Annotated in this window: 63 protein-coding genes and 1 pseudogene (2 of these 64 cut by a window edge); 5 read left to right on the top strand and 59 right to left on the bottom strand. The window is 70.8% G+C overall.

What is annotated here, in order from left to right; genetic code table 11:
- The 3 genes in view from tsaD to tsaB are tightly spaced (each overlapping or abutting the next) and all read right to left on the bottom strand, a layout consistent with a single transcriptional unit that may run on beyond the window.
- Positions 1–1,018, bottom strand: partial view of a tRNA (adenosine(37)-N6)-threonylcarbamoyltransferase complex transferase subunit TsaD gene (tsaD, locus tag RM590_RS26625; protein WP_311707256.1) — the 5' portion only. Its footprint begins 32 nt before the window's first position; only the first 1,018 of its 1,050 coding nucleotides appear in the window; its start codon is at positions 1,016–1,018; its stop codon lies beyond the left edge, outside the window.
- Complete coding sequence (gene rimI / locus RM590_RS26620) at positions 1,011–1,520, bottom strand: ribosomal protein S18-alanine N-acetyltransferase (RefSeq protein ID WP_311707255.1); 510 nt, start codon at positions 1,518–1,520, stop codon at positions 1,011–1,013. Before rimI ends, tsaD begins: the two co-directional genes overlap by 8 nt.
- Positions 1,517–2,176, bottom strand: coding sequence for a tRNA (adenosine(37)-N6)-threonylcarbamoyltransferase complex dimerization subunit type 1 TsaB (tsaB, locus tag RM590_RS26615; protein WP_311707254.1), 660 nt, complete (start codon positions 2,174–2,176; stop codon positions 1,517–1,519). The genes rimI and tsaB overlap by 4 nt, the downstream gene beginning before the upstream one ends.
- A gap of 133 nt (positions 2,177–2,309) precedes the next feature.
- Here tsaB and RM590_RS26610 point away from each other — a divergent pair, with 133 nt between their 5' ends.
- The gene (locus RM590_RS26610) at positions 2,310–2,915 is read left to right on the top strand and encodes a hypothetical protein (protein ID WP_311707253.1); all 606 of its coding nucleotides are present in this window, start codon (positions 2,310–2,312) and stop codon (positions 2,913–2,915) included.
- A 43-nt stretch (positions 2,916–2,958) separates the two neighbouring features.
- Here the strand turns inward: RM590_RS26610 and tsaE are convergent, their stop codons facing one another.
- The 3 genes from tsaE to alr are packed head-to-tail and all read right to left on the bottom strand — an operon-like array spanning position 2,959 to position 5,832.
- A complete protein-coding gene (gene tsaE / locus RM590_RS26605) occupies positions 2,959–3,489 on the bottom strand; it encodes a tRNA (adenosine(37)-N6)-threonylcarbamoyltransferase complex ATPase subunit type 1 TsaE (protein WP_311707252.1) in 531 nt (176 codons plus the stop codon).
- Positions 3,473–4,675, bottom strand: a complete 1,203-nt coding sequence (locus RM590_RS26600; RefSeq protein WP_311707251.1) for an alpha/beta fold hydrolase — start codon at positions 4,673–4,675, stop codon at positions 3,473–3,475. Before RM590_RS26600 ends, tsaE begins: the two co-directional genes overlap by 17 nt.
- Positions 4,672–5,832, bottom strand: a complete 1,161-nt coding sequence (alr, locus tag RM590_RS26595; RefSeq protein ID WP_311707250.1) for an alanine racemase — start codon at positions 5,830–5,832, stop codon at positions 4,672–4,674. Before alr ends, RM590_RS26600 begins: the two co-directional genes overlap by 4 nt.
- Before the next feature lie 52 nt (positions 5,833–5,884).
- Between alr and RM590_RS26590 the strand changes: the two genes are divergently transcribed.
- A complete protein-coding gene (locus RM590_RS26590; protein WP_311707249.1) occupies positions 5,885–7,339 on the top strand; it encodes an NAD(P)H-hydrate dehydratase in 1,455 nt (484 codons plus the stop codon).
- Here RM590_RS26590 and RM590_RS26585 read toward each other — a convergent pair.
- On the bottom strand, positions 7,323–7,691 hold the full coding sequence (locus RM590_RS26585) for a holo-ACP synthase (protein ID WP_311707248.1): 369 nt from the start codon (positions 7,689–7,691) through the stop codon (positions 7,323–7,325). The two genes, RM590_RS26590 and RM590_RS26585, sit on opposite strands and share 17 nt — an antisense overlap.
- Positions 7,692–7,744: 53 nt before the next feature.
- Positions 7,745–8,410 (bottom strand): annotated as a pseudogene (locus RM590_RS26580) (glutamine--fructose-6-phosphate transaminase (isomerizing)); the annotation flags it as partial.
- Between the two features lie 34 nt (positions 8,411–8,444).
- Between RM590_RS26580 and coaA the strand changes: the two are divergent.
- Complete coding sequence (coaA, locus tag RM590_RS26575) at positions 8,445–9,380, top strand: type I pantothenate kinase (RefSeq protein ID WP_311707247.1); 936 nt, start codon at positions 8,445–8,447, stop codon at positions 9,378–9,380.
- 52 nt (positions 9,381–9,432) lie between these two features.
- Here coaA and glmM read toward each other — a convergent pair whose 3' ends face one another.
- The 4 genes from glmM to RM590_RS26555 form a co-directional block, all read right to left on the bottom strand.
- On the bottom strand, positions 9,433–10,791 hold the full coding sequence (gene glmM / locus RM590_RS26570; RefSeq protein WP_311707246.1) for a phosphoglucosamine mutase: 1,359 nt from the start codon (positions 10,789–10,791) through the stop codon (positions 9,433–9,435).
- Positions 10,792–10,916: 125 nt separating this feature from the next.
- A complete protein-coding gene (gene rpsI, locus RM590_RS26565) occupies positions 10,917–11,426 on the bottom strand; it encodes a 30S ribosomal protein S9 (protein WP_311707245.1) in 510 nt (169 codons plus the stop codon).
- Between the two features lie 41 nt (positions 11,427–11,467).
- On the bottom strand, positions 11,468–11,911 hold the full coding sequence (gene rplM, locus RM590_RS26560) for a 50S ribosomal protein L13 (protein WP_311707244.1): 444 nt from the start codon (positions 11,909–11,911) through the stop codon (positions 11,468–11,470).
- Positions 11,912–12,145: 234 nt separating this feature from the next.
- Positions 12,146–13,765, bottom strand: coding sequence for an ABC-F family ATP-binding cassette domain-containing protein (locus tag RM590_RS26555; RefSeq protein WP_311707243.1), 1,620 nt, complete (start codon positions 13,763–13,765; stop codon positions 12,146–12,148).
- 116 nt (positions 13,766–13,881) lie between these two features.
- Between RM590_RS26555 and RM590_RS26550 the strand changes: the two genes are divergently transcribed.
- Positions 13,882–14,751: a hypothetical protein gene (locus RM590_RS26550; protein WP_311707242.1), complete on the top strand. Its 870-nt coding sequence runs from the start codon at positions 13,882–13,884 to the stop codon at positions 14,749–14,751.
- Between the two features lie 9 nt (positions 14,752–14,760).
- Here RM590_RS26550 and truA read toward each other — a convergent pair whose 3' ends face one another.
- The 46 genes from truA to rpsL all read right to left on the bottom strand — a co-directional run bounded on the left by truA (position 14,761) and on the right by rpsL (position 48,735).
- A complete protein-coding gene (gene truA / locus RM590_RS26545; RefSeq protein WP_311707241.1) occupies positions 14,761–15,618 on the bottom strand; it encodes a tRNA pseudouridine(38-40) synthase TruA in 858 nt (285 codons plus the stop codon).
- A gap of 58 nt (positions 15,619–15,676) precedes the next feature.
- A complete protein-coding gene (locus RM590_RS26540; protein ID WP_311707240.1) occupies positions 15,677–16,732 on the bottom strand; it encodes a GDSL-type esterase/lipase family protein in 1,056 nt (351 codons plus the stop codon).
- A gap of 181 nt (positions 16,733–16,913) precedes the next feature.
- On the bottom strand, positions 16,914–17,441 hold the full coding sequence (rplQ, locus tag RM590_RS26535; protein WP_311707239.1) for a 50S ribosomal protein L17: 528 nt from the start codon (positions 17,439–17,441) through the stop codon (positions 16,914–16,916).
- A 113-nt stretch (positions 17,442–17,554) separates the two neighbouring features.
- The gene (locus RM590_RS26530; RefSeq protein ID WP_122182063.1) at positions 17,555–18,577 is read right to left on the bottom strand and encodes a DNA-directed RNA polymerase subunit alpha; all 1,023 of its coding nucleotides are present in this window, start codon (positions 18,575–18,577) and stop codon (positions 17,555–17,557) included.
- Positions 18,578–18,703: 126 nt separating this feature from the next.
- Positions 18,704–19,330, bottom strand: coding sequence for a 30S ribosomal protein S4 (gene rpsD, locus RM590_RS26525; RefSeq protein ID WP_311707238.1), 627 nt, complete (start codon positions 19,328–19,330; stop codon positions 18,704–18,706).
- A gap of 28 nt (positions 19,331–19,358) precedes the next feature.
- Positions 19,359–19,763, bottom strand: a complete 405-nt coding sequence (gene rpsK / locus RM590_RS26520; RefSeq protein ID WP_311707237.1) for a 30S ribosomal protein S11 — start codon at positions 19,761–19,763, stop codon at positions 19,359–19,361.
- A 65-nt stretch (positions 19,764–19,828) separates the two neighbouring features.
- On the bottom strand, positions 19,829–20,209 hold the full coding sequence (gene rpsM, locus RM590_RS26515) for a 30S ribosomal protein S13 (protein ID WP_311707236.1): 381 nt from the start codon (positions 20,207–20,209) through the stop codon (positions 19,829–19,831).
- A gap of 166 nt (positions 20,210–20,375) precedes the next feature.
- Positions 20,376–20,489, bottom strand: a complete 114-nt coding sequence (rpmJ, locus tag RM590_RS26510; protein ID WP_049567412.1) for a 50S ribosomal protein L36 — start codon at positions 20,487–20,489, stop codon at positions 20,376–20,378.
- A gap of 36 nt (positions 20,490–20,525) precedes the next feature.
- Positions 20,526–20,747, bottom strand: coding sequence for a translation initiation factor IF-1 (gene infA, locus RM590_RS26505; RefSeq protein WP_003948620.1), 222 nt, complete (start codon positions 20,745–20,747; stop codon positions 20,526–20,528).
- Between the two features lie 134 nt (positions 20,748–20,881).
- Positions 20,882–21,718, bottom strand: a complete 837-nt coding sequence (gene map / locus RM590_RS26500; RefSeq protein ID WP_311707235.1) for a type I methionyl aminopeptidase — start codon at positions 21,716–21,718, stop codon at positions 20,882–20,884.
- 11 nt (positions 21,719–21,729) lie between these two features.
- Positions 21,730–22,386 carry an adenylate kinase gene (locus RM590_RS26495; protein WP_311707234.1) on the bottom strand — a complete coding sequence of 219 codons (657 nt, stop codon included), beginning with the start codon at positions 22,384–22,386 and terminating at the stop codon, positions 21,730–21,732.
- On the bottom strand, positions 22,386–23,711 hold the full coding sequence (gene secY / locus RM590_RS26490) for a preprotein translocase subunit SecY (RefSeq protein ID WP_311707233.1): 1,326 nt from the start codon (positions 23,709–23,711) through the stop codon (positions 22,386–22,388). The genes RM590_RS26495 and secY overlap by 1 nt, the downstream gene beginning before the upstream one ends.
- A 181-nt stretch (positions 23,712–23,892) precedes the next feature.
- A complete protein-coding gene (gene rplO, locus RM590_RS26485; protein ID WP_311707232.1) occupies positions 23,893–24,378 on the bottom strand; it encodes a 50S ribosomal protein L15 in 486 nt (161 codons plus the stop codon).
- 1 nt (position 24,379) lies between these two features.
- Positions 24,380–24,562, bottom strand: a complete 183-nt coding sequence (gene rpmD, locus RM590_RS26480; protein ID WP_311707231.1) for a 50S ribosomal protein L30 — start codon at positions 24,560–24,562, stop codon at positions 24,380–24,382.
- The gene (gene rpsE / locus RM590_RS26475) at positions 24,562–25,164 is read right to left on the bottom strand and encodes a 30S ribosomal protein S5 (protein ID WP_120698204.1); all 603 of its coding nucleotides are present in this window, start codon (positions 25,162–25,164) and stop codon (positions 24,562–24,564) included. The genes rpmD and rpsE overlap by 1 nt, the downstream gene beginning before the upstream one ends.
- Before the next feature lie 37 nt (positions 25,165–25,201).
- Positions 25,202–25,585 carry a 50S ribosomal protein L18 gene (gene rplR / locus RM590_RS26470; RefSeq protein WP_311707230.1) on the bottom strand — a complete coding sequence of 128 codons (384 nt, stop codon included), beginning with the start codon at positions 25,583–25,585 and terminating at the stop codon, positions 25,202–25,204.
- A gap of 2 nt (positions 25,586–25,587) precedes the next feature.
- Positions 25,588–26,127, bottom strand: coding sequence for a 50S ribosomal protein L6 (gene rplF / locus RM590_RS26465; RefSeq protein WP_311707229.1), 540 nt, complete (start codon positions 26,125–26,127; stop codon positions 25,588–25,590).
- Positions 26,128–26,149: 22 nt separating this feature from the next.
- The gene (gene rpsH / locus RM590_RS26460) at positions 26,150–26,548 is read right to left on the bottom strand and encodes a 30S ribosomal protein S8 (protein ID WP_311707228.1); all 399 of its coding nucleotides are present in this window, start codon (positions 26,546–26,548) and stop codon (positions 26,150–26,152) included.
- A gap of 81 nt (positions 26,549–26,629) precedes the next feature.
- Positions 26,630–26,815: a type Z 30S ribosomal protein S14 gene (locus tag RM590_RS26455; RefSeq protein ID WP_311707227.1), complete on the bottom strand. Its 186-nt coding sequence runs from the start codon at positions 26,813–26,815 to the stop codon at positions 26,630–26,632.
- A gap of 3 nt (positions 26,816–26,818) precedes the next feature.
- Positions 26,819–27,382 carry a 50S ribosomal protein L5 gene (gene rplE, locus RM590_RS26450; RefSeq protein WP_311707226.1) on the bottom strand — a complete coding sequence of 188 codons (564 nt, stop codon included), beginning with the start codon at positions 27,380–27,382 and terminating at the stop codon, positions 26,819–26,821.
- Positions 27,382–27,705, bottom strand: coding sequence for a 50S ribosomal protein L24 (gene rplX, locus RM590_RS26445; RefSeq protein WP_311707225.1), 324 nt, complete (start codon positions 27,703–27,705; stop codon positions 27,382–27,384). Before rplX ends, rplE begins: the two co-directional genes overlap by 1 nt.
- 2 nt (positions 27,706–27,707) lie before the next feature.
- On the bottom strand, positions 27,708–28,076 hold the full coding sequence (rplN, locus tag RM590_RS26440; protein WP_086158585.1) for a 50S ribosomal protein L14: 369 nt from the start codon (positions 28,074–28,076) through the stop codon (positions 27,708–27,710).
- Positions 28,077–28,079: 3 nt separating this feature from the next.
- The gene (gene rpsQ / locus RM590_RS26435) at positions 28,080–28,361 is read right to left on the bottom strand and encodes a 30S ribosomal protein S17 (RefSeq protein WP_052849161.1); all 282 of its coding nucleotides are present in this window, start codon (positions 28,359–28,361) and stop codon (positions 28,080–28,082) included.
- The gene (gene rpmC / locus RM590_RS26430; protein WP_311707224.1) at positions 28,361–28,606 is read right to left on the bottom strand and encodes a 50S ribosomal protein L29; all 246 of its coding nucleotides are present in this window, start codon (positions 28,604–28,606) and stop codon (positions 28,361–28,363) included. The genes rpsQ and rpmC overlap by 1 nt, the downstream gene beginning before the upstream one ends.
- A complete protein-coding gene (rplP, locus tag RM590_RS26425) occupies positions 28,606–29,025 on the bottom strand; it encodes a 50S ribosomal protein L16 (RefSeq protein ID WP_059012870.1) in 420 nt (139 codons plus the stop codon). The genes rpmC and rplP overlap by 1 nt, the downstream gene beginning before the upstream one ends.
- 4 nt (positions 29,026–29,029) lie before the next feature.
- Positions 29,030–29,881, bottom strand: a complete 852-nt coding sequence (rpsC, locus tag RM590_RS26420) for a 30S ribosomal protein S3 (protein ID WP_311707223.1) — start codon at positions 29,879–29,881, stop codon at positions 29,030–29,032.
- The gene (gene rplV, locus RM590_RS26415; RefSeq protein ID WP_311707222.1) at positions 29,881–30,228 is read right to left on the bottom strand and encodes a 50S ribosomal protein L22; all 348 of its coding nucleotides are present in this window, start codon (positions 30,226–30,228) and stop codon (positions 29,881–29,883) included. Before rplV ends, rpsC begins: the two co-directional genes overlap by 1 nt.
- A gap of 41 nt (positions 30,229–30,269) precedes the next feature.
- Positions 30,270–30,551: a 30S ribosomal protein S19 gene (rpsS, locus tag RM590_RS26410; protein ID WP_086158595.1), complete on the bottom strand. Its 282-nt coding sequence runs from the start codon at positions 30,549–30,551 to the stop codon at positions 30,270–30,272.
- Positions 30,552–30,563: 12 nt separating this feature from the next.
- The gene (gene rplB / locus RM590_RS26405) at positions 30,564–31,400 is read right to left on the bottom strand and encodes a 50S ribosomal protein L2 (RefSeq protein ID WP_311707221.1); all 837 of its coding nucleotides are present in this window, start codon (positions 31,398–31,400) and stop codon (positions 30,564–30,566) included.
- A 39-nt stretch (positions 31,401–31,439) separates the two neighbouring features.
- Entirely contained in the window at positions 31,440–31,775 is a 336-nt protein-coding gene (rplW, locus tag RM590_RS26400) for a 50S ribosomal protein L23 (protein ID WP_311707220.1), read from the bottom strand.
- Complete coding sequence (gene rplD / locus RM590_RS26395; RefSeq protein ID WP_311707219.1) at positions 31,775–32,443, bottom strand: 50S ribosomal protein L4; 669 nt, start codon at positions 32,441–32,443, stop codon at positions 31,775–31,777. The genes rplW and rplD overlap by 1 nt, the downstream gene beginning before the upstream one ends.
- A gap of 7 nt (positions 32,444–32,450) precedes the next feature.
- On the bottom strand, positions 32,451–33,095 hold the full coding sequence (gene rplC, locus RM590_RS26390) for a 50S ribosomal protein L3 (RefSeq protein ID WP_311707218.1): 645 nt from the start codon (positions 33,093–33,095) through the stop codon (positions 32,451–32,453).
- A 16-nt stretch (positions 33,096–33,111) separates the two neighbouring features.
- Entirely contained in the window at positions 33,112–33,420 is a 309-nt protein-coding gene (gene rpsJ / locus RM590_RS26385) for a 30S ribosomal protein S10 (protein WP_016473429.1), read from the bottom strand.
- A 418-nt stretch (positions 33,421–33,838) separates the two neighbouring features.
- Entirely contained in the window at positions 33,839–35,299 is a 1,461-nt protein-coding gene (locus tag RM590_RS26380; RefSeq protein WP_311707217.1) for a sodium/solute symporter, read from the bottom strand.
- Positions 35,296–35,658 carry a hypothetical protein gene (locus RM590_RS26375; protein WP_311707216.1) on the bottom strand — a complete coding sequence of 121 codons (363 nt, stop codon included), beginning with the start codon at positions 35,656–35,658 and terminating at the stop codon, positions 35,296–35,298. Before RM590_RS26375 ends, RM590_RS26380 begins: the two co-directional genes overlap by 4 nt.
- Before the next feature lie 13 nt (positions 35,659–35,671).
- Positions 35,672–36,433 carry a LytR/AlgR family response regulator transcription factor gene (locus RM590_RS26370; RefSeq protein ID WP_311707215.1) on the bottom strand — a complete coding sequence of 254 codons (762 nt, stop codon included), beginning with the start codon at positions 36,431–36,433 and terminating at the stop codon, positions 35,672–35,674.
- A gap of 58 nt (positions 36,434–36,491) precedes the next feature.
- A complete protein-coding gene (locus RM590_RS26365; protein WP_311707214.1) occupies positions 36,492–37,604 on the bottom strand; it encodes a sensor histidine kinase in 1,113 nt (370 codons plus the stop codon).
- Between the two features lie 43 nt (positions 37,605–37,647).
- Positions 37,648–38,712 carry a DUF5954 family protein gene (locus RM590_RS26360; RefSeq protein WP_311707213.1) on the bottom strand — a complete coding sequence of 355 codons (1,065 nt, stop codon included), beginning with the start codon at positions 38,710–38,712 and terminating at the stop codon, positions 37,648–37,650.
- Positions 38,713–38,873: 161 nt separating this feature from the next.
- A complete protein-coding gene (locus tag RM590_RS26355) occupies positions 38,874–41,096 on the bottom strand; it encodes an MMPL family transporter (protein ID WP_311707212.1) in 2,223 nt (740 codons plus the stop codon).
- A gap of 136 nt (positions 41,097–41,232) precedes the next feature.
- Complete coding sequence (locus RM590_RS26350; protein WP_311707211.1) at positions 41,233–41,886, bottom strand: NAD(P)-dependent oxidoreductase; 654 nt, start codon at positions 41,884–41,886, stop codon at positions 41,233–41,235.
- A 165-nt stretch (positions 41,887–42,051) separates the two neighbouring features.
- Positions 42,052–43,755 carry a solute symporter family protein gene (locus RM590_RS26345; RefSeq protein ID WP_311707210.1) on the bottom strand — a complete coding sequence of 568 codons (1,704 nt, stop codon included), beginning with the start codon at positions 43,753–43,755 and terminating at the stop codon, positions 42,052–42,054.
- Positions 43,752–44,147, bottom strand: a complete 396-nt coding sequence (locus tag RM590_RS26340) for a DUF485 domain-containing protein (protein WP_311707209.1) — start codon at positions 44,145–44,147, stop codon at positions 43,752–43,754. Before RM590_RS26340 ends, RM590_RS26345 begins: the two co-directional genes overlap by 4 nt.
- Positions 44,148–44,363: 216 nt before the next feature.
- Positions 44,364–45,557, bottom strand: a complete 1,194-nt coding sequence (tuf, locus tag RM590_RS26335; RefSeq protein WP_311707208.1) for an elongation factor Tu — start codon at positions 45,555–45,557, stop codon at positions 44,364–44,366.
- Between the two features lie 171 nt (positions 45,558–45,728).
- Positions 45,729–47,852, bottom strand: coding sequence for an elongation factor G (gene fusA, locus RM590_RS26330; RefSeq protein ID WP_311707207.1), 2,124 nt, complete (start codon positions 47,850–47,852; stop codon positions 45,729–45,731).
- Between the two features lie 38 nt (positions 47,853–47,890).
- The gene (gene rpsG, locus RM590_RS26325; protein ID WP_113689428.1) at positions 47,891–48,361 is read right to left on the bottom strand and encodes a 30S ribosomal protein S7; all 471 of its coding nucleotides are present in this window, start codon (positions 48,359–48,361) and stop codon (positions 47,891–47,893) included.
- A 2-nt stretch (positions 48,362–48,363) separates the two neighbouring features.
- On the bottom strand, positions 48,364–48,735 hold the full coding sequence (rpsL, locus tag RM590_RS26320; protein ID WP_049572471.1) for a 30S ribosomal protein S12: 372 nt from the start codon (positions 48,733–48,735) through the stop codon (positions 48,364–48,366).
- A gap of 245 nt (positions 48,736–48,980) precedes the next feature.
- Between rpsL and RM590_RS26315 the strand changes: the two genes are divergently transcribed.
- Positions 48,981–50,051: an LCP family protein gene (locus tag RM590_RS26315; RefSeq protein ID WP_311707206.1), complete on the top strand. Its 1,071-nt coding sequence runs from the start codon at positions 48,981–48,983 to the stop codon at positions 50,049–50,051.
- 91 nt (positions 50,052–50,142) lie between these two features.
- Here the strand turns inward: RM590_RS26315 and RM590_RS26310 are convergent, their stop codons facing one another.
- Positions 50,143–53,574 carry the 3' portion of a DNA-directed RNA polymerase subunit beta' gene (locus tag RM590_RS26310; protein ID WP_311707205.1) on the bottom strand. 468 nt of this gene lie beyond the right edge of the window, so only the last 3,432 of its 3,900 coding nucleotides appear in the window; its start codon lies beyond the right edge, outside the window; it ends in the stop codon at positions 50,143–50,145.

Below are 53,574 nucleotides of genomic sequence, written 5' to 3'. Positions count from 1 at the left end.
CCGGCAGCGAGGAGTCGGCGGGCAGGCCGAGGGCGGACGGCGCGCGGTTGCGGGCGACCATCTCCGCGCCCAGCGCGGCGACCATCGCGCCGTTGTCCGTGCACAGCCCCGGCCGCGGCACCCGCAGCGTGATGCCGGCCGCCGCGCACCGTTCCTCCGCCATCGCGCGCAGCCGGGAGTTGGCCGCGACGCCGCCACCGATCATCAGGTGCTCCACGCCCTCGTCCCGGCAGGCCCGGATCGCCTTCCGCGTCAGCACGTCCGTGACCGCCTCCTGGAACGACGCGGCCACATCCGCCACCGGCACCTCCTCGCCCGCGTTGCGCCGGGTCTCCACCCAGCGCGCCACCGCGGTCTTCAGGCCGGAGAAGGAGAAGTCGTAGGGCGCGTCCCGGGGCCCGGTCAGCCCGCGCGGGAACGCGATCGCCCGCGGGTCGCCCTCGCGCGCGAGCCGGTCGATGACCGGGCCGCCGGGGAAGCCGAGCCCCAGCACCCGCGCCACCTTGTCGAACGCCTCCCCCGCCGCGTCGTCGATCGTCGCGCCCAGCGGCCGGACGTCCGCGGTGATGTCGGGGGCCAGCAGCAGCGAGGAGTGCCCGCCGGAGACCAGCAGCGCCATGGTCGGCTCCGGCAGCGGCCCGTGCTCCAACTGGTCCACGCACACGTGCGACGCCAGGTGGTTGACCCCGTACAGCGGCTTGCCCAGCGCGTACGCGTACGCCTTGGCCGCCGAGACGCCGACCAGCAGCGCGCCCGCCAGCCCCGGCCCGGCGGTGACCGCGATCGCGTCCAGATCGGTGGCCGCGACCCCGGCCTCCTTCAGGGCCCGCTCGATCGTGGGCACCATCGCCTCCAGGTGCGCCCGGCTGGCGATCTCGGGCACCACACCGCCGTACCGGGCGTGGTCGTCGACGCTGGAGGCGACGGCGTCGGCGAGCAGCGTGTGGCCGCGGACGATGCCGACACCGGTCTCGTCGCAGGAGGTCTCGATGCCGAGGACGAGGGGTTCGTCAGCCATGGGGGTCCGTTTCGTCAAGAGGGCCTGGGGGCGTCAGCTCGCGCCGCATGACGAGGGCGTCGTGGTTGCCGGGCTGGTAGTAGCCGCGGCGCACGCCGATCGTGGTGAAACCGAAGCGCTGGTAGAGCCGCTGGGCCGGCTTGTTGTCGACGCGGACCTCCAGCAGCACCTCGCGGCAGCCGAACCCGATGGCGGCGGCGAGCAGCGCGGCCAGCAGCCGGGCGCCGAGCCCGGCCCGCTGGGCGTCGCGGGTCACGCCGATGGTCATCACATCGCCCGTGTCACCGGCCACGCTCAGCCCGCCGTAGCCGGCCAGCGAGCCGTCGGGGCGCTCGGCCACCACATAGTGCCGGGTGCGGCCCGGGCCGCGGGAGTGCGCCAGCTCCGACCAGTACGTGGCCTCCGACCAGGCGTCCTGCTCGAACAGCTCGGTCTCCAGCGCCAGCACCCCGGCCATGTCCCACCAGCGCATCTCGCGGAGCACGACATCGCCGCCGGTCATGTCCGGGTGACCGCCTTGTACCCGGCGGGCACCCGGGCGTCCGGGCGGCGCAGATACTGCGGCACGGGCTCGGCCAGCGGCTGCCCGGCGGCCAGCCGCTCGGCGGCGAGCGCCGCGAGCGCCGCGGCCGACGCGTGCTCGGGCAGGTCCGGGCGCAGCCCGGGGAACGCGTCGGGGTACAGCCGCGCGCCCGCGCCGGCCGCCGGCAGGTCGCCCACCAGCGCGGCGACGTCCGCCGGCCGGTCCACCGCGGGGCCGGTCACCCGGGTGCGGGCGTCGGCGTACCGCGCCCAGTACACCTCCTTGCGGCGGGCGTCGGTGGCGACGACGAACGGCTCGTCCAGGCCCGTCGCGTAGGCGATGGCGTCCAGCGTGCCCAGGCCGTGCACCGGCAGGGAACGGGCCGCGCCCAGCGCCGCCGCGGTGGCCAGCCCCACCCGCAGGCCCGTGTACGGGCCCGGGCCGGTGCCGACGACGAGCGCCGTCACCTCGTCCAGGCCGCGCCCGGCGGCGGTGAGCACGCGGTCGACGGCGGGGAGCAGCAGCTCACCGTGGCGCCGGGCGTCGATCTCCCGCGCGTCGGCGAGGACCGCCGTGCCGTCGTGCAGGGCGACGGTGACGGCGGGGGTGGCGGTGTCCAGGGCGAGCAACAGCACGCGGCAAACCTACAACTCCCCGGCGGGCCCCCGGGTCCCTGGTAGCGTCGGTCCGAAAACCTCTCTGCCCGCTCCCGACCCCCGAACCCGACGCAACTCCCGGCCCCTTTCCGTGAAAGGCGACAGCAGAACCGTGGCGCGCCATACCTCCGGCTCCGGCTCCGGTGCCTTCGTCACCTTGCTGACCGCCGCCGCCCTGGGCGTTGTCGCGTTCTTCGCGTATCAGGCGTCCGCCGCCGACGACCGGCCGGCGGCCGGTTCCAGCCCGTCGGCGTCGGAGACCCCGGAGGACGGCTCGCAGGGCGGCGAGGGCGGCGAGGCCGACCCGACGGACGGGCCGCCGCCGCTGCCCGCCGAGTCGGGCGAGGGCAAGCGCGTGGTCTACTCGCTGAGCCAGCAGCGGGTCTGGCTGGTGGACAACAGCGCCGACGGAACGGGCGAGGTGATCGCCGGGACCTACGAGGTGCACCCCAGCTCGGTCAGCCCGCCGGCCGGCGAGTACACCGTCACCTCGCGTTTCGCGCAGGGCACCGGCTCCGACGGGGTCGCCATCGAGCACTCGGTGGTCTTCCACGAGGCGTCCGACGGAACGGTGTTCGGCTTCTCCGCGGCGCTGGACGGCTCCACGCCCGACCCCGACTCCGCCACGCGGACCGGCGCGATCCGGCAGAGCCGCGAACACGGCGACGCGATGTGGCTGTTCGCGACGGCGGGCATCCCGGTCGTCGTCGTTCCCTGAGTCGTCGTTCCCTGAGTCGTCGTTCCCTGACGCGCGGCGGATCCTAATCCAGCAGCCCGCCAAGGTCGGCGTCCCGCCAGCGCTCGCCGACGCCCGTCAGCGTGACCTCGCGCAGCTCGTCCTCCCCGTCCCCGCCGTCGGCCGCGTCCGCGCCCTCCGCGCGCGAGATCACGACGTGCAGCCGGTCCTCGGACAGCTCCTCGACCCGGCCCTCGCCCCACTCCACGACGACCACCGACTCGGGCAGCGCCACGTCCAGGTCCAGGTCCTCCATCTCCTCCAGCCCGCCGGAGAGCCGGTAGGCGTCCACGTGCACCAGCGGCGGCCCGCCGACGGTCGAGGGGTGGACCCGGGCGATCACGAACGTGGGCGAGGTCACCGCGCCGCGCACGCCCAGCCCCTCGCCGATCCCGCGCGTCAGCGTCGTCTTGCCCGCGCCCAGCGGGCCGGTGAGCAGCACCAGGTCGCCCGGCCGCAGCCGGGCCGCGAGGCGGCGCCCCGCCTCCCGCATCCGCTCGGGGCCGGTGACGGTGAACGACGCCGCGGACACCGGCGCCTCAGACTGCTGGCTCATGGAACCGGATGCTACGCGCCAGCAGCCGCGCCAGATGCTCGTTCACCTGCTCGGGAAACTCCAGCAGCACCAGGTGCCCGGCGCCCTGCACCACCACCGCCTCCGCCATGGGCAGCTTGGCGGCGATCCGCTCGCTGTGCGCGGCGGGGGTCACCTCGTCCCGTTCCGCGCCGAGCACCAGCACGGGCAGATCCTCGGCCAGGCCGTTGAGCAGGTCCAGCGCCGACGCCTTGTCGTGCGCGGCGAACGCGGGGTAGAACTCGGCGACCACGTCCACCGGGACGGACTGGATCAGCCGCTCGGCGAACCGCGCCACCCCCGGGTCCACGTCCTTGGGCGTGCCGAACGAGTAACGGCGCACGAGCCCGGCGTACAGGTCGCCCGTCGCGCGCCGGCCGCGGTCCACGAGCTCCTGCTGCGAGCCGAGCGCCCGCAGCACGCCGGGCAGCACCTTGCGGACGGCGCGCACGGCCGGGGCCGGGAAACCATAGGTGACGTCCGCCAGTTCGCCCGCCGAGGACGCCAGGAACGCGACGCCCGCCACCCGCCGCGCCACATAGTCCGGGAACTGCTCGGCCAGCGCCATGATCGTCATGCCGCCCATCGAGTGCCCGACCAGGACCACCGGTCCCTCGGGCGCGACCGCGTCGAGAACGGCCTTCAGGTCGCGGCCGAGCTGCTCGATGGTGACCGGCTCCCCGGTCTCGCCCTGCGTCCGGCCGCGCTCGGAACGGCCGTGGCCGCGCTGGTCCCAGTAGACGGCGCGGACCGCGCCACGCAGGGCGGCGCGCTGGAAGTGCCACACGTCCTGGTTCAGGCAGTAGCCGTGGCTGAACACCACGGTGGGGGGCGGCTGCCGGCGGCGGCGCAGCAGCCGCCCCAGCCGGCCGCGCGCGGCGGGCTGGGGTCCCCGCGTCACGGGCTCGGCGACCGGACCGCCCGCTCCGTCGTCGGACGGCCGGACGAACGCGCCGACCTCGTCGATCTCGTAGTACAGCTCGGTCCCGTCGTCGGCGGAGGCCGTGCCGGGCGCGCCGCGCAGCGTGCCGTACGGCCCGGCGGCGTCCAGCGCCAACTGCGCCTGGCGGCGGACCGAGCGGCCCACGGTCAGCCGTTCGACGGCGACGGTGGTGGCCACCGCGCCTATCGCCACCCCGGCCACCCCGAGGCGCCGCGCCCAGCTCATGAGGCGGACTCCCCGTGGTAGATCCGGGGCACGCGGTGCCCGACGCGGGTGACGATCTCGTAGCCGATGGTGCCGGCCGCGCGGGCCCAGTCCTCGGCCGTGGGCTCGCCGCGGTCGCCGGGGCCGAACAGCACCGCCTCGTCACCGGCCGCCGCCGAGTCGCCGCCGAGGTCGACCACGAACTGGTCCATGGCCACCCGGCCCGCGACCGTCCGCCACTTGCCGGCCACCAGCACCGGGCCGCAGCCGGAGGCGTGCCGGGGAACGCCGTCGGCGTAGCCCGCGGGCACCAGGGCCAGCGTCGTCTCGCCGGGGGTGACGTAGTGGTGCCCGTAGCTCACGCCGTGCCCGCCCGGGACCCGTTTCACCGAGGCCAGCCAGGCGCGCAGGGTCATCACCGGCCGCAGCCCGAAGTCCGCCGGGGTACCTGTCTCCGGCGAGGGGGACAGCCCGTACAGCGCCACCCCGGGCCGGACCAGGTCGTAGTGCGCGGCGGGCAGGGTGAGCGTGGCCGGCGAGTTCGCGAAGTGCCGCACCTCGGGGTCGAGTCCGGCGCGGGCGGCGGTGGCCAGCGCCTCGTCGAACGCCCGCTGCTGGAGCGCGATCGACGGGTGGCCCGGCTCGTCGGCGCACGCGAAGTGCGACCACATGCCGGTCACCCGGATCGCGCCCGCCGCCTCGGCGGCGCGCGCCGCGGCGACCAGGTCCGGCCAGTCGGCGGGCTGGCAGCCGTTGCGGCCCAGGCCCGTGTCGGCCTTGAGGTGCACCCGCGCGCGGCGGCCGGCCGCCCGGGCCGCGGCCGTCACCTCGGCCAGCGCCCAGGAGGCGGCGACCGAGACGTCGATGTCCGCCTCGATGGCCCGCCGCCAGGGCCCGCCCGGCGTCCACAGCCAGCACAGCACCCGCCCGGTGTCGCCGGCCGCGCGCAGGGCCAGCGCCTCGTCCGGCGTGGCCGTGCCCAGCCAGGCGGCGCCGGCCTCGCGGGCGGCGCGGGCGCACGGGACCAGGCCGTGGCCGTATCCGTCGGCCTTGACCACGGCCATCAACGCGGCCCCGCCGGTGGCGCGTTCGGTGAGCGCGCGGACATTGGCGCGCAACGCGTCGAGATCGATATCGGCGCGCAGCCGCCAGCTTTCTGCCGGTGGATGATCGTTCATTACCCTCCAGTGTCGCAGGAAGAGCGCGCGGGCACGGGCCAGACTAGGTGCCATGAGGACTGCTTACCGCGTGGAGACCGTCCGGGCCGCCGAGGCCGCGCTGCTGGCCAGGCTGCCCGAGGGGACCCTGATGAGCAGGGCCGCCGCCGGCCTGGCGGCGGCCTGCGCCGGGCTGCTGAAGCCGGGGCTGTCCGGCGCCCGGGTGGTGGTGCTGGCGGGCGGCGGGGACAACGGCGGCGACGCCCTGTACGCGGGCGCCCGGCTCGCCCGGCGCGGCGCGGCGGTGACCGCGGTGCTGGTCACGCCGGAGCGCGCGCACCCCGGCGGCCTGGCGGCGTTGCGCGCGGCCGGCGGCCGGACGGCGACGGCCGACGCGGCGGACGCGCTGCTGGCCCGGGCCCGGCTGGTGGTGGACGGGATCACCGGCATCGGCGGGCGCGGCGGGCTGCGGCCGGCCGCCGCCGCGCTGGCGCGGGCGGCCCAGGAGCACGGCGTGCCCGTGGTCGCCGTCGACCTGCCCAGCGGCGTGGACGCGGACACCGGCGAGGTGCGCGGCGCGGCCGTCCGGGCGGCGCTGACCGTCACGTTCGGCACCCACAAGCCCGGCCTCCTGATCGACCCGGCCCGCGAGTACGCCGGCGAGGTGCGGCTGGTGGACATCGGCCTGGGCCCGGAGCTGCCGCCGGAGCCGGACCTGGCCGCCCTCACGGACGCCGACGTCGCGGCGCTGCTGCCGCGCCCGGCCGCCGAGTCCGACAAGTACCGGCGCGGCGTGGTCGGCGTGGTGTCAGGCTCGGCCCGTTACCCCGGCGCCGCCGTGCTCACGGTGGGCGGGGCGCTGCGCGGCGGCGCGGGCGCGGTGCGGTACGTCGGGCCGGCCGGCATGGCGGTGCTCGGCCGCCACCCCGAGTCGCTGGTCTCGGAGGGCCCGCCGCACAAGGCGGGCCGGGTGCAGGCGTGGGTCGTGGGCCCCGGGCTCGGCGACACCCCGGAGGCCCGGGCCGCGGTCGCGGACGTGCTGGCCGCCGAGGTCCCGGTCCTGGTGGACGCGGACGGGCTGCGCCTGCTCGACGCCGACCGGGTACGCGACCGTTCCGCGCCGACGGTGCTCACCCCGCACGCCGGGGAGGCGGCGGCGCTGCTGGGCACCGGGCGGGACCGGGTCGAGGCGGCCCGGCTCGCGGCGGTCACCGAGCTGGCCGAACAGTACGGCGCCACCGCGCTGTTGAAGGGCTCGACCACGCTGATCGCCGAGCCCGGCGGCGCGGTCCGGGTCAATCCGACCGGCACCCCGTGGCTGGCCACGGCCGGCAGCGGCGACGTGCTCTCCGGCCTGATCGGCGCCCTGCTCGCGGCCGGCCTGCCGCCCCTGGACGCGGCGTCCACCGGCGCATATCTGCACGGCGCGGCCGGCCGCCTCGCCGCGGCCCCGCCCACCGCCTCCTCGGTCGCCGAGGCCCTGCCCACCGTGTGGGGCCGGCTCCTCGCCGCTACCCCTCCGCGATGACGACGGCGGAGGCGATGCCCGCGTCGTGGCTGAGCGAGACGTGCCAGGAGCGCACGCCCAGCTCGGCCGCGCGGGCGGCCACCGTGCCGCGCACGGCCAGCCGCGGCCGGCCGGAGTCGGTCTGGATCACCTCGGCGTCCGTCCAGCGCAGCCCGGGCGGCGCGCCCAGCGCCTTGGCCAGCGCCTCCTTGGCCGCGAACCGGGCCGCGAGCGAGGCCACGCCCCGCCGCTCCCCGCTCGGCAGCCACAGCTCGGCGGTCACGAACAGCCGGTTCGCCAGCTCCGGGGTCCGCTCCAGCGACGTGGCGAACCGGTCGATCTCCGCGACGTCGATGCCCACCCCCACGATCACGCGCGGACCACGCTTCCCCCGGCGTCGGTGATCTCGCACCGCACCTCGTCGAACTCCCGGCGCAGCAGCACCACATGGTCCGCCGGCAGGACCACCACCTCCCGCGCCTCGCCCGCGAAGGCCACCGGGTCCGAGGCGAGGAACGACTCGCCGTCGCCCTCCCCCACGGCCAGCGGCTCCCCCCCGCACGCGCCCGCCACCGTGTCCGGCTCATCGGCGTGCACGGCCAGCAGGGCGAACGAGCCGCGCAGCGACCGGCACACCTGGCGCATCGCCTCGCCCAGGTCGGCGCACGAGGAGAACGCCTCGGCCAGCAGATGCGCGGCCACCTCCGTGTCGGTGTCGGAGGCCAGCCGGTGCCCGCGCCCGGCCAGTTCGGCGCGCAGCTCGGCGTGGTTGTCGATGCGGCCGTCGTGCACCACGGCCACGCGCCCGGCGTTGTCGAGTTGCGGATGCGCGTTGCCCTCGGTGGGCGGGCCGTGCGTGGCCTGCCGCAGGTGCCCGATCGCGGTGCCGCCCGTGGCCAGCGGGCGCCGGTCCAGCACCTCGCGCAGCGCCGACAGCGGCCCCGCCGTCCGGGCCGCCGCGAGCCCGCCGTCCGCGAGCACGGCCACGCCCGACGAGTCGTAACCGGGCCGTTCCAGCCGCCCGAGACCGGCCAGCACCACCTCCAGGGCGGACTGCGCCTGCGCTCCCACGTAACCGACCATCCCGCACATGCGGGCAGACTAGCCGGGCGAGGAGAATGATCGCGTGGCAACCTCGCTCCAGCAGCCGACCCCGTACGTCGATCTCAGCCGCGCCGAGTGGAGCGCGCTGCGCGCCCGCACCCCGCTGCCGCTCACCGCCGAGGAGGTGGAACGGCTGCGGGGCCTGGGCGACGTGGTCGACCTCACGGAGGTCCGGGAGGTCTATCTGCCGCTGTCCCGGCTGCTCAACCTCTACGTCGGCGCCACCGGTCAACTGCGCGCCGCCGTCAGCACGTTCCTCGGCGGCCCGCAGCCCGCGACCCCGTTCGTCATCGCGGTGGCGGGCAGCGTCGCGGTCGGCAAGTCCACGGTCTCCCGGCTGCTGCGGGAGCTGCTGGCCCGCTGGCCCGAGCACCCCCGCGTCGAACTGGTCACCACCGACGGCTTCCTGCTGCCGAACGCGGAGCTGGACCGGCGTGGCCTGATGACGCGCAAGGGCTTCCCCGAGTCCTACGACCGCCGCGCGCTGACCCGTTTCGTGGCGGAGGTGAAGGCGGGCCGCCCGGAGGTGAGCGCGCCGGTCTACTCCCACCTCACCTACGACATCGTCCCCGGCGAACGGCTGACCGTGCGCCGCCCGGACATACTGATCCTGGAGGGCCTGAACGTCCTCCAGCCCGCGCCGCCCGGCCACGTCGGCCTGGCGGACTACTTCGACTTCTCGGTATACGTCGACGCCAGGACGGCGGATATCCGCGACTGGTATCTGGACCGCTTCAGAAAACTCCGCGCCACCGCATTCCAGAACCCCGGCTCCTACTTCCGCAAATACGCCGAGGTCGGGGAGGAGGAGGCGATGGAGTACGGCCGGAACAATTGGCGGAACATCAACGAGCCGAATCTGGTGCGGAATATCGCCCCGACCCGGGGTCGGGCCACGCTGGTCCTCCAGAAGGCGGCCGACCACACGGTCCGCCGGCTCCGCCTGCGAAAGCTCTGACCCCGCCCGGCAGTTCGCCCGCCCCCGGCCGGCCGGGGGCGGGTGACAGCACCTAACCCAGGGCCGACTTCACCGCGTCCGCCAGCCCCGCGGCCACGGCCCGGGCCTGCGCCGCGTCCGCGGCCTCCACCATCACGCGCACCAGCGGCTCCGTGCCCGAGGGCCGCAGCAGCACGCGCCCGGTCTCGCCGAGCTGCCGCTCGGCCTCGGCCACCGCCTCGGCCAGCTCGCGGCTGTCGCCGACCCGGGTCCGGTCCACGTCCGGCACGTTGATCAGCACCTGCGGCAGCCGTTCCATCACGCCCGCCAGTTCGGTGAGCGGCCGGCCCGTCGCCGCGACCCGGGCGGCCAGCAGCAGCCCGGTCAGCGTCCCGTCGCCCGTGGTGGCGTGGTCCAGGACGATCACGTGCCCGGACTGCTCCCCGCCCAGCGAGAACCCGCCGCGCTTCATCTCCTCCAGCACATAGCGGTCCCCGACCGCCGTCTGGCGCAGCCGCAGCCCCTCCCGCTCCATGGCCAGCGCGAAGCCGAGGTTGGACATCACGGTGGCCACCACCGTGTCGTGCCGCAGCGTCCCCGCCTCCCGCATGGCCAGGCCCAGCACGGCCAGGATCTGGTCGCCGTCCACGTCCGCGCCCGTGCCGTCCACGGCCAGGCAGCGGTCCGCGTCGCCGTCCACCGCGATGCCCAGGTCCGCGCCGTGCGCCGGAACGGCCGCCCGCAGCGCGCCCGGATGCGTGGAGCCGTAGCCGTCGTTGATGTTGAGCCCGTCCGGCTCGGCGCCGATCGTGATGACCTCCGCGCCGGCGCGGGTGAACGCCTCGGGCGCGACCCGCGAGGCCGCGCCGTGCGCGGCGTCCACGACGACCTTCAGCCCGTCCAGCCGGTGCGGCAGCACCCCCACCAGGTGCGCGACGTACGCGTCGAAGCCCTCGTCGTACTCGGTGACGCGGCCCACGCCCGCGCCCACCGGGCGGTCCCACGGCAGGCCCGCCGCGTGGTCCCAGTACGCCGCCTCGATGCGGTCCTCCAGCTCGTCGGCCAGTTTGTGCCCGCCGCCGGCGAAGAACTTGATGCCGTTGTCCGGCATCGGGTTGTGGCTGGCCGAGAGCATCACGCCGAAGTCCGCGTCCAGCGAGCCGGTCAGATACGCCACCGCCGGGGTCGGCAGCACGCCCACCCGCATCACGTCCACGCCCGCGCTGGCGAGCCCGGCCACCACGGCCGCCTCCAGGAACTCCCCCGACGCCCGGGGGTCGCGGCCCACCACGGCCAGCGGCCGCCGCCCGGGCTCTCCCCCGGTCCCGGCGAGCACGCTCGCCGCCGCTACGGACAGCCCAAGCGCCATCTCGGCCGTGAGATCCGCGTTGGCGACGCCGCGCACGCCATCGGTGCCGAAGAGTCGTCCCACAGTATTTCCTCCGATTTTCACGAGAGCGGCCGTCGCGTTGACCCTATAAAAGGGGAGCCCCGACAGCACGGATGTGCTGTCGGGGCGTCAGCAAAAAGATCCTCGGCGAGGTCGCTCCGGGGGACTTAGCGCTTGCTGTACTGCGTCCCCTTGCGCGCCTTCTTCAGACCGGCCTTCTTCCGCTCGACCGCACGGGCGTCACGGGTCAGGAAGCCGGCCTTCTTCAGCGGGCCGCGGTTGTTGTCCACGTCGGCCTCGTTGAGGGCGCGGGCCACGCCGAGGCGCAGCGCGCCGGCCTGGCCGGAGATGCCGCCGCCGGAGATACGGGCGACGACGTCGTACCGCTCGTCGAGCTCAAGGACCTTGAAGGGCTCGTTCACGGACTGCTGGTGCACCTTGTTGGGGAAGTACCCCTCCAGGGTGCGGCCGTTGATCTTCCACTTGCCGCTGCCGGGAACGATGCGCACGCGCGCGATCGCGTTCTTCCGGCGGCCGGTGCCGGCGCCGGGCAGCGGGTCGCCGAAGCGGGCGCTCACCGTCTCGGTGCCGGCGAACTCCTCCGGCGTGCTCTCGGTCGTGTACTCCTCGACCTCGGGGACCTCGGCGTCAAGGGACTCAGGGGTGGGCTCGGCCACGATTCTCCTCAGATTCTCTTTCGTCTAAAGACAGTGGCCGACTACTGCGCGACCTGGGTGATCTCGAACGGAACGGGCCGCTGAGCGGCGTGCGGGTGCTCCGGCCCCGCGTACACCTTCAGCTTCGAGAACATCTGACGGCCGAGGGTGTTCTTCGGGAGCATGCCCTTGACCGCCTTCTCGACGGCCTTCTCCGGGTTGTTCTTGAGGAGGTCCTCATACCGGACGGACCGCAGACCGCCCGGGTAGCCGGAGTGGCGGTAGGCCAGCTTCTGGGTCCGCTTGTTGCCGGACAGGTGCACCTTGTCGGCGTTGACGATGATGACGAAGTCACCGGTGTCAACGTGCGGCGCGTACACCGGCTTGTGCTTGCCCCGCAGAAGGGTGGCGGCCTGGGAGGCCAGACGGCCCAGCACGACATCGGCGGCGTCGATGACGTGCCACTGACGCTGAATGTCGCCGGGCTTGGGGCTGAACGTACGCACGGGTCGTAGCCTTCGCTTCTTCTGTGTTGGGATCCTGACAAGGTCACCCGATGATCACGGCAGACAAGGCCGCACCCCGGCGACGCAAACCGGGTGCCGACCGCTGGCAATCATCCTGGTGGACCGGCGCAAGGCCCCTCACGTGAGATCGAGACAAGCCATACGCATGATTTTTCATTGTTTCGACATTGCAGAGTACTGTCCGCCCCCCGCCGGGGTCAAAACGGGTCCCGCTCAGCGGTCTCGGGCCACCCGGTCCTCGTCCCACACCGGCTCCGGCACCTCCCGCACCACCCCGTCCGCGCCGAAGAGCAGATAGCGGTCGAAGGACCGGGCGAACCACCGGTCGTGCGTGACGGCCAGCACCGTCCCCTCGTACGCCTCCAGCCCCTCCTGGAGCGCCTCGGCGCTCTCCAGGTCCAGGTTGTCCGTCGGCTCGTCCAGCAGCAGCGCCGTCGCCCCGCCGAGCTCCAGCAGCAGGATCTGGAACCGGGCCTGCTGCCCGCCCGAGAGCCGGTCGAACGGCTGCTGCGCCTGCCGGTCCATCTCGTAGCGCCGCAGCGCCGAGGTCGCCGCGCCCCGGTCCAGCGCGTGCTCCGTCCACAGGATGTCCAGCAGCGTGCGGCCCAGCAGCTCCGGGTGCGCGTGCGTCTGCGCGAAGTGCCCGGGAACGACGCGCGCCCCCGTCTTCCACGCGCCCGTGTGCGCCACGTCCTCCCCCGCGAGCAGCCGCAGGAAGTGCGACTTGCCCGAACCGTTGGCCCCGAGCACCGCGACCCGCTCCCCGTAGAAGACCTCCAGGTCGAACGGCCGCATCAGCCCGGTCAGCTCCAGCCCGGCGCAGGTGAAGGCCCGCACCCCGGTGCGCCCGCCGCGCAGCCGCATCCGGATGTTCTGCTTGCGCGGCGGCTCCTGCGGCGGCCCGGCCTCCTCGAACTTCCGCAGCCGCGTCTGCGCCGCCTTGTACCGGGAGGCCATCTCGTCGCTGCGCGCGGCGTACTGCCGCAGGTCCGCCACCAGCCGTTTCAGCCGCGCCCGCTGCTCGTCCCAGCGCCGCCGCAGCTCCTCGAACCGCTCGAAGCGCCGCTCGCGCGCCTCGTGGTACGTGCCGAACCCGCCGCCGTGCACCCAGACGTCCGACCCGGCCGGACCCGGCTCCACGCTGATGATCTTCCGCGCGGAACGCGCCAGCAGCTCCCGGTCGTGCGAGACGAACAGCACGGTCTTGGCCGTCTCCCGCAGCCGCTCCTCCAGCCACCGCTTGCCGGGCACGTCCAGATAGTTGTCCGGCTCGTCCAGCAGCAGCACCTGGTCGCCGCCGCGCAGCAGCGCCTCCAGGACCAGCCGCTTCTGCTCCCCGCCCGACAGCGTGCGCACCTGCCGCCACTGGGCACGTTCGTACGGCACCCCCAGCGCGGCCATGGTGCACATGTCCCACAGCGTCTCGGCCTCGTAGCCGCGGACCTCGGCCCAGTCGGCGAGCGCCTGCGCGTACGCGAGCTGCGCCGGCTCGTCGTCGGCGGTCATCACCGCCAGCTCGGCGGCGTCCACCGCGAGCGCCGCCGTCCGGATCCGCGGCGGCGCGACCGAGACCAGCAGGTCGCGAACGGACCGCTCGTCGCGCACGCTCCCCACGAACTGCGGCATCACCCCGAGCCCCCCGCTGACGGTGACGATCCCCTCCGCCGGCTTCAGGTCCCCGGCCACCAGCCGCAGCAGCGTCGTCTTCCCGGCCCCGTTGGCGCCCACCAGCGCGGCGGCCTCGCCCTCCCCCACCCGGAACGAGATGTCGTCCAGCAGCACGCGGCCGTCCGGCAGGTCGTACCGCACGTGCGCCGCTTCCACATGTCCCATGCGCCGAGTCTGCTGGTCCCCGCCCGGAATCCCAACCGGTTTCCCGGCCCGCGCGCCCCTCTTCCGTTCCCCGGCCCAGGAGTTCCCCCACGCCCGGTTCCCATTAAGCTTCCGCCATGAGCTACGGGCAGGGGGGTTCCGGCTGGACCCCAGGGGGATCGAACACGCCGGACTGGGACGCGCTCGCGGCCGACGCGGAACGGCGCCGCGGCCGACGCCGGACCTCGATCATCATCTTCTCCGCGGCGGCGGCCGTGGTCATCGGCGTGGTGGTGGCTCTCGCCATCGTCAACCAGAGCGGCGACGGAAGCCCCTCCGACAACGCCTCCTCCGCCCTGCCCGACCCCTCCGACCTGCCGTCCGACAGCCCCGACGCCGAGCCGTCCTTCGACGAGCGGACGCTGCCTCCCCTGCCGCAGCCGCGCGAGTTCATATCGGACGCCGACAAGGACACCGCCCCGTTCGACCTGGAGAGCTTCTTCACCGGGGACACGATGGACATCGACGACCGGTCCTACACGAAGGTCGCCACCGAGGCCGCCGCCTCCTGCGCCGACGCCGCCAGCCCCGAGCTCGGCGCCGTCCTCGGGGAGCACGGCTGCACCACGCTGCTGCGCGCCACGTACACCGGCGGCGGCGTGGCCGTGACGGTCGGGGTGGCGCAGTTCGGCTCGGAGGAGGACGCCGTGGCCGCCCGCGAGGCCGCCACCGGGAACCTGCTCCCGCTCACCGGCGGCGACGCCCCCGCGTTCTGCCAGCAGGGCGGCTGCCGGACCACGACCAACCAGGTCGGCCGCTACACCTACTTCACCATCGCGGGCAACGGCGACGGCTCCCCCGACAGCGGCGACGGCACACCCGCCCAGCAGGCCGCCCGCGACGGCGACCAGCACGCGTTCAACCGCATCATCCAGCGCGGCGAGGCCCAGGCGTCCGCCTCCGCCAGCGCCCTCGTCGAGGAGCGCCAGCGCCAGCAGAACGGCTGAGCCGCTGAACTACCCCGCGGCGTCGGCGAGCGTGCGCCGGCGCCGCGCCTGGAGGTTGCGCTCGGCCAGCCGGGCGTCCGCCGGGTAGGCCACCTCCTCCAGCGTCAGCCCGTGCGGCCGCACCACGTGCACCGCCGAGTCCCGCACCCGGGCCCCCAGCACCGCCGCCGGCCAGGACGGCGGCCGGTGCCCGTCCCCCACGAAGAGCAGCGCGCCGACCAGCGAACGCACCATGTTGTGGCAGAACGCGTCGGCCCGCACCGTGCCCTCCACGATGCCGTCCGGCCGCCGCTCCCAGCGCAGCTCCCGCAGCGCGCGGATCGTGGTCGCGCCCTCCCGCCGCTTGCAGAACGCCGCGAAGTCGTGTTCCCCCAGGAGCAGTTCGGACGCCTCGTTCATCGCGGCCACGTCCAGCGGCCAGTTGTGCCACAGAACGTGCCCGCGCAGCAGCGGATCGACCCCGCCCGGGTGGTCGGAGACGCGATAGGCGTAACGCCGCCAGACCGCGGAGAAGCGGGCGTTGAAGTACGCGGGCGCCTCCTCGGCCCGCCAGACCCGGACATCGTGCGGCAGCCGCCCGGCGAGCCGGCGCACGAGCCGGCCGCGCTGCTCCGCCCACACCTCCGCCGGCAGATCCACGTGCGCCACCTGCCCCCGGGCGTGCACGCCGGCGTCCGTCCGGCCGGCCACGGTGAGCTCGAAACGCTCCGGCGCGCGCGTCACGATCCGCAGCGCCTCCTCCACCTCCCCCTGGACGGTGCGGCGCCCTTCCTGCCGCGCCCAGCCGGAGAAGCCGGCGCCGTCGTAGGACAGGTCCAGGCGCACCCGGACCTGTCCGGGGGGTACGAGATCGCGGTCGTCACTCACACCGCCGATCCTCTCACCGCGGCCCCCGGGCGGAACGCGCCCGGGGGCCGCGGGCGGCTCAGGCCGCGGCCGTGCAGCTCACCGTTGCGGCGGCCGCGGTACCGGCGGGCGCCGCGGCGATGTAGCCGAAGCTCGCCGTGGCGCCGGGCGCCAGGGAGCCGTTCCAGGAGGCGTTCGTCACGGTGCCGGTGGAGGCGTTGAGTGTGCCGCCCCAGACCTGGCTGATCCGGGCGCCGGTGGGCAGCGCGACGTGGACCGACCAGCCGGTGAGGGCGGCGTCACCGGTGTTGGTGACCGTCACCTCGCCCTGCCAGCCGCCGTTCCAGGAGCCGGCGGTGGTGGCGGCGGCCGTGCACAGCGAGCCCTCGCCCGGCTCCTCACCCGGGTCCTCGCCCGGGTCGGAGGGGGTCAGCACGCCGGTGAGCGCGTCGAACCAGCGGTCGGCCATCTTGCCGTCGCCCGCCGCGTTGGGGTGGACGCCGTCGTAGGTGTCGGTCGCGGTGTTGAAGCCGGTCCAGTGGTCCACCACGCGCACCGGCGAGGCGCTGGTGCTGATCCCGGCCGCCCACGCCGGGATCGCGGCGTTGAAGTTCACGGTGCGCTGGGCGCACTCGGCACAACTGCTGGGGTTCATCGGGATGATCTGGGCGACCAGGACGGTCATGTTCGGGTTGTTGGCCCGCATCTGGTTCACCAGCGTGGTGAACGCGCTCAGGATGGCGACCGGCGAGCGGTTGCTCCAGACGTCGTTGGTGCCCAGGTGCATCAGCACCACATCCGGCGAGGTGGCGGACAGCCAGGCGGGAAGCTGGTTCTGCGCGGCCATGTTGGTGGCCAGGATGCCGCCGTGGCCCTCGTTGTCGCCGTCGTGCGCGACGCCACAGCCCTGCGGGCCCAGCGTGCCGACGAAGTCGAGGTCCGTGTAGCCCGCGGCCTGGAGGTCGTTCCAGAGGGTCGCGCGCCAGCAGCCGGGCGAGCCGGTGATGGAGTCCCCCAGCGGCATGATACGAACTGGCTCGGCCGCGGCCGCCGAGGAGGCGGGCTGGAGGGCGAGGAGGGCGGCGATCAGGGCCAGAACGGCGAGGATCGCCCGGGGAAGGCGAGTGGTGCGCACGGTGCGGCTCCTTCGGGGCTGAAGGGATCAGGGGTGGGAGCGCTCCCAATCGCATCAATGCACTATTGAACGTGATCCGTCAAGATTCAACGCGCGGCCCCGGCCGCCGGACAGGCGAAGGGCCCGCCTCCCCATGGGGGAAGGCGGACCCTGTCACGCGCGTGGGAGCGTCGAGACGCGGTCAGGCGTCCTTCTTCTCCTCGCCCGACTCGTCCTTCGACTCGTCGGCGGCCTCGGCCGCCTCGGTGGCCTCCGCCTCCGGCGCGGTCTCGGCGGCCTTCTTGGTCTCGGCCTCCTTGGCCGCGCGCCGGGTGGCGCCCTCGGCCTCGCCGACCGCCTCCTGCTGCACGGTCAGCGCCTCGACCAGCTCGATGACGGCCATGGGGGCGTTGTCCCCGCGGCGCGGGCCGATCTTGGTGATACGGGTGTAGCCGCCGGGCCGGTTGGCGAACTTGGGCCCGATCTCCGTGAACAGCGTGTGGACCACGCTCTTGTCACGGATGGTCTGCATCACCTGGCGACGGTTGTGCAGGTCGCCCTTCTTCGCCTTGGTGATCAGACGCTCGGCCACCGGACGCAGCCGCCGGGCCTTGGCAACGGTGGTGGTGATGCGGCCGTGCTCGAACAGCGCGGTGGCGAGGTTCGCCACCATCATCCGCTCGTGGGCGGCGCCGCCACCCAGCCTGCGACCCTTGGTAGGCGTCGGCATCTCTCTCTCCTGTCATCTTCTGCACCGGCCGGATCAGGTACCGGTGTCAGCGTGCGTGCCCCGGGGACGGCCCCCGGCACACGGTCCCCGGCGGGTCACCCCGCCGGAGCCGGTCAGTACTGCTCGGTCTCCGCGAAGCCGGTGTCGCCCTCGTCCTCCGCGCCGAACGCGTCGGCCGCGGTGGTCGGGTCGAATCCGGGCGGGCTGTCCTTCAGGGCCAGGCCCATGCCGGCCAGCTTCGCCTTGACCTCGTCGATCGACTTGGCGCCGAAGTTGCGGATGTCGAGCAGGTCCGCCTCGGAACGGGCCACCAGCTCGCCCACCGAGTGGATGCCCTCGCGCTTGAGGCAGTTGTAGGAGCGGACCGTGAGCTCCAGCTCCTCGATCGGCAGCGCCAGGTCGGCGGCGAGCGCGGCGTCCGTCGGGGACGGGCCCATGTCGATGCCCTCGGCGTCGACGTTCAGCTCACGCGCCAGGCCGAACAGCTCGACCAGGGTCTTGCCGGCCGACGCCATCGCGTCGCGCGGCCGCATGGCCTCCTTGGTCTCGACGTCGACGATGAGCTTGTCGAAGTCGGTGCGCTGCTCGACGCGGGTGGCCTCCACCTTGTAGGTGACCTTCAGCACCGGGCTGTAGATGGAGTCGACCGGGATACGGCCGATCTCCTGGCCGACCTGCTTGTTCTGCACGGCGGAGACGTAGCCGCGACCGCGCTCGACGGTCAGCTCCATCTCCAGCTTGCCCTTGTTGTTCAGGGTGGCCAGGACCAGGTCGGGGTTGTGCACCTCGACGCCGGCCGGCGGGGCGATGTCCGCCGCGGTCACCAGACCCGGACCCTGCTTGCGCAGGTACATCACGACCGGCTCGTCGTGCTCGGAGGAGACGACGAGCTGCTTGATGTTGAGGATCAGGTCGGTGACGTCCTCCTTGACGCCCGGCACGGTGGTGAACTCGTGCAGCACCCCGTCGATGCGGATGCTGGTGACAGCCGCGCCGGGGATGGACGAGAGCAGCGTGCGCCGCAGGGAGTTGCCGAGGGTGTAGCCGAAGCCCGGCTCCAGCGGCTCGATCACGAACCGGGAACGGAATTCGTCGACGACCTCTTCGGTCAGGGACGGGCGCTGAGCGATCAGCATGGTGGGTTCACTCCAGTCTTCGGCAACCGCTATTTGATGCCGAGCCAGACAATGTGTGTACGTCAAGGGTACGGGCGGAGCCGCGCGAAGTACGCGGCTCCGCCCGCGCCCGTGGTGGTGCCGGGCTTACTTCGAGTAGAGCTCGACGATGAGCTGCTCCTGCACCTGGGTGTCAATCACCTGGCGCTCGGGCAGCGAGTGAACGAGGATCCGCAGCCGGGAGGGAATGGCCTCCAGCCACGCCGGAACGGTCCTGTCCCCGGCCTCCGCCATGGCCACCTGGAAGGGGGTCAGGTTACGGGAGGACTCGCGGACCTCGACGATGTCGTTCGGCGAGACGCGGGCGGACGGGATGTCGTTCTTCCGGCCGTTGATCAGGATGTGACCGTGCCGGACGAGCTGCCGGGCGTGGTCGCGGGACTTGGCGAAGCCGGCCCGGTAGACCACGTTGTCGAGGCGGGACTCCAGGATGCGGAGCAGGTTCTCACCCGTCTTGCCCGACTGGCGGTTCGCCTCGTTGTAGTAACCGCGGAACTGCTTCTCCAGCACTCCGTAGATGCGCGCGCACTTCTGCTTCTCGCGCTTCTGGAGCAGGTACTCGCTGTCCTTGGTGCGCCCGCGTCCGTGCTCACCCGGGGGGTAAGGACGGATCTCGATCGGGCACTTAGCGCTCTCGCACTTGGCTCCCTTGAGAAAGAGCTTCTGCTTCTCCCGACGGCAACGCTTGCAGTCGGCCCCGGTGTAACGCGCCATAGTTCTCTTCGTCTCCTACTTCACCTGGTCAGACGCGGCGGCGCTTGGGCGGGCGGCAGCCGTTGTGCGGGGTCGGGGTCACGTCCTGGATCGAGCCCACCTCGAGGCCGGTGGCCTGGAGGGAGCGGATCGCGGTCTCACGGCCGGAGCCGGGACCCTTGACGAAGACGTCGACCTTGCGCATCCCGTGCTCCTGCGCGCGGCGCGCGGCGTTCTCCGCGGCCATCTGCGCGGCGAACGGCGTCGACTTCCGCGACCCCTTGAAGCCGACGTGACCGGCGGAGGCCCAGGAGATCACGTTCCCGGTGGGGTCGGTGATCGAGACGATGGTGTTGTTGAACGTGCTCTTGATGTGGGCGTGCCCGTGAGCGACGTTCTTCTTTTCCTTGCGGCGCACCTTCTTGGCGCCGGAAGTACGGCCCTTTGGAGGCATGTGGTCTTAACTCCCGTGGAGGTGGTCGGTCCTGGTGCACGGACCGCTGTCAGCGTCCGTGCGGACTACTTCTTGCCCGGCTTCTTCTTGCCGGCGATCGCGCGACGCGGGCCCTTGCGGGTGCGGGCGTTGGTCTTGGTGCGCTGGCCGTGGACGGGCAGGCCACGGCGGTGACGCAGCCCCTCGTAGCACTGGATCTCGACCTTGCGACGGATGTCGGCCTGAATCTCGCGCCGGAGGTCACCCTCGGTCTTGATGTTGTTGTCCACGTACTCGCGGATCTTGACGAGGTCCTCCTCGCCGAGGTCACGCACGCGCGTGTCCGGGTTCACCCCGGTGTTGGAGAGGGTCTCCTTGGCAAGGGTGCGCCCGATGCCGAAGACGTAGGTGAGAGCGACCTCGACGCGCTTGTCGCGCGGGAGATCGACGCCTGCGAGGCGTGCCATAGGTGTGGCTCCTGAATTTTTGCGTAAAGCGGAGGTCTGCCGCAGCACCGTTCCCGACCGCAGGGTCGGGTCCCCGGCCTCCGACCGGGGGTGTCGTCCCCGCGCTGAGCGAGGGGTCGGGTGACTGCGATATCCATGTGTCGCGCGAAGAACTACGAAAGTGCGGTCAGCCCTGGCGCTGCTTGTGGCGCAGGTTCTCGCAGATGACCATGACGCGCCCGTGGCGGCGGATCACCTTGCACTTGTCGCAGATCTTCTTGACGCTCGGCCTGACCTTCATGTGATGTGAGGCTCTCCGGGTCGTGATCTGCTTGATTTACTTGTAGCGGTAGACGATCCGCCCGCGGGTCAGGTCGTAGGGAGAGAGCTCCACCACGACCCGGTCGTCGGGAAGAATACGGATGTAGTGCATCCGCATCTTGCCGCTGATGTGCGCGAGAACCTGGTGCCCGTTCTGGAGCTCCACCTTGAACATCGCGTTCGGCAGGGACTCGACGACGGTGCCCTCGATCTCGATGGCCCCTTGTTTTTTGGCCATGCTTGAGCGCTTCACCTTCCGGGATCGGCTACCTGGATGGCCCCGGGCAGACGGGTGCACAGGACCGACTAGCCAGTCTACGGCACCCCACTCAAAAAGACGAATCCATGATCTTTTCCCCGGTGGGGAGATCGTTAAGCCAACGGATCCGGGGCGGCTGTGACGCCGAGCGCCGCGAGCTTGGCCCGGCCGCCGTCCACGGCGGTCAGCACCAGCGGGCCCTCCTCGGTGAGCGCCACCGAGTGCTCCCAGTGCGCCGCCCAGGTGCCGTCGTTCGTCTTCACGGTCCACTCGTCGGCCAGCACATGGGTCTTCGCGGTGCCGAGCGAGAGCATGGGCTCGATCGCCAGGCAGAGCCCGGGCACCAGCCGGGGGCCCCGGCCGCGCCGGCGGTCCACGTAGTTCAGCAGGTGGGGATCCATGTGCATCTCGCTGCCGATGCCGTGGCCGCCGTAGCTCTCGATGATCCCGTACTTGCCGGAGGCGGGCAGCGGCTGGCGGCGGACGTAGGACTCGATGGCCTTGGAGATGTCCACCAGCCGGTTCCCGCGGCGCATCGCCGCGATACCGGCCCACAGGGACTCCTCGGTCACCCGGCTGAGCTCGTGGAGCTGGGCCGCGTGGCCGTCGCCGACGAAGACCGTCAGCGCGGCGTCCGCGTGCCAGCCGTCCACGATCGCGCCGGCGTCGATGGAGATGATGTCGCCGGCCTTGAGCACGGTCTCCCGGTCGGGGATGCCGTGCACCACCACGTCGTTCACCGAGGTGCAGATGGTCGCGGGGAAGCCGCCGTAGCCGAGGAAGTTCGGCTTGGCGTCGCGCTCCGCCAGCACCTGGGCGGCGATGTCGTCCAGGTCCTTGGTCGAGGCCCCGGGGGTCGCCGCCTCGGCGCACCTGCGGTGTATCTCGGCGACGACGAGACCGGCCGCGCGCATCTTCGCGATCTGCTCGGGAGTCTTGATCTCCACCATGGGAATCCTCGCTACGCGGCGCGCTCGGGCAGGACGGCCAGCGCCCGCCGGGTCACCTCGGGCACGGGAGCCAGGGCCGAGATCGTGGAGACCAGGCCCTGCTCGCTGTAGTAGCCGATGATCGGCTCGGTCTCCTCGTGGTAGACCGCGAGCCGCTTGCGCACGGTCTCCTCGCGGTCGTCCTCCCGCTGGTACAGCTCCCCGCCGCAGATGTCGCAGACGTCGGGCTCCCGCGGCGGCTTGTTCTGCACGTGGAACGTGTGGCTGCTGTCCTTGCGGCAGGTGCGGCGGCCGGCGATGCGCCGGACCACCTCGTCCTCGGGGACCTCCAGGTCCAGCACCGCGTCCAGCCGCTGGCCCGACTCCGCCAGCAGGGCGTCCAGGGACTTGGCCTGGGCGATGTTGCGGGGGAAGCCGTCCAGCAGAAATCCGTCCTCGGCGTCCGGCTGCGCCATCCGGTCCGCGGCCATCGCCACGGTGATCTCGTCCGGTACCAGGCCGCCCTCGCGCAGGATGGCGTCGACCTGCTTTCCGAGGTCGGTGCCCTGGCTCACATTGGCCCGGAAGAGATCACCGGTGGAGATGTGCGGAATGCCAAGGCGCTCGGCGAGCAGGGCAGCCTGCGTGCCCTTGCCCGCGCCCGGCGGTCCGACGAGGACGATTCGCATCAGCGGAGGAACCCTTCGTAATTGCGCTGGTGAAGCTGACTCTCAATCTGCCGCACCGTTTCCAGGCCGACACCCACGATGATCAGGATGGAGGTACCACCGAACGGGAAGTCCTGCTGCGCGTCGAACATCACCAGCGCCACGGTGGGCACCAGGGCGATGAGACCCAGATAGAGCGATCCGGGCCAGGTGATGCGGTTCAGCACGTAGCTCAGGTACTCCACCGTGGGTCGGCCCGCCCGGATTCCCGGGATGAATCCACCATACTTCTTCATGTTTTCGGCCACGTCCTCCGGGTTGAAGGTGATGGCCACGTAGAAGAACGCGAAGAAGACGATGAGCAGGAAGTACGTGACGATGTAGTAGGGGTGGTCACCGTCGGTGAAGTACCGCTGCACCCAGTCCGCCCAGCCGCCCGAGTCGGTACCGGCGAACTGCACCAGCAACTGCGGGATGTAGAGCAGCGAGGACGCGAAGATGACGGGGATCACACCGGCCTGGTTGACCTTGAGGGGGATGTAGGTCGAGGTGCCGCCGTAGGAGCGGCGGCCGATCATGCGCTTGGCGTACTGCACGGGGATGCGGCGCTGGGCCAGCTCGACGAAGACGACGAGGCCGACCATCGCCAGACCACAGGCGACGACCACGCCGAACTCGATCCAGCCGTCGGCCAGGCTGCCCTGCTGCTTGATCTGCCACAGCGCGGCGGGGAAGCCCGCGGCGATGGACACGAACATCAGCATGGACATGCCGTTACCGATACCCCGGTCGGTGATCAGCTCACCCATCCACATGATGAGCGCGGTGGCCGACGTCAGGGCGATGACCATGACGAGCGTCGTGAAGATGGAATCGTCCGGGATGATGTCGTTCCGGACGGTGCACTGCGGGAAGAGGGTGCCGCTGCGGGCGGTCGCCACCAGGCCGGTGGCCTGGAGCACGGCCAGAGCCATCGTCAGATAACGCGTGTACTGCGTGATCTTCGCCTGACCGGACTGGCCCTCCTTCTTCAGCGCCTCCAGCCGCGGGATCACCACGACAAGCAACTGAAGGATGATGCTCGCGGTGATGTAGGGCATGATTCCGAGCGCGAAGATGGTCAGTTGCAGCAGCGCCCCGCCGCTGAACATATTGACCAGACCGAACAGGCCGGAGCCCGCGCCCGAGGCGTCGGCCTCCTCCACACACTGATCGACGTTCTGGAAGCTGACCCCCGGTACCGGCACATGCTGGCCAAACCGGAACACCACGACGATGCCGAGGGTGAAGAGCAGCTTCTTACGCAGGTCGGGCGTCTGAAACGCCCGGGCGAACGCGGTGAGCACGGCTCCTCCTGCGCCCCCCGCGGTGAGCGCGAGAGGTGACGGTCTTGAAGTCCAACGGATATGACAGATCTGGTGACGACAACGGACGCCACCTTACCGGCGTATGTGCCGGGCCGGAACGACTGACCGGGGATGCCTATCACTCAGGCACCCCCGGTCACTCACACTTCCGGCCAACCGGTCACCGGCTCAGGAGCTCGGTGACGGTACCGCCCGCCGCGGTGATCTTCTCCTTGGCGGAGGTGGAGACGGCATCCACCGTCACCGTCAGCGCCACCGAGATCTCGCCGCTGCCAAGCACCTTGACCAGTTCGTTCTTCCGCACGGCGCCCTTGGCGACCAGGTCGGCCACGGTCACCTCGCCGCCCTCCGGGTAAAGCGCGGCCAGCTTCTCCAGGTTGACGACCTGGAACTGCTTGTGGGCCGGGTTCTTGAAGCCCTTGAGCTTCGGCAGCCGCATGATCAGCGGCAACTGCCCGCCCTCGAAGCCCGCCTTGACCTGGTACCGGGCCTTGGTGCCCTTGGTACCGCGGCCCGCGGTCTTGCCCTTGGACGCCTCACCACGGCCCACCCGGACCTTGGCCTTCTTGGCGCCCGGCGCGGGCCGGAGGTCATGGAGCTTGAGCGGCGCGCTCTCCGCGCTCTCGTTCTTGGCGAGTTCGGCCACGTCAGTCCACCTCCTCGACCGTCACCAGATGCCGCACGGTGTTGGCCATGCCGCGGATCTCCGGCCGGTCCTCCTTGACGACCACGTCGTTGATACGCCGCAGCCCGAGCGAGCGCAGCGTTTCACGGTGGTTCTGCTTGCTCCCGATACGGGACTTGACCTGCGTGATCTTCAGCCGAGCCATCACGCACCCACTCCGGCGCGGGCCCGCAGCAGAGCGGCGGGAGCCACGTCCTCCAGCGGCAGGCCACGACGGGCGGCGATCTCCTCGGGACGCTGAAGTCCCTTCAGAGCGGCCACCGTGGCGTGCACGATGTTGATCGGGTTCGACGAGCCGAGCGACTTGCTCAGCACGTCGTGAATGCCCGCGCACTCCAGCACGGCGCGCACCGGGCCACCGGCGATCACACCGGTACCGGGCGAGGCCGGCTTCAGCAGAACGATGCCCGCGGCCTCCTCGCCCTGGATCGGGTGCGGGATGGTGCCCTGGATCCGGGGGACCTTGAAGAAGTGCTTCTTGGCCTCCTCAACGCCCTTGGCGATGGCGGCCGGCACCTCCTTGGCCTTGCCGTATCCGACACCCACGGTGCCGTCACCGTCGCCCACCACGACCAGCGCGGTGAAGCTGAAGCGACGACCACCCTTCACAACCTTGGCGACGCGGTTGATCGCGACGACGCGTTCGACGTACGCGGTCTTCTCGGCGGCAGCGCCGCCGTCCCGGCCCTTACGGTCCCGCCGCTCGCCGCCACCGGCGCCGCCACCGCGGCGCTGGGGTCCAGCCATTGGAATTACCTCTCTCGATTCAGTCGACGGGACCGGCTCAGAACTTGAGCCCCGCCTCGCGTGCGGCGTCGGCAAGCGCGGCGACGCGGCCGGCGTACCGGCTGCCACCACGGTCGAACACCACGGCCTCGACACCAGCGGCCTTGGCGCGCTCCGCGACGAGCGCGCCCACCTGCTTGGCCTTGTCGCTCTTGTCGCCCTCGGCACCCCGGATGGACACATCCAGCGAGGAGGCGGAGGCGAGCGTGTGGCCGATGCTGTCGTCCACGACCTGCGCCACCATGTGGCGGTTGGACCGCGTCACGACCAGGCGCGGACGCTCGGGCGTACCCGAGATCTTCTTCCGGATGCGCACGTGGCGCCGCTTGATCGCGGCCCGCTTCCGCGCGTCACCCTTGGCGATCTTGACACCGTATGCCATGGCTACTTACCAGCCTTTCCGACCTTGCGGCGGATGACTTCGCCCTCGTACTTCACGCCCTTGGCCTTGTACGGGTCGGGCTTGCGCAGCTTGCGAATCTTCGCCGCGGTCTCGCCGACCTTCTGCTTGTCGATGCCCTCGACGCTGAAACGAGTCGGGTTCTCGACCTTGAACGCGATGCCCTCCGGGGGCTCCACGAGGATCGGGTGGCTGTAGCCCAGCGAGAACTCCAGGTTGGAGCCCTTGGCCTGAACTCGGTAACCGACTCCGCTGATCTCCAGCTTCTTGATGTAACCCTCGGTCACGCCGGTGACCATGTTGGCGACGAGCGTCCGGGACAGGCCGTGCAGGGCACGGTTCTTGTTCTCGTCGTTCGGACGGGTCACCAGGATGGCGCCGTCCTCACCCCGGGTCACCTCGATGGGCGACGCGACGGTGTGCGACAGGACGCCCTTCGGGCCCTTCACCTCGACCGTGCGGCCATCGATGCTGACGTCCACGCCGGCGGGAACCGGGATCGGCTGCTTGCCAATACGCGACATGGCTGTTCCTCCGTTCCCTTCGTCACCAGACGTAGGCGAGGACTTCCCCACCTACGCCCTTCTTCTGCGCCTGCTTGTCGGTGAGCAGCCCGTTGGACGTGGAGATGATCGCCACGCCCAGGCCGCCGAGCACCTTCGGCAGGTTGGTGGACTTCGCGTAGACCCGCAGGCCCGGCTTCGAGATCCGCTTGATGCCGGCGATCGAGCGCTCGCGGTTGGGGCCGTACTTCAGCTCGAGGACCAAGTGCCGGCCCACCTGGGCCTCCTCGGTCTTCCAGCCGGTGATGTAGCCCTCCTGCTGGAGGATCTCCGCGATGTGCGACTTGATCTTGCTGTGCGGCATCACGACGGTGTCGTGGTACGCCGAGTTCGCGTTCCGCAGACGGGTGAGCATGTCTGCGATCGGATCGGTCATGGTCATGAAACGGCCTTCGGCCTCTCTCGCCGGGGTTTCCTCGTACGTGTACTTCCACACACGCGGGACCTACGGCGTAGTCAGTGGTTACCAGGAGCTCTTGGTGACGCCCGGCAGTTCGCCGCGGTGGGCCATCTCACGAAGGCACACGCGGCACAGGCCGAACTTGCGGTACACGGAATGGGGCCGACCGCAGCGCTGGCAGCGCGTGTAGGCACGCACGGCGAACTTCGGCTTGCGGGTGGCCTTGGCGATGAGAGCCTTCTTCGCCACAGCTCACGCCTCCTTGAAGGGGAATCCGAGGTGACGCAGCAGGCTGCGGCCCTCCTCGTCGGTGTTCGCCGTGGTGACCACGGTGATGTCCATGCCCCGGACCCGGTCGATCCGGTCGGGGTCGATCTCGTGGAACATGACCTGCTCCGTGAGACCGAAGGTGTAGTTGCCCCGGCCGTCGAACTGCTTCGGCGACAGACCGCGGAAGTCACGGATCCGCGGCAGCGCCAGCGACAGCAGCCGGTCCAGGAACTCCCACATCCGGTCGCCACGCAGGGTCACGTGGGCACCGATCGGCTGCCCCTCGCGCAGCTTGAACTGCGCGATGGACTTGCGGGCCTTGGTCACGGTGGCCTTCTGGCCGGTGATCGTGGCGAGGTCGCGCACGGCGCCCTCGATCAGCTTGGAGTCGCGGGCGGCCTCGCCCACACCCATGTTGACCACGATCTTGGTCAGGCCAGGCACCTGCATGACGTTCGGGTAGGCGAACTCGTCACGCAGCTTGCCGACGATCTCTTCGCGGTAGCGCGTCTTGAGACGCGGCGCGGTGGTGGTGGCAGTGGTCATCAGATGTCCTCGCCGGTCCGGCGGGCAACGCGGATCTTGTTGCCGTTCTCGTCGAAGCGGTAGCCGATACGGGTGGTGACCTTCTTGCCGTCCTTCTCCACCACGAGCGCGACATTGCTCACGTGGATCGGGGCCTCGGTCGTGATGATCCCGCCGGTCTTGGAACCGCGCGGGGTCGTACCGGCCTTCACGTGCTTCTTGACCCGGTTGACACCCTCGACCAGGACCCGGTCCTCGCGCGGGTAAGCCACGATGACCTTGCCCTGCTTGCCCCTGTCCTTGCCGGTGATGACCTGGACCAGGTCACCCTTCTTGATCTTCATGCTTACAGCACCTCCGGCGCGAGCGAGATGATCTTCATGAACTTCTTCTCGCGCAGCTCACGGCCCACCGGGCCGAAAATACGGGTGCCACGGGGGTCGCCGTCGTTCCGGAGAATGACGGCCGCGTTCTCGTCGAAGCGGATGTACGAACCGTCCGGCCGACGGCGCTCCTTGACGGCGCGCACGATGACAGCCTTGACGACATCGCCCTTCTTCACGTTGCCACCGGGGATCGCGTCCTTGACGGTGGCCACGATGACGTCACCGATGCCCGCGTAGCGGCGCCCGGATCCGCCGAGAACACGGATGCAGAGGATCTCCTTCGCACCTGTGTTGTCGGCGACGCGCAGTCGCGACTCCTGCTGGATCATTGGTTACTTCGCCTTCTCCAGAATCTCCACGACGCGCCAGCGCTTGGTCGCGGACAGCGGACGGGTCTCCATCAGAAGAACGCGGTCACCGACGCCGGCGGCATTCTGCTCGTCATGCGCCTTGAGCTTGCTCGTGCGGCGGATGATCTTGCCGTACAGGGCGTGCTTGACCCGGTCCTCGACAGCGACAACGACGGTCTTGTCCATCTTGTCGCTGACGACCAGACCCTCGCGGGTCTTCCGCCGGCCGCGCTCAGTCGTCTCAGTCACAGTCTTCTCACTCATCAGGCGTTCTCCACCGCCTCGGCGACGGGCTCCACCGTCTCGATGCCGAGCGCACGCTCCTGCATCACGGTGTAGATCCGGGCGATGTCCTTGCGGACGGCCTTCAGCCGGCTGTTGTTCTCCAGCTGGCCGGTCGCCGCCTGGAAGCGGAGCCTGAACAGCTCCTCCTTCGCCTCGCGCAGCTTCACAACGAGCTCCTCGTTGTTCAGCTCCCGCAGCTCGGCGACCTTGGTACCGGCAGCCATCACGCCTCACCTGCCTCGCGCCGGACGATCCGGCACTTCATCGGGAGCTTGTGCGCGGCGCGGATGAGCGCCTCACGAGCGATCTTCTCGTTCGGGTAGGACAGCTCGAACATCACGCGCCCGGGCTTGACGTTCGCGATCCACCACTCCGGCGAACCCTTGCCGGAACCCATGCGGGTCTCGGCGGGCTTCTTGGTCAGCGGGCGGTCGGGGTAGATGTTGATCCACACCTTGCCGCCACGCTTGATGTGCCGGGTCATCGAGATACGCGCGGCCTCGATCTGCCGGTTCGTCACATAGGCGCCGGTGACGGCCTGGATGCCGTACTCACCGAAGGCGACCTCGGTACCACCCTTGGCAGCACCCTTGCGCTTGGGGTGGTGCTGCTTGCGGTACTTGACCTTGCGAGGAATCAGCATGGTCTCAGCTCTCCGTTCCCGTGCCCGTGCCCGTGCCCTCGGCCGGAGCGGCAGCGGCGGGGGCCTCGGCCTTGGGAGCCTCGGCGGCCGGCGCGCCCTGCTGCTGCGGCCTGCGTCCGCGGCCACCGCGCTCGCCACGACCACGGGCGGGGCGGTCGCCGCCACCGGCGCCACCGCGCGCGGGACGGTTGCCCGCCCGGGCGGCCGCGTTCTCGGCGCGGACCTCGGCGATGTTCTTCACGTCGCCCTTGTAGATCCAGACCTTCACGCCGATGCGACCGAAGGTGGTGCGGGCCTCGAAGAAGCCGTAGTCCACGTTGGCGCGCAGCGTGTGCAGCGGAACCCGGCCCTCGCGGTAGAACTCGGAGCGGGACATCTCGGCGCCGCCGAGACGGCCGCCGCACTGGATCTTGATGCCCTTGGCCCCGGCCTTCATCGTGCTCTGCATCGACTTGCGCATGGCACGGCGGAAGGAGACGCGGGACGAGAGCTGCTCGGCGACCGCCTGGGCCACGAGCTGGGCGTCCAGCTCGGGGTTCTTGACCTCGAGGATGTTGAACTGGATCTGCTTGCCGGTCAGCTTCTCCAGGTTCCCCCGGAGCCGGTCGGCCTCCGCGCCGCGGCGGCCGATGACGATGCCCGGCCGGGCGGTGTGGACGTCGACGCGGACGCGGTCACGGGTGCGCTCGATCTCCACCTTGGAGATGCCGGCGCGCTCCATGCCCTGCGTGAGCATGCGGCGAATGGCGACGTCTTCCTTGACGTAGTCCTTGTACAGCTTGTCGGCGTACCAGCGCGACTTGAAGTCGGTCGTGACGCCGAGACGGAACCCGTGCGGGTTTACCTTCTGGCCCATTACCGGGTCCCTTCCTTGCTGCTGACGACCACCGTGATGTGGCTGGTCCGCTTACGGATCCGGTAGGCGCGGCCCTGGGCACGCGGCCGGAACCGCTTCAGGGTCGGGCCCTCGTCGACGTACGCCTCCTTGATGTAGAGGGTGTCGACGTCCGTGTGGTTGTAGTTGTGCGCGGCGTTGGCGATGGCGCTGTCGAGCACCTTCCCCACCGGAACGCTGGCGGCCTGCGGGGCGAAGCGCAGGACCGCCTGAGCCTCCGTGGCGTCCAGGCCACGGATGAGGTCCACCACACGGCGGGCCTTCATGGGCGTGACGCGGATGTACCGCGCGATAGCCCTGGCTTCCATGGTTGCCCCTTCAGTGTCGGTCATGATCTGCACACCCCCGCTCAGCGCCGACGCGACTTGCGGTCGTCCTTCACGTGGCCACGGAAGGTACGAGTCGGCGCGAACTCGCCGAGCTTGTGGCCGACCATCGACTCGTTGATGAACACCGGGACATGCTTACGGCCGTCGTGCACCGCGATGGTGTGGCCCAGCATCGCCGGGACGATCATCGAGCGGCGCGACCAGGTCTTGATGACGTTCTTGGTACCGGCTTCGTTCTGAGCGTCCACCTTCTTGATCAGGTGGTCGTCGACGAAGGGCCCCTTCTTCAGACTGCGTGGCATCGCAACCTGCTCCTAGCGCTTCTTGTTCGTCTTGCGGCGGCGGACGATGTACTTGTTGCTGGCCTTCTTCGGCGAGCGCGTACGGCCTTCCTTCTTTCCCCAGGGCGAGACCGGGTGGCGGCCACCCGAGGTCCGGCCCTCACCACCACCGTGCGGGTGGTCGACGGGGTTCATCACGACGCCGCGGACGCTCGGCCGGACGCCCTTCCAGCGCATCCGGCCGGCCTTGCCCCAGTTGATGTTCGACTGCTCGGCGTTGCCGACCTCGCCGATGGTGGCGCGGCAGCGGACGTCGACCAGCCGGATCTCACCGGACGGCATGCGCAGGTGGGCCATGCGGCCCTCCTTGGCCAGGAGCTGCACCGAGGCACCGGCGGAGCGGGCGAACTTCGCGCCGCCGCCGGGCTGGAGCTCGATGGCGTGGATGACGGTACCCACCGGGATGTTGCGCAGCGGCAGGTTGTTGCCCGGCTTGATGTCGGCGCCCGGCCCGTTCTCCACGCGGTCGCCCTGCTTGAGGGTGGCCGGCGCGATGATGTAACGCTTCTCGCCGTCCGCGTAGTGGAGCAGCGCGATGCGAGCGGTGCGGTTCGGGTCGTACTCGATGTGCGCGACCTTGGCCGGCACACCGTCCTTGTCGTGCCGGCGGAAGTCGATCAGACGGTAGGCACGCTTGTGGCCACCACCCTGGTGACGCACGGCCACACGACCGGCGTTGTCCCGGCCACCCTTGCTGTGCAGGGGGCGGACCAGCGACTTCTCCGGCGTGGACCGCGTGACCTCGACGAAGTCGGCGACGCTGGCACCACGACGGCCCGGAGTCGTCGGCTTGTACTTGCGGATTCCCATTTCTTAGTCCTCGTCCGGTATCGGACGGACCGGTTCCTCCTAGGAGGCGACCGGACCGCCGAAGATGTCGATGCTGTCGCCCTCGGCGAGGGTCACGATGGCGCGCTTGGTGCTGGCACGCCTGCCGTAGCCGGTGCGGGTGCGCTTGCGCTTGCCCTGCCGGTTGATGGTGTGGACCGAGGTGACCTTGACCGAGAAGACCGCCTGGACGGCCTGCTTGATCTGGGTCTTGTTGGCACGCGGGTCGACGATGAACGTGTACTTGTTCTCGTCGAGGAGCGCGTAACTCTTCTCGGACACCACAGGCTTGATCAGGATGTCGTGCGGGTCCGGGAAGTGCTTGCTGGAGATGTCGGCGACAGTCGCGTCGGTCATCAGGCGTCACTCCCTTCGGGCTGCTTGTCGAGCGCGGTCTTCGCGGCGGCGGGGCCGGCGACGAAGCGGTCGAAGGCGGCCTTGGTGAACACGACGTCGTCGGAGTCCATCACGTCGTAGGTGTTGAGCTGACCCGGGTCGAGCAGGTGGACCTGGGGCAGGTTCCGGGCGGAGAGCCAGGCGGTCTCGTCGGAGCGCTCGACGACCAGCAGGACCTTCTTCCGGTCGCTGATCTTGCCGAGCAGGGTCCGCGCGGACTTGGTCGAGACCTCGCCGTCCACCACGCCGGTGACGATGTGGATGCGGTCGTGCCGGGCCCGGTCGGTGAGGGCACCGCGCAGCGCGGCGGCCTTCATCTTCTTCGGGGTCCGCTGCGTGTAGTCACGCGGCACGGGACCGTGGACGACGCCACCGCCGGCGAACTGCGGGGCGCGGACGGAGCCCTGACGGGCGCGGCCGGTGCCCTTCTGGCGGTACGGCTTCTTGCCACCGCCGCGGACCTCGCCACGGGTCTTGGTCTTGTGCGTGCCCTGGCGGGCGGCGGCGAGCTGCGCGACGACGACCTGGTGGATCAGCGGAATGCTGACCTTGGCGTCGAAGATCTCCGCGGGGAGCTCGACGGTCCCGGTCTTCTCGCCGGCGGGCGAAAGGATGTCAACGGTGCTCATGATTAACTCAGGCCCCCTTGGCCGCGGTGCGGACCAGGACGAGGCCGCCGTTGGGGCCGGGCACCGCGCCCTTGATGAGCAGCAGGCCCTTCTCCGCGTCAACGGCGTGGACGGTCAGGTTCTGGGTGGTGACGCGCTCGTTGCCCATCCGGCCGGCCATGCGCAGGCCCTTGAACACGCGGCCCGGGGTGGCGCAGCCGCCGATGGAGCCGGGCGAGCGGTGCTTGCGCTGGGTGCCGTGCGAGGCACCGAGGCCGCCGAATCCGTGGCGCTTCATGACACCGGCGGTGCCCTTGCCCTTGCTGGTGCCGGTCACGTCGACCCGGACGCCGGACTCGAACACCTCGGCGGTGATCTCCTGGCCGAGGGTGTACTCGGCGGCGTCCCCGGTGCGGATCTCCACCAGGTGGCGGCGGGGGGTGACGTCGGCCTTGGCGAAGTGGCCCTTGAGGGGCTTGTTCACCTTGCGCGGGTCGATCTCACCGAACGCGATCTGGACGGACTCGTAGCCGTCCCTGTCGTTGGTGCGCACCTGGGTGACGACACAGGGCCCGGCCTTGACCACGGTCACCGGGACGACGCGGTTGTTGTCGTCCCAGACCTGGGTCATGCCGAGCTTCTCGCCCAGGACGCCCTTGATCTGCTTGGTCATCTCTCTTCCGCGCCTCTCAGAGCTTGATCTCGATGTCGACGCCGGCCGGCAGGTCCAGGCGCATCAGCGAGTCAACGGTCTTGGGGGTCGGGTCAAGGATGTCGATCAGGCGCTTGTGGGTGCGCATCTCGAAGTGCTCGCGCGAATCCTTGTACTTGTGCGGCGACTTGATGACGCAGTACACGTTCTTCTCAGTGGGCAGCGGCACCGGGCCCGCGACCGACGCACCCGTGCGGGTCACCGTCTCGACGATCTTCTTCGCCGAGTTGTCGATGACCTCGTGGTCGTAGGCCTTGAGCCGGATGCGGATCTTCTGTCCCGCCATGGCTACTTTGTAGTCCTGTCTCTTCGTCAACGCTCTGGAACCCGGGGCCGCACCTCCCCTCGCTCCGACCCACGCGGTCGGGTGTGTCGCACTCGCTCCCAGATTTCGCCGCAGGGGGTTTCCTCTGCGAGGAGTGGGGGGAGAACTTCCACCGGGCGCCTGGCTGATGCGTCGCCCACGCTTCCCGGAAGATCCCGGTATTTCCGCGCCTACCCCTCTGTTTCAGGGCAAATATGACACGACGAATACAGTGGGACTCGCTTCCAGTCCTCCCGGCGGGAGGCGCGCGGCATCGACTCTCAACCGAGCAACCTGGTCAGTGTGCCATATGCCGCACTGTGCTTTCCAATCGAGCCCGGGGCGACGGCGCCCGGCCACCGGGTGGGGTGCCGGGGTGCGGGCGGCCCGGTCCCGGGCCTCAGCCCGGGAGGTGCAGGCGCAGCACCGCGCGCTCGGACCACTCGGGCGGGCGGCCCAGCAGCGAGACGCCCACCATCACCGCGAACGCCAGCGGAACGGTCCACGCGGCCGGCTGGGCGAGCAGCACCACCAGCCAGCCCGGCCCCGGGTCGGTGAGGACCGAGGCCAGCGCCGAGCCGGTCGCCGCGCAGACACCGGCCGCCAGGCCCGCCGCCGCGCCGGCCCGGGTCAGCCCGCGCCACCAGATGCCGAGCACGAGCAGCGGGCAGAACGTCGAGGCGGCCACCGCGAACGCCCAGCCCACCGCCACGTTGATGTCCACGCTGCGCGCGGGCAGGGACAGCAGGACGGCCACCAGCGCGCCAGCCGCCACGGCCAGCCGCAGCCGGGGCACGCTGGCCCGGGAGAGGTCGTGGGACAGGCCGCCGGCCAGCGCCATCAGCAGCCCGGACGAGGTGGACAGGAACGCCGCGAACGCGCCCGCCGCGACGATCGCGGTCAGCACCGATCCCCAGCCGCCGGGCACGATCTCCCCCGGCAGCACGACGGTCACCGTGTCCGTGTCGCCGCCGGTCACCAGCCCCGGGGTGAAGACCCGGCCCAGCAGCCCGTAGACGGCCGGAAAGAGATAAAAGACACCGAGCAGCACGATGACGCCCACCGCGACCCGCCGCGCCACCCACGCCGTCGCGCTGGTGTGGAAGCGCATGATCACGTGCGGCAGGCCCACGGCGCCCAGGGTCGTGGCCAGCAGCACCGACCAGGTCGCCAGCAGCGGCTGGCCGGAGCCCTCCAGGTCCAGCAGCGGCCGGCTCCACTCGCTGACGTCCATCCGCAGCGCCTCGTCGCGCGCGTCGTCCCCGGCGTGCACGACCAGGAAGATCGCGGGCACCGCTATGAACAGCAGCTTCACCACATAGTGGAAGCCCTGCACATACGTCGCCGAACGCATGCCGCCCGCCGCGATCGACGCGCTCACCACGACGCCGGCCAGCACGACGCCCACCCAGTACGGGGTGCCGCTCACCAGGTGCAGCACCATGCCCGCGCCCTTGAACTGCGGCACGAGGTACAGCCACATGATCACCAGCACGATGACCGCGCACAGCTTGCGGATCGTCTCCGAGCCCAGGCGGTAGTCCGCGAAGTCGGGCACGGTGTACGCGCCCGACCGCCGCATCGGGCCCGCGACCAGCGCGGCGACCGCGACGTAGCCGGCGGTGAAGCCGACCGCGTACCACAGCGTGCCGATGCCGTTCTTCAGCATCAGCCCGGCCAGGCCGAGCACCGAGGCGGCCGAGACGTACTCGCCGGCGATGGCCATCGCGTTCCAGCCGGGGGCCACCCGGCGGGAGGCGACGAGGAAGTCGGGCGTCGTGGAGCGCGTGGCGCGCACCCCGTAGATGCCGATGGCCATGCTCGCCGCGAACAGCAGCCCGATCGCGAGCAGTGCGGTCATCCGCCCTCGATCCGTTCCGCCCGGCGGACGTGCAGCACGGCGATGACCAGCAGCAACGGGTAGCTGGCGGCCATCAGCAGCAGCCAGGACACGGGGAAGCCGGCGACGGTGACCCGGCCGAGGACGGGCAGCCCGCCCAGCAGCCCGCTCAGCCCGAACAGCAGCAGCCCGAGCAGGCACAGCGTGCGCACCGCGAGCCGCCGCTGCCGGACGAACAGCGCCCGCGCCCGGGCCAGCGCCTCCGCGTCGTCCGAGCCGGGCACGGGGAGCGGCACCAGGTGCTGGGCGGGGCGGTGCCGGCGCGAGAGGGCGATGCGGGTCTGCGGGCTGGTGACCCGCACCCGGCGTGACGCGCTCACGACGTTCCCGCTCTCAACGGGCCTCGTCCCGGACGGCGGCCAGCAGCCGTTCCTTCAGGGCGCGGGCGTGCCGCCTGCTGACGGGGACGTCGCCGGCGGGGGTGCAGGCCAGCAGCCCGGAGGAGCTGGTCACGCGCAGATCGGTGACCCAGCGGATGGCGACGAGGTAGCCGCGGTGGGCGCGGACGAAGCCGGCCGGGGCCCAGACCTCCTCCAGATAGGTCAGGGAGAGGCGGATGAGGTGGGAGTCCTCGGCGGTGTGCAGCCGCACGTAGTCGCCGTGCGCCTCGGCGAACTGGATGTCGTCGCGGTGGACGAACAGCGTGTGCCGGCCGGTCTCGATCTGAACCACGGCCAGCTCGTCGGCGCCGGCCGGGCGCGGGGTCGCGGGCGGCGGCCGGCGCAGCGCGGCGACGCGGGAGACGGCCTCGGCCAGCCGCTCGGGGCGGATGGGCTTGAGCAGGTAGTCGGCGGCGCCGATGCCGAACGCCTCGACGGCGTGGTGCTCGGATGCGGTGACGAAGACGATGGCCGGCGCCGCGGACAGCATGCTGAGGAGGCGGGCGACCTCCATGCCGTCCAGGCCGGGCATGGAGATGTCCAGGAAGACGGCGTCATAGCTCTCGGTGCCGAGCAGCCGGACGGCCGATTCGCCGCCGTCGGCCTCGCTGACCTCGACGACCTCCGGGCTGGCGGCCAGCATGGCGGCCAGCTCCTGCCGTGTGGACGCCTCGTCCTCCACGACCAGAGCCCGCAGCCGCGTCTGTATTGTCATGTCGCGACCACTCCCGCTCCGCGCCGAGCCCGGCGGTAGGTCCGGAGACGCGACGAATCTAACGCATGCCCAAATGGCCTAGCAAGGCCGATGCGGTCCTGTTGAACCGGGGCACACGCACGATGACCTTGGTCCCGCTCCCGGGGGCCGTCTCGATCACCAGCCCGTACTCGGGCCCGTACACGGCGCGCAGCCGCTGGTCGACGTTGGCGAGCCCGACGCTGCGGCGGGCGCCGTCCGGGGAGACGCCCCCGGCGCGCTTGTCGTCGCGGCGTTCCTTGCCCGCGAGGATGGCCTGGGCGAACTCCGGGTCCATGCCGACGCCGTCGTCCTCGATCTCGATCACGCACAGCGGCCCCTCGCCGAAGCCCCGGACGCTGATGGCGCCGGGGCCGGGCTTGGGCTCCAGACCGTGCCGGACGGCGTTCTCCACGATGGGCTGGATGACCAGGAACGGGATGGCGACCGGCAGGATCTCCGGCGCCATGCGCACGGAGAGCTCCATGCGGTCGTCGAAGCGGGCGCGCTGGAGCTCCAGGTAGGTCTGGATGGCCTGGAGTTCGTCGGCGACGGTCGCGTAGTCGCCGCGGGCGGCGAAGCTGTAGCGCAGATAGTCGGCGAAGTCGTTGAGCAGGGTGCGCGCCCGGTCGGGGTCGGTGCGGATGCGCGCGCCGATGACGGCGAGCGCGTTGTGCAGGAAGTGCGGGGAGATCTGGGCGCGCAGCGTGCGCAGGTCGGCCTGGGCGATGCGGCTGCGCGCGCGGCGCAGCGCGGCGTGGTCGAGGGAACGGGCCACCAGCGTCGCCACCGCGGCGATGTCGGGCCCCGCGCCGCCGCGGACGGCCAGCGCGCCGGACAGCTCGCCCGCGACGATCAGCGGCTCGGCGGTCCAGGGCGGCCGGTGCGCGGGGTTGGCGTGTTCGTACGTCTGCGCCAGCAGCTCGGCGAGCGGGGCGGCGTCCGGCTCGGGGCCGGCCACCGCCACGGGCCCGTCGAGGTCCGCGAGCACGACGGTGTCGGCGGCCAGCAGCCGCCGCAGCCGCCGCGCGGCCTGGACGGCGCCCCGGCCGCCGAGCCCGTCCCGCAGATCGGCGTCCACGGCCTGCACGACGCCGAGCACCCGCACGGTGGCACCCTCGCCGGCCCGCTTGCGACGCATCCGCTGGAGCATGGCCGCACGCTAGCCCAGGGACGTGGCTGAGAGTAGTGCTCGGTCAGGCGGAGGCCTCGCCGCGTTCGCGATCCGCCTCCTCGCGGCGCTGTTCTTCCTCCACCTCCTCCAGCGGCGGATGGATCTGCATCGGGCCGTACGGGTCGGTGTCGGTGGCGCGCGGCGGCTCGGGGCCGTCGGGGCCGATGCGCATCAGGCGCTCGACGCGGATGATGCGGAACCGCCGCCCGAGGACGCTCAGTTCGTCGCCGGGCGGGCCGGCCCGGTACTGCTCGGCGGCGCGGGCGTACGCCTCCGCGTCCGCGGGGCTGACGCCCTGCTCCAGCTTCGGCAGGAACTCGGACAGATAGTTGTAGAGGGTGCGGCGGGCCTCCTGCGGGGTGGCCTGGAGGGAGGCCATCGGCTCCCAGGAGGCGGTCTTGCGCTCCGCGAACGTGAACGTGGCCGGCAGCAGCACCAGGCCGGGGTGGGTGCTCAGCGCGCGGCGGGAGTCCTCGCGGACGTCGGCGGGGATGCGGGCCGCCTCGTAGTGCAGGAGCAACAATTCCATCCGCTGGATGGACTCCATGATCCCGGTGGGGCTGGCGTGGTCGATGACGAATCCCCGGGTGCGGCTTCTGCGCTCCGGGCGCTGGCGGCGCTCGCCGATGTCGCGCCCGGGATCGTCCGGGTCGGTGGGGCGGGGCCCCTCCAGGCCGTCCGGCCCGATGCGGGCGAACTCGTCGCCGCGCACGATCCGGTACCGGGTGTCGCCGACGCGCACCTCGTTGACCGGGGCGCTCTCCAACTCGGCGACGGCCGCGAGCAGTTGGTCGCGCAGCGGGTCGCCGGGGCGCGTCTCGTCCTTGGCCTTGAACCACAGGTACGAGTTGAGGCCGTCGCGCGAGTGCTGGGCGAATCCGTCCGCGACGTCGTTGAGCAGCCGCCACGCGGGGCCGTCCTCCGGACGCTGCTCCGCGAACCCGAAGACCGGGCCGCGGATCACGATGTGCGGATAGCGTTCGGCGGCGATGATCGTGTCCTGCTCGGTGACCTCGGAGACCGGATCGTCCCGGTGGGTCACCCGGAAAGTCAGATGGCGCGGTGGGCTCTTCCGGTGATCCTTCATGCGCTCAGTGTTACGCCAACAGCCCATCGCGGTCAGTCGATTACACAAAGTCCCCCCGTTGGAGGGGCTAACTTGCCCCCGCATTCACGTCTTCACGCCGCCTTTCACCACGAGAAGAGGTGCCCCCCGAGAAGAGGTGAAAGGCGGCGTGCTTCCGACCGTTACTTGACGAGCATGTGCTCCGGTCCCCCGGGCGCCGGGGCGGCCGCGCGGGCCGTCTCCTCGCCGTGGCTGACGTGCGGCAGCCAGCGGAGCCACCGCGGGAGGTACCAGTTCCGCTCGCCGAGCAGCGCCATGACGGAGGGCAGCAGCACCATCCGCACCAGGGTGGCGTCCACCAGGACCGCCACCGCGAGGCCGACGCCCATCTGCTGCATGTCCTGCATCTGGAGCAGCGCGAAGACCGAGAAGACCGCGATCATGATCGCCGCGGCGCCGGTCACCGAGCCGGCCGTGGCGCGGATGCCCTCGGCGATGGCGTCCCGCGTGGTCAGCCCCCGGTCGTGGGCCTCGCGGATCCGGGAGACGACGAACACGTGGTAGTCCATCGACAGGCCGAAGAGGATGACCAGCACGAACATCGGCATCCACGCCTCGATCGCGCCCGCCGGCTCCATGCCGAGCAGCTCGGCGCCCCAGCCGTGCTGGAAGACGGCCGTCATCGTGCCGTAGGCGGCGCCCACCGACAGCAGGTTGAGCAGGATCGACGCGACGGCGATCGGCAGGGAGCGGAAGCAGAGCAGCATCAGCAGGAACGTCACGGCGGCGATGAAGAGGAACACCGGCAGGATGCCCGCGCCGAGCTGGTCGGTGAAGTCGACGGACTCGGCGAGGTCGCCGCCGACGTACGCCTCGCGCGCCACCGGTTCCAGCGTCTGGGGAACGAGCACCTCGCGCAGCGTCTCCAGCGCCCGCTTCGAGGTGGCGTCCGCCCCGTTCCCGGCCAGCGGCACCTCGATCCGCGCCACGCCCTGCTCCGGGTGCTGCTCCACGACGATCGGCTCGCCGAACTCGCCCCAGGCGGACGCCTGTTGCTCGAAGTCGGCGAGCGCCGCGCGGAACTCGGGGTCGTTCACGTCGGCGGCGACCACCACCTCGGCCGGGGCCGGGCCGCCGGGGAAGCTGCCGGTGATCTCCCGGAACGCCACGGTCAGCGCCGCCTCGGAACCGAACTGCTTCTCCATGCCGAGCTGTTCGGTCTTCATGCCGAGCGCGGGGGCGCACAGCGCGAGCAGCACCCCGCCCGCCGCGACCGCGAAGAACCTCGGCCGGGCCAGCACCGGCCGCAGCAGCGAGCCGGAGATTCCGCCGGCGGCGTGCGATCCCTTGCGGCCCCGGCGGTTCAGCAGCGGCACCCGGCCCGCGTTCGCCCGGTCGCCCAGCCAGGACAGCGCAGCGGGCAGCACCGTGACGGAGCCCAGCATCGCCATCAGCACGACCAGGATGGTGGCGACGGCGAAGCCCTGGAACAGCAGCAGTCCGGAGAGGAACATGCCGGACATCGCGAGCATGACCGTGATCCCGGAGATCAGCACCGCCCGGCCGCTGGTCGCCGCGGCGATCCGCAGCGCGGTCTCGGCGTCCCGGCCGGCGGCCCGCTCGTCGCGTTCGCGCCGCAGGTAGAACAGGCAGTAGTCGACGCCCACGGCCAGGCCCACCAGGAACATCACCGAGTTGGTGCTCTCGAAGATCGGCACCTGGTGCGAGGCGAGGGCCAGCAGCCCGAACGTGCCCACGCACGCCGTCAGCGCGAGGAAGACCGGCAGCAGCGCGGCGACCAGCGCGCCGAAGACGATGAGCAGGATGCCCAGCGCCAGCGGCACCGCCGTGAACTCGGCTGTGCGCAGGTCGTCGGTCAGCATGTCGGAGAGCATCGCCTCGGCACTGCCGTCGCCGAACTCGTACAGCTCGATGCCGGCCTCCGCGTACGCGGCCCGCGTCTCCGCCACCGCGTCCAGCACGGGGCCCACGCGGTCTCCGGCGGTGTCCGGGTCACCCGCCAGCTCGAAGGAGATCAGGCCCTCCCGGCCGCTGTCCGAGCGCACCGGCTCCCCCAGGTCACCGACCTCGCCGGTCTCCGCCAGCCTCGCCGACAGCGACTCGGCCGCCGCCGCCCAGCCGTCGGGCTCGGGGCTGCGGACCATCACCATCTCGGCGGCGGGCGTGGTCAGGTCCGCGTCCTCCAGGATCCGGGCGGCCTCGGCCGAGTCGCCGGTCCCGCCCTCGGAGTCGGACATCTCCTGGGCGCCCGCCATGCCCCCGACGGTCGCGGCGATCATCACGAACAGCAGCCAGCCGAGGATGGCCGTCTTGCGGTGCCGGGTGCTCCAGCCGCCGAGCCGCGCGGCGAGCCCCGGCCGGGGCCCGTTCAGTGCCTTGGTCATGCCCTCGACGTTAGAAGTCGACGGCCTCGCGCCCCAGCCGCTTCACCCCCCACCGCGGCGGGCACCGGGCCCACCGCGGGGGTGCACTCAAGTGCACCGGGGGCGGGGGGCCCGGTACCCGCGGGGTGCCTGGCGGTCAGTAGCCCACGGTGAAGCGCTGGCCGATGTGCCGCGGCTGTTCGATCTCGTCGACGAGCGCGACCGCGTAGTCCTCGGTGGAGATCCGGCTGTCGCCCGAGTCGTCCACCACCAGCTCGTCGTCGCCGGTGCGGTAGGTGCCGGTGCGCCGGCCCGGCTCGATCCGGGCGGCGGGGCTCATGTTCGTCCAGCGCACGTCGCCGGCCTCGCCGCGCAGATAGTCGAGCGCGTCGCCGTGGGCGTGCATGATCTGGAGGACCTCCTCCGGCAGCCCGGGCGCGTCCCAGACCCGCTTGCCGTCCGGCATCCGCAACGAGCCCGCGCCGCCGACCATGATCAGCCGGGGGGCGGCGGCGCCCAGCGCGTGCAGCCCGGCGACCAGCGACTCGGCGGACGGCCGGATCAGCGCGAGATGCCCCGGGCCGGTCCCGCCTCCCACGGCGCTGACCAGCACGTCCTGGCCGGTGGCGACCGCGCTGACACTGGCCGGGTCCAGCACGTCGCCGGTGACGACCGACAGGTTCTCATGTGTTCTGCTGATGGACGAGGCGTCACGGACCACGGCGGTGACCGTGTGCCCCCGGTCCAGGGCCTCGCTCACGACGCGGTGGCCGATGGCGCCGTTCGCCCCGAAGATCGCGATCCTGGCCATTGCTGTCCCCTTTTGCATGATTGCGGCTCCGTTCTCGACCGTCAGCGTGCCACCCCTGACCGCCCGCGTCATGGAGGCGCCCGGGGTCTTGAGAGGGGAAGCTCAAGACCCCGGGCGGGGGCCGGGCGGGGAACCCCGGCGGTCGGGCGGCTGAGGGAAGCCGCCTCAGTGGGTGGTGGCCCGTTCCGCCCCGGCCCCGGTGAGGGCCCGGACCTGGAGCCTGGCGAAGCGCTGATCGTCGCTCTCGGAGGACATCAGCGTGCCGACGATGGCGCAGACCAGGCCGAGCGGGATGGAGACCAGGCCCGGGTTCTCCAGCGGGAACCAGTGGAAGTCGACGCTCTCGGGGAACAGCGAAAGGTTGTTCCCCGCGGCGTCCACGCCCTTGCCGGAGACCACGGGCGAGAAGAACACCAGGCCGACCGAGCTGATCAGCCCGCCGTAGATGCCGGCCACCGCGCCCGTCGTGTTGAACCGGCGCCAGAAGAGGCTCAGCAGGATCGTCGGCAGATTCGCCGAGGCGGCGATCGCGAAGGCCAGCGCGACAAGAAAGGCCACGTTCAAGTTCTGCGCGAAGACCGCCAGCACGATGGCCACGATGCCCACGCCGATCGCGGCGAACCGCGCCACCCGGACCTCTTCCTGCCCGCTCGCCTTCCCCTTGCGCAGCACGCTGTTGTAGAAGTCGTGCGCCAGCGACGAGGACGAGGCGATGGTGAGCCCCGCCACCGTGGACAGGATCGTGGCGAACGCGACGGCCGCGATGAACGCCAGCATCACCGCGCCCCAGAAGTCGCCGCCGAAGTGGTCGCCCACCGCCTCGGCCAACTGCGGGGCCGCCGTGTTCCCGGCCGTGTTCTGCTCGGTGATGGCCTCGTGCCCGACGATCGCGGCGGCGCCGAAGCCCAGGACCAGGGTCAGCAGGTAGAAGGTGCCGATGATGCCGATGGCCCAGTTGACCGACTTCCGCGCGGTCTTGGAGTCCGGCACGGTGTAGAAGCGGATCAGGATGTGCGGCAGGCCGGCCGTGCCCAGCACCAGCGCCAGGCCAAGGCTGATCAGATCCAGCTTGTTGATCATCGTCTGCCAGGCGTCGCCCGCGACTTCGACGCCGTAACGCTGCCCCGGTTCGAGGAACGCGTCGCCCGCGCCGCTGGCCGCCGCCGCGTCGTTCATCAGGGAGCCGAAGTTGAAGTCGTACATCGACAGCACCAGCAGCGTGACCAGCAGGGCGCCGCCCATCAGCATCACGGCCTTGATGATCTGCACCCAGGTGGTGCCGGTCATGCCGCCGAACGACACATAGGTGACCATCAGGATGCCCACCACGACGATGCCGACGATCTTCGCCACGTCGGCGCTCATGCCGAGGTAGGTCTCGCCCTCCTCGATGCCCAGCAGCAGCGCCACCAGCGCGCCCGCGCCGACCATCTGCGCCAGCAGATAGAAGATTGACACCGTCAGCGTGGAGACCGAGGCGGCGGTGCGCACCGGGCGCTGCCGCATTCGGTACGACACGACGTCCGCCATCGTGAACCGGCCGGAGTTCCGCAGCAGTTCGGCCACCAGCAGCAGCGCCACCAGCCAGGCCACCAGGAAGCCGATCGAGTACAGGAAGCCGTCGTAGCCGAAGAGGGCGATCGTGCCGGCGATGCCGAGGAAGGACGCGGCGGACATGTAGTCGCCGCCGATGGCGAAGCCGTTCTGAATGCCGGAGAAGCCGCGCCCGCCGGAGTGGAAGTCGGTCGCCGACTTGGTCTGGCGGCTGGCCCACACGGTGACGCCGAGCGTGGTCGCGATCAGCAGCGTGAACAGGATGACGGTGATCAGCCGCTCCTGGTTGGTGGTCTCCGCGGCCAGCGTGATCATGAATCCTCACCCTTCCGCGCGCCGGGAACGGTGGGCCCGCTCTCCAGTTCCTCGCGCAACTCGTCGGCCAGCGGGTCGAAGTGGCGGTTGGTGTAACGGGAGTACAGGACCGCGATGCCGAAGGTGGTCACGAACTGGAGGAGCCCGAAGAACAGCGCGACGTTCGCGCTGCCGACGACCTTGGTGGACATGAAGCCGCCCGCGTAGGCGGACAGCAGGACGTAGAGCAAATACCACGCGAGGAAGGCAACGCTCGCCGGGACGACGAACCGCAGCAGCCGGCCGCGGAGTTCGCGGAAGCGGGGGTCGTCGTGCATGGCCGCCGAACGGGTCTCCAAGTCACCGTCCGGCGGAGGCCCGCTGGCCTCGGGTGCGGAGTGTGTCGTCGTCATCACGGCTCCTGTCGAGTGCAAGTGCTCCGGGAAATGTAAGGAGCGTCACACAACAGGGTCACGGGGCCGACGGCGCCACTCGACGAACGGTCGATATCCGCGCCGAGCGGGCGACCAGGGGGCGCCTGCCCCGGCGCGGGAACAGCGAACGGGCCCCGCGCCGCATGAAAGTCATGCGGAACGGGGCCCGTCCGGTGGCTCGCGCCTGCGGTCAGCTCACTTGAGGATCTTGGTGACCTGGCCGGCGCCCACGGTCCGGCCACCCTCACGGATGGCGAACTTCAGGCCCTCCTCCATGGCGACGGGCTGGATCAGCTCGACGCGCATGTCGGTGTTGTCGCCGGGCATGACCATCTCGGTGCCCTCGGGGAGGTGCACCACGCCGGTCACGTCCGTCGTCCGGAAGTAGAACTGCGGGCGGTAGTTGTTGAAGAACGGGGTGTGACGGCCACCCTCGTCCTTCGACAGGATGTACGCGGTCGCCTCGAACTCGGTGTGCGGGGTGACCGAACCCGGCTTGATGACGACCTGGCCGCGCTCGACATCCTCGCGCTTGATGCCGCGGAGCAGCAGACCGACGTTCTCACCGGCGCGGCCCTCGTCGAGCAGCTTGCGGAACATCTCGATACCGGTGACGGTCGTGGTGGCCTTCGCCTCACGGATACCGATGATGTCGACGGTCTCGTTGACCTTGAGGATGCCGCGCTCAATACGGCCGGTCACCACGGTGCCGCGACCGGTGATGGTGAACACGTCCTCGATCGGCATCAGGAACGGCTTGTCGACGTCGCGCTCCGGCTGCGGAATGGACTCGTCCACGGCCTTCATGAGCTCCAGAACGGTCTTGGACCACTCCGGGTCGCCCTCGAGGGCCTTGAGCGCCGAGACCTTGACGACCGGCACGTCGTCGCCCGGGAACTCGTACTCGGTGAGCAGCTCACGGACCTCGAGCTCGACGAGCTCCATGATCTCCTCGTCGTCCACCATGTCGGCCTTGTTCAGGGCGACAACGATGTACGGCACGCCGACCTGACGGGCCAGGAGCACGTGCTCCTTGGTCTGCGGCATCGGGCCGTCGGTGGCGGCCACAACCAGGATCGCGCCGTCCATCTGGGCGGCACCAGTGATCATGTTCTTGATGTAGTCCGCGTGGCCCGGGCAGTCAACGTGAGCGTAGTGCCGGTTCTCCGTCTGGTACTCGACGTGCGCGATGGAGATCGTGATACCGCGCTGACGCTCCTCGGGCGCCTTGTCGATGTTCTCGAACGCGAACGTCTCGTTCAGGTCCGGGAAAGCGTCGTGCAGCACCTTGGTAATCGCCGCGGTAAGCGTCGTCTTGCCGTGGTCGATGTGACCGATGGTGCCAATGTTGACGTGCGGCTTAGTCCGCTCGAACTTCGCCTTCGCCACTGGGGTCCTCCTGTGGACTGGTGCTGTACGCCCCCCGCGTCTTGCGGAAGGTTTTCAGATGGTCGACCGAACCGGTCAGGACCCCGAGGGGGACGCCCTTGACCGCTTCGCTAAAGGGCTGGGCATCGGGGGCGGAATGCCCCCGATTGCCCGTTGCTCCAGCTTAAAGGGTTACTCGCCCTTGGCCTTCGCGATGATCTCCTCGGCAACGTTCTTGGGAACCTCGCCGTAGGAATCGAACTGCATGCTGTAACTCGCGCGACCGGAGGTCTTGCTGCGCAGGTCACCCACGTAACCGAACATCTCCGACAGCGGCACGAGCGCCTTGACGACCTTGGCGCCGCTGCGGTCCTCCATGGCCTGGATCTGACCACGCCGCGAGTTGAGGTCGCCGATCACATCGCCCATGTAGTCCTCGGGCGTGGTGACCTCGACGGCCATCAGCGGCTCCAGGAGAGCCGGGCTGGCCTTCCGCGCGGCCTCCTTGAACGCCATCGAACCGGCGATCTTGAACGCCATCTCGGAGGAGTCGACGTCGTGGTACGCGCCGTCGAGCAGGGTCACCTTGACGCCGGTCAGCGGGTAGCCGGCGAGCACGCCGAACTCCATCGCCTCCTGGCAGCCCGCGTCCACCGAGGGGATGTACTCCCTGGGGATGCGACCACCGGTGATCTTGTTCTCGAACTCGTACCCGTCGCCCTCCAGCGGCTCCAGGCTGATCTGCACCTTCGCGAACTGACCGGAACCACCGGTCTGCTTCTTGTGGGTGTAGTCGACCTTGTCGACGGCCCGGCGCAGGGTCTCCCGGTAGGCGACCTGCGGCTTGCCGACGTTGGCCTCGACCTTGAACTCGCGCTTCATGCGGTCGACCAGCACATCGAGGTGCAGCTCGCCCATGCCCGAGATGATCGTCTGGCCGGTCTCCTGATCAGCCTTGACCTGGAAGGACGGGTCCTCCTCGGCCAGGCGCTGGATCGCGATGCCCAGCTTCTCCTGGTCGCCCTTGGACTTGGGCTCGATGGCGACCTCGATGACCGGCGCCGGGAAGTCCATCGACTCCAGGATCACCGGCTTGGCCGGGTCGCACAGCGTCTCACCGGTGGTGGTCTGCTTCAGGCCCATGACCGCGACGATGTCGCCCGCGCCGACCCGCTCGATCTCCTCACGCTTGTTCGCGTGCATGCGGTAGATCTTGCCGATCCGCTCCTTCTTCTCCTTCACGGAGTTCTGCACCTGCATGCCCGCGGTGAGCACGCCGGAGTAGACCCGGATGAAGGTGAGCTTGCCCAGGTGCGGGTCGCTCGCGATCTTGAAGGCGAGAGCGGCCAGCGGCTCCTCCTCGGACGGCTTCCGCAGGATGACCTCCTCCGGGTCCCGCGGGGAGTGCCCCTCGACGGCCTCGATGTCCAGCGGCGACGGCAGGTACCGCACGACCGCGTCGAGCAGGGGCTGAACGCCCTTGTTCTTGAACGCGGTGCCACAGAACACCGGGGTGATCGTGGTGGAGCCCTCGGCGCCGGTGGACGCGAGGGTGACACGGCGGATCGCCGCGTAGAGCTGCTCCACGGAGGGCTCCTCACCCTCCAGGTACAGCTCCATCACCTCTTCGTCGTTCTCCGCGACAGCCTCGACCAGCTTGCCGTGCCACTCCTCGGCCTGGGCCTGAAGGTCCTCGGGAATGTCGACGACGTCGTACATCTCCCCGAGCTTGGTCTCCTCGGACCACACCAGGGCCTTCATGCGGACGAGGTCCACCACGCCCTGGAAGCCCGCCTCGGCGCCGATCGGAAGCTGCATGACCAGCGGGGTCGCGCCCAGCCGGTCGACGATCATGTCGACACAGCGGAAGAAGTCGGCCCCGGTGCGGTCCAGCTTGTTCACGAAGCAGATACGCGGCACGCCGTAACGGTCGGCCTGACGCCAGACCGTCTCGGACTGCGGCTCGACGCCGGCCACACCGTCGAACACCGTGACGGCACCGTCGAGCACGCGCAGCGAGCGCTCCACCTCGACCGTGAAGTCGACGTGTCCCGGGGTGTCGATGATGTTGATGGTGTGATCGACCTCATCGAGCGGCCAGTGGCAGGTGGTGGCGGCCGAGGTGATCGTGATGCCGCGTTCCTGCTCCTGCGCCATCCAGTCCATGGTGGCGGCGCCGTCGTGAACCTCGCCGATCTTGTAGCTCACGCCGGTGTAGTACAGGATCCGCTCGGTGGTCGTCGTCTTGCCCGCGTCGATGTGGGCCATGATCCCGATGTTGCGGACCCTGGCCAGGTCAAGTGAAGTGGTAGCCATCTGGCTTCAGTCTTCTCTCGGTCTCGATGGGGTTGCGACTACCAGCGGTAGTGCGCGAAGGCCTTGTTGGACTCGGCCATCTTGTGGGTGTCCTCACGCTTCTTCACGGAGGCACCGAGCCCGTTGGAGGCGTCGAGCAGCTCGTTCATCAGCCGCTCGGTCATGGTCTTCTCACGGCGGGCACGCGAGTAGCCGACCAGCCAGCGCAGGGCAAGCGTCGAGGAACGGCCGGGGCGGACCTCGACCGGAACCTGGTAGGTGGCACCACCGACGCGCCGGGAGCGGACCTCAAGGGTCGGCTTCACGTTCTCCAGCGCCCGCTTGAGGGTGATCACCGGGTCGTTGCCGGTCTTCTCCCGCAGCCCCTCCATGGCGCCGTAGACGATGCGCTCGGCGGTGGAGCGCTTGCCGTTCAGCAGCACCTTGTTGATGAGGGAGGTCACCAGAGGAGAGCCGTAGACCGGGTCAATGTGAACCGGACGCTTCGGGGCCGGGCCCTTACGAGGCATTCTTACTTCTCCTTCTTGGCGCCGTAGCGGCTGCGGGCCTGCTTGCGGTTCTTGACGCCCTGGGTGTCCAGGGAACCACGGATGATCTTGTAACGAACACCCGGCAGGTCCTTCACACGACCACCGCGCACCAGCACGATGGAGTGCTCCTGAAGGTTGTGGTTCTCACCCGGAATGTAGGCGGTGACCTCGATGCCGTTGCTCAGCCGCACACGGGCGACCTTGCGGAGGGCCGAGTTCGGCTTCTTCGGGGTGGTGGTGAACACACGCGTGCAGACGCCGCGCCGCTGAGGGGAGCCCTCGAGCGCCGGCGTCTTGTTCTTCTCGACCTTGTCCTGCCGGCCCTTGCGGACCAGCTGCTGGATCGTTGGCACCGTTTCTCCGGTTTCTCTGTGCCGATCTCAATAAAGCTAACCCGGGCCACAACACCGACCCACGCGGTCGGGTGTGTCGAAGACTGCAGGCTCCAGCTCCTCATAAAGGTGCGGGGAGCGGATGCAGATCCCGGAGTTCCGGTGCGGCAGGAAAAAGCGCAGGGAACACCCCAGGCACAAGGTCAGAGCGTACCTACCCCAGGGGCTCCGGTCAAAACAAGCGGGCACGGCCGCACAATGGCCCCATGGACACAGGAGGGGACAGCGCCACCGCGCAGGAAGAGTCCGCGTCGAAGGGGGAAACAACGGGGGACGCCACCGCAGACGATACCGAACCCGGACCGAGACCCCGGCGAATACGGCGCCGGCTCTGGCTGCGCGCCCTGCTCGGCCTGCTCACCGCGTTAGCCGTGCTCGTGCTCGCCGCCGCCGGCTACGCGTACTGGCGCACCGACCAGGCACTCGACTCCATCGACCGCATCCCGGACGCGCTGCCCACGCTTCCGGCCGAATCCCAGCCACCGCGCGTCGAGGGCGACGCGCTGGTGTTCCTCCTCGTCGGCCTCGACGACGACGAGACACCCGAACCGGGCCCGGCCTGGCAGGCCGGCGCCGCCCGCAGCGACACCATGATGCTGCTCCAGCTCTCCGGTGACCGCGAGACGGCCTCCGTCGTCTCGTTGCCCCGGGACACCTGGGTGGAGATCCCGGGCTACGGCGAGGCCAAGCTCAACGCCGCCTACTCGTGGGGCGGCCCCGCGCTGATGGTCGAGACCGTGCAGAACCTCACGGGGATCCGCGTCGACCACCTGGCCGTGCTCGACTGGTCCGGCTTCCGGCGGCTCACCGACGCGGTGGGCGGCGTGGAGATCAACGGCGAGCGGCTGAACGGCGAGCAGGCCCTGGAGTACGTCAGGGAACGACGCAGCCTGCCCGGCGGCGACTTCGACCGCACCCGGCGCCAGCAGAACTTCCTGCGGGCGCTGATGACCCAGACCCTGAGCGCGGGCACGCTCACCGACCCGGGCCGGATGAGCGGCCTGCTCGGCACCATCGACGAGGTCGTCAGCGTCGACGACGGACTCGGCAACGACGACATCCGCGGACTCGCCTGGGATCTGCGCGGCATGCGCGCCTCGGACGTCCACTTCATGAACGCCCCGGTGGCCGGCACCGACCGGATCGAGGGCCAGTCCGTGGTCCTGCTGGACGAGGAGGCGGCCGGGCCGCTGTGGGAGGCCATGCGCGACGACGCGATGCCCGCCTTCCTCGCCGGCGACGGGGCCCCCGAGCAGCTCCCGGACGAGGTCCGCTGACCCACCGGGCCGGCGCGGACACGCCGCCGCCCACCCGCCCCGGACGGGGTGGGTGGGCGGCGGTGGGAAACCGGCAGGGGCCGGACGGACGTCAGCCCTGGTACGGGCCGTAGTCGTAGTCCTCCAGCGGGACCGCCTGGCCGGAGCCGCTGCCGAAGGGCGAGTAGTCGATGTCGTCGTAACCGACGGCCGAGTACATCGCGGCCTTCGCCTCCTCGGTCGGCTCCACCCGGATGTTCCGGTAGCGGGACAGGCCCGTGCCGGCCGGGATGAGCTTGCCGATGATCACGTTCTCCTTGAGGCCGATCAGGGAGTCCGACTTGGCGTTGATCGCCGCGTCGGTGAGCACCCGGGTCGTCTCCTGGAAGGACGCCGCCGACAGCCACGACTCGGTGGCCAGCGACGCCTTGGTGATCCCCATGAGCTGCGGACGGCCGGAGGCCGGGTGACCGCCCTCCGCCACGACGCGCCGGTTCTCCGACTCGAACTTCGAGCGCTCGACCAGCTCGCCCGGCAGCAGCTCCGCGTCGCCGGACTCGATGATCGTCACCCGGCGCAGCATCTGCCGGACGATGATCTCGATGTGCTTGTCGTGGATGGCCACGCCCTGCGCGTTGTAGACCTTCTGGACCTCGCCGACCAGGTAGATCTGCACCGCGCGCTGGCCGAGGATCCGGAGCACGTCGTGCGGGTTGGCCGCGCCGACCGTCAGCGGCTGGCCGACGGTGACGTGGTCGCCCTCGCCCACCAGGAGCCGGGCCCGCTTGGAGACCGCGTACGAGGTCTCGTCGGAGCCGTCGTCCGGGGTGACGATGACCTTCTTGGTCTTCTCGGTCTCCTCGATCCGCACCCGGCCGGCCGACTCGGAGATCGGCGCGACACCCTTCGGGGTCCGGGCCTCGAAGAGCTCGACCACACGCGGCAGACCCTGCGTGATGTCCTCACCGGCGACACCACCCGTGTGGAACGTCCGCATGGTGAGCTGCGTGCCGGGCTCGCCGATGGACTGGGCGGCGATGATGCCGACCGCCTCGCCGATGTCCACCAGCTTGCCGGTCGCCAGCGAGCGCCCGTAGCACATGGCGCAGGTGCCGACGGCGGACTCACAGGTGAGCACCGAACGGGTCTTGACGGTCTCGACACCGTGCAGGACCAGCTCGTCGATGAGCACATCGCCCAGGTCGGTGCCGGCCGGGGCCAGCACCTTGCCGTCCACGACGATGTCCTCGGCGAGGCAGCGGGCGTAGACGCTGGACTCGACGTCGTCCGCCTTGCGCAGCACGCCGTCCGCGCCCCGGGCCGCGATCGCCAGCTTGAGGCCGCGGTCGGTGCCGCAGTCCTCCTCGCGGATGATCACGTCCTGGGAGACGTCCACCAGACGCCGGGTGAGGTACCCGGAGTCGGCGGTCCGCAGGGCGGTGTCGGCCAGACCCTTGCGCGCGCCGTGCGTGGAGATGAAGTACTCCAGCACGGTGAGGCCCTCGCGGAACGACGCCTTGATCGGCCGCGGGATGGTCTCGTTCTTCGCGTTGGACACCAGGCCGCGCATACCCGCGATCTGACGCATCTGCATCATGTTTCCGCGGGCCCCCGAGTCGACCATCATGAAGATCGGGTTCGTCTTGGGGAAGTTGTCGCTCATGGTCTCGGCGACCTCGTTGGTCGCCTTCGTCCAGATCGCGATGAGCTCCTGGGTCCGCTCGTCCTTGGTGATCAGGCCGCGCTCGTACTGCTTCTGGACCTTCTCGTCCTGCGCCTCGTAGTTGGCGAGGATGCCCTTCTTCGCCTCGGGCACGACGATGTCGGAGACCGCGACGGTGACGCCGGACCGGGTGGCCCAGTAGTAACCGGCGGCCTTCAGGTTGTCCAGGGCGGCGGCGACGACGACCTTGGGGTAGCGCTCGGCCAGGTCGTTGACGATGCCGGAAAGCTGCTTCTTGCCCACGGACTGGTCCACGAACGGGTAGTCCTCGGGCAGCAGCTCGTTGAACAGCGCCCGGCCCAGCGTGGTCCGCATCCGGAAGCTGTCGCCCGGCTGCCACTCGGGGTCGCCCTCGGCGGGCGGCGGCGGGGTCCAGCCGCGGGGCGGCACCGAGCCCACCGGGAACCGGATGTCGACCTTCGCCTGGAGCGACAGCTCGCCGGCGTCGAACGCCATGATGCCCTCGGCGGTGGAGGCGAACGACCGGCCCTCGCCGATCACCTCGCGCTCCTCCTCGTCGGTGGTGAGGAAGAAGAGGCCCAGCACCATGTCCTGGGTGGGCATGGTCACCGGCCGGCCGTCGGCCGGCTTGAGGATGTTGTTCGAGGACAGCATCAGGATGCGGGCCTCGGCCTGCGCCTCCGCCGACAGCGGCAGGTGGACGGCCATCTGGTCACCGTCGAAGTCCGCGTTGAACGCGGTGCAGACGAGCGGGTGGATCTGGATGGCCTTGCCCTCGACGAGCTGCGGCTCGAACGCCTGGATGCCGAGCCGGTGCAGGGTCGGGGCGCGGTTCAGCAGGACCGGGTGCTCGGCGATGACCTCTTCGAGGACGTCGTACACCACGGTCCGCTGGCGCTCGACCATGCGCTTGGCCGACTTGATGTTCTGCGCGTGGTTCAGATCCACCAGGCGCTTCATCACGAACGGCTTGAACAGCTCGAGCGCCATGGCCTTCGGCAGACCGCACTGGTGCAGCTTGAGCTGCGGGCCGACGACGATCACGGAACGCGCCGAGTAGTCCACGCGCTTGCCCAGCAGGTTCTGCCGGAAGCGGCCCTGCTTGCCCTTGAGCATGTCGGACAGGGACTTCAGCGGCCGGTTGCCCGGGCCGGTCACCGGGCGGCCCCGGCGGCCGTTGTCGAACAGCGCGTCCACGGCCTCCTGGAGCATCCGCTTCTCGTTGTTCACGATGATCTCGGGCGCACCGAGGTCGAGAAGCCGCTTGAGGCGGTTGTTCCGGTTGATGACGCGGCGGTACAGGTCGTTCAGGTCGGAGGTCGCGAAGCGGCCACCGTCGAGCTGCACCATCGGACGCAGGTCCGGCGGGATCACCGGGACGCAGTCCAGCACCATGCCCTTGGGGCTGTTGGAGGTCTGGAGGAACGCGGAGACGACCTTCAGCCGCTTCAGGGCACGGGTCTTCTTCTGGCCCTTGCCGGTGCGGATGATCTCCCGCAGCCGCTCGGCCTCCTCGTCCAGGTCGAAGGTCTCCAGGCGCTTCTGGAGCGCCGCGGCGCCCATCGAGCCGTCAAAGTAGGTCCCGAAGCGGTCACGCAGCTCGCGGTAGAGCAGCTCGTCGCCCTCCAGGTCCTGGACCTTCAGGTTCTTGAAGCGGTTCCAGACCTCGTCCAGGCGGTCCAGCTCGCGCTGGGCACGGTCGCGGAGCTGCTTCATCTCGCGCTCGGCGCCCTCGCGCACCTTGCGGCGCGCGTCCGCCTTGGCGCCCTCGGCCTCGAGCTCGGCCAGGTCGGCCTCCTGCTTCTTGGCCCGGGCCTCCAGGTCGGCGTCGCGGCGCTGCTCGATCTGCTGGCGCTCGAC

The sequence above is a fragment of the Streptomyces litchfieldiae genome, assembly GCF_031845365.1.
Taxonomy (GTDB): Bacteria; Actinomycetota; Actinomycetes; order Streptomycetales; family Streptomycetaceae; genus Streptomyces; species Streptomyces litchfieldiae.
The sequence above is the reverse complement of the archived record's forward strand: the minus strand, read 5'-3'. Positions and strand labels throughout refer to the sequence as shown.

What these genes read in the sequence shown, in the direction of transcription:
- rimI (WP_311707255.1), bottom strand. Translation starts at nt 1,520, where the DNA reads ATGACCGGCGGCGATGTCGTGCTCCGCGAGATGCGCTGGTGGGACATG.
- tsaE (WP_311707252.1), bottom strand. Translation starts at nt 3,489, where the DNA reads ATGAGCCAGCAGTCTGAGGCGCCGGTGTCCGCGGCGTCGTTCACCGTC.
- RM590_RS26600 (WP_311707251.1), bottom strand. Translation starts at nt 4,675, where the DNA reads ATGAGCTGGGCGCGGCGCCTCGGGGTGGCCGGGGTGGCGATAGGCGCG.
- alr (WP_311707250.1), bottom strand. Translation starts at nt 5,832, where the DNA reads ATGAACGATCATCCACCGGCAGAAAGCTGGCGGCTGCGCGCCGATATC.
- RM590_RS26590 (WP_311707249.1), top strand. Translation starts at nt 5,885, where the DNA reads ATGAGGACTGCTTACCGCGTGGAGACCGTCCGGGCCGCCGAGGCCGCG.
- RM590_RS26555 (WP_311707243.1), bottom strand. Translation starts at nt 13,765, where the DNA reads ATGGGACATGTGGAAGCGGCGCACGTGCGGTACGACCTGCCGGACGGC.
- RM590_RS26550 (WP_311707242.1), top strand. Translation starts at nt 13,882, where the DNA reads ATGAGCTACGGGCAGGGGGGTTCCGGCTGGACCCCAGGGGGATCGAAC.
- rplQ (WP_311707239.1), bottom strand. Translation starts at nt 17,441, where the DNA reads ATGCCGACGCCTACCAAGGGTCGCAGGCTGGGTGGCGGCGCCGCCCAC.
- RM590_RS26530 (WP_122182063.1), bottom strand. Translation starts at nt 18,577, where the DNA reads ATGCTGATCGCTCAGCGCCCGTCCCTGACCGAAGAGGTCGTCGACGAA.
- rpsD (WP_311707238.1), bottom strand. Translation starts at nt 19,330, where the DNA reads ATGGCGCGTTACACCGGGGCCGACTGCAAGCGTTGCCGTCGGGAGAAG.
- rpsK (WP_311707237.1), bottom strand. Translation starts at nt 19,763, where the DNA reads ATGCCTCCAAAGGGCCGTACTTCCGGCGCCAAGAAGGTGCGCCGCAAG.
- rpsM (WP_311707236.1), bottom strand. Translation starts at nt 20,209, where the DNA reads ATGGCACGCCTCGCAGGCGTCGATCTCCCGCGCGACAAGCGCGTCGAG.
- rpmJ (WP_049567412.1), bottom strand. Translation starts at nt 20,489, where the DNA reads ATGAAGGTCAGGCCGAGCGTCAAGAAGATCTGCGACAAGTGCAAGGTG.
- infA (WP_003948620.1), bottom strand. Translation starts at nt 20,747, where the DNA reads ATGGCCAAAAAACAAGGGGCCATCGAGATCGAGGGCACCGTCGTCGAG.
- map (WP_311707235.1), bottom strand. Translation starts at nt 21,718, where the DNA reads ATGGTGGAGATCAAGACTCCCGAGCAGATCGCGAAGATGCGCGCGGCC.
- RM590_RS26495 (WP_311707234.1), bottom strand. Translation starts at nt 22,386, where the DNA reads ATGCGAATCGTCCTCGTCGGACCGCCGGGCGCGGGCAAGGGCACGCAG.
- rpmD (WP_311707231.1), bottom strand. Translation starts at nt 24,562, where the DNA reads ATGGCTCGGCTGAAGATCACGCAGGTCAAGTCCCGTATCGGGAGCAAG.
- rpsE (WP_120698204.1), bottom strand. Translation starts at nt 25,164, where the DNA reads ATGGCTGGACCCCAGCGCCGCGGTGGCGGCGCCGGTGGCGGCGAGCGG.
- rplR (WP_311707230.1), bottom strand. Translation starts at nt 25,585, where the DNA reads ATGGCATACGGTGTCAAGATCGCCAAGGGTGACGCGCGGAAGCGGGCC.
- rplF (WP_311707229.1), bottom strand. Translation starts at nt 26,127, where the DNA reads ATGTCGCGTATTGGCAAGCAGCCGATCCCGGTTCCCGCCGGCGTGGAC.
- rpsH (WP_311707228.1), bottom strand. Translation starts at nt 26,548, where the DNA reads ATGACCATGACCGATCCGATCGCAGACATGCTCACCCGTCTGCGGAAC.
- rplE (WP_311707226.1), bottom strand. Translation starts at nt 27,382, where the DNA reads ATGACCACTGCCACCACCACCGCGCCGCGTCTCAAGACGCGCTACCGC.
- rplX (WP_311707225.1), bottom strand. Translation starts at nt 27,705, where the DNA reads ATGAAGATCAAGAAGGGTGACCTGGTCCAGGTCATCACCGGCAAGGAC.
- rplN (WP_086158585.1), bottom strand. Translation starts at nt 28,076, where the DNA reads ATGATCCAGCAGGAGTCGCGACTGCGCGTCGCCGACAACACAGGTGCG.
- rpsQ (WP_052849161.1), bottom strand. Translation starts at nt 28,361, where the DNA reads ATGAGTGAGAAGACTGTGACTGAGACGACTGAGCGCGGCCGGCGGAAG.
- rpmC (WP_311707224.1), bottom strand. Translation starts at nt 28,606, where the DNA reads ATGGCTGCCGGTACCAAGGTCGCCGAGCTGCGGGAGCTGAACAACGAG.
- rplP (WP_059012870.1), bottom strand. Translation starts at nt 29,025, where the DNA reads ATGCTGATTCCTCGCAAGGTCAAGTACCGCAAGCAGCACCACCCCAAG.
- rpsC (WP_311707223.1), bottom strand. Translation starts at nt 29,881, where the DNA reads ATGGGCCAGAAGGTAAACCCGCACGGGTTCCGTCTCGGCGTCACGACC.
- rplV (WP_311707222.1), bottom strand. Translation starts at nt 30,228, where the DNA reads ATGGAAGCCAGGGCTATCGCGCGGTACATCCGCGTCACGCCCATGAAG.
- rpsS (WP_086158595.1), bottom strand. Translation starts at nt 30,551, where the DNA reads ATGCCACGCAGTCTGAAGAAGGGGCCCTTCGTCGACGACCACCTGATC.
- rplB (WP_311707221.1), bottom strand. Translation starts at nt 31,400, where the DNA reads ATGGGAATCCGCAAGTACAAGCCGACGACTCCGGGCCGTCGTGGTGCC.
- rplW (WP_311707220.1), bottom strand. Translation starts at nt 31,775, where the DNA reads ATGACCGACGCGACTGTCGCCGACATCTCCAGCAAGCACTTCCCGGAC.
- rplD (WP_311707219.1), bottom strand. Translation starts at nt 32,443, where the DNA reads ATGAGCACCGTTGACATCCTTTCGCCCGCCGGCGAGAAGACCGGGACC.
- rplC (WP_311707218.1), bottom strand. Translation starts at nt 33,095, where the DNA reads ATGACCAAGCAGATCAAGGGCGTCCTGGGCGAGAAGCTCGGCATGACC.
- rpsJ (WP_016473429.1), bottom strand. Translation starts at nt 33,420, where the DNA reads ATGGCGGGACAGAAGATCCGCATCCGGCTCAAGGCCTACGACCACGAG.
- RM590_RS26380 (WP_311707217.1), bottom strand. Translation starts at nt 35,299, where the DNA reads ATGACCGCACTGCTCGCGATCGGGCTGCTGTTCGCGGCGAGCATGGCC.
- RM590_RS26370 (WP_311707215.1), bottom strand. Translation starts at nt 36,433, where the DNA reads ATGACAATACAGACGCGGCTGCGGGCTCTGGTCGTGGAGGACGAGGCG.
- RM590_RS26365 (WP_311707214.1), bottom strand. Translation starts at nt 37,604, where the DNA reads ATGCTCCAGCGGATGCGTCGCAAGCGGGCCGGCGAGGGTGCCACCGTG.
- RM590_RS26360 (WP_311707213.1), bottom strand. Translation starts at nt 38,712, where the DNA reads ATGAAGGATCACCGGAAGAGCCCACCGCGCCATCTGACTTTCCGGGTG.
- RM590_RS26355 (WP_311707212.1), bottom strand. Translation starts at nt 41,096, where the DNA reads ATGACCAAGGCACTGAACGGGCCCCGGCCGGGGCTCGCCGCGCGGCTC.
- RM590_RS26350 (WP_311707211.1), bottom strand. Translation starts at nt 41,886, where the DNA reads ATGGCCAGGATCGCGATCTTCGGGGCGAACGGCGCCATCGGCCACCGC.
- RM590_RS26345 (WP_311707210.1), bottom strand. Translation starts at nt 43,755, where the DNA reads ATGATCACGCTGGCCGCGGAGACCACCAACCAGGAGCGGCTGATCACC.
- RM590_RS26340 (WP_311707209.1), bottom strand. Translation starts at nt 44,147, where the DNA reads ATGACGACGACACACTCCGCACCCGAGGCCAGCGGGCCTCCGCCGGAC.
- fusA (WP_311707207.1), bottom strand. Translation starts at nt 47,852, where the DNA reads ATGGCTACCACTTCACTTGACCTGGCCAGGGTCCGCAACATCGGGATC.
- rpsG (WP_113689428.1), bottom strand. Translation starts at nt 48,361, where the DNA reads ATGCCTCGTAAGGGCCCGGCCCCGAAGCGTCCGGTTCACATTGACCCG.
- RM590_RS26315 (WP_311707206.1), top strand. Translation starts at nt 48,981, where the DNA reads ATGGACACAGGAGGGGACAGCGCCACCGCGCAGGAAGAGTCCGCGTCG.